This is a genomic window from Gluconobacter potus (assembly GCF_015244705.1).
In the GTDB taxonomy this organism is placed as follows: domain Bacteria; phylum Pseudomonadota; class Alphaproteobacteria; order Acetobacterales; family Acetobacteraceae; genus Gluconobacter; species Gluconobacter potus.
On the sequence record NZ_JABCQF010000012.1, the window covers coordinates 1 to 54871 of the forward strand.

A 54871-nucleotide genomic window follows, 5' to 3' on the forward strand; every position below is an offset into this window, starting at 1 on the left:
GACCGAACAGACCGCCCTGTCCGCCGAGGACCAGGCCGTCGTCGGCCGCCTCGCCCGCGTCCGCAACGCCGTCGCGCTGTACATCGCACTCGGCGCCGGATGGCAGGGCAAGGCCCTCACCGACACAAGACTCCCCGTCGAAGTCAAACAGCAGAACGCATTCGTTAGAGCCTTCACACGATAAGGAAGAGGGCACGGGGATACCTGAACAGGAGACGCAGAATGAAGCCGACAGTGTTTCGTTTCCTCTTGCTCCTGTCGGGTCTCTGTGGACTGTCGTCTCATGCGTTTGCGGCTGAGAGCTCGGCCATTGAAGCGCCTGGTCCTCTGGGGCCTCTGGCAGGAACCTTCGTGAATGCCGGGTCCGGTACGTCCGTCGTTCTGATGATTCCGGGCTCCGGGCCAACGGACCGGGATGGAAACTCGGCTCTGGGGCCAAAACCTGCCACACTGCGGCAGATTGCGGATGGGCTGGCGAGACGCGGCATTTCTTCCGTCCGGATCGACAAGCGCGGCATGTTCGGCAGCAAACAGGCCGTAGCGGACGGTAATCACGTCACGATTGCGGACTATGCCACCGATGTGCGGAACTGGATTGCCGTTATCCGGCGTAAGGCCGGTGTACGCTGTGTCTGGCTCGCAGGACATAGTGAGGGTGGGCTTGTCGCCTTGGCTGCTGCGCAGGGCCAGGCCGATATCTGCGGACTGATCCTTCTGTCCACCGCAGGTCGACCTCTGGGTGAAGTGCTGCGTGGTCAGTTTCATGCCGTGCCCTCTGCGCAGACGGTGCTGCCGCAGATCGACGGGGCGATTGATGCGCTCGAAGCCGGGCATCATGTGGATGTCCAGACGCTGCATCCGGGATTGCGTCAGCTGTTTCATTCAGCCGTTCAGGACTACATGATCGATCTTTTCCATCATGACCCCGTCGCTCTGCTCAGGGCTTATCGTGGGCCGGTTCTGATCATGCAGGGGGCGGCGGATCGTCAGGTCAGCGCAACTGAAGACCTGCCGCTGCTGAAGGCGGCTGATCCGAAGGCGCAGGTTGTTCTGCTGCCGAATGTGATCCATCCGCTGGCGGATCTTGGTGTGGCTCCGGCTGCGGATGGATCACTTCCGCTGGATGGTGCAGTAGTGTCTGATATTGCAGAGTTTGTTCTGAAACATTGACCCCAGCCCCGTGCGATCACACATCTGGGAATAACGGAGGATCAGAAATGGCAGACGACGGACATCCCGCAGAGGATTATCTTCGCCCGAAGCTGCAGGCCCTGATCTCAGACGGTGTGCGGGCCGGGTTCCCGCAGGATGAAGTCATTGCGGTCCTGATTTCCCTGCTGGATGAGGGACCTGAAGAAGACGGGGAGATGACATGAGCGACCCATATTCGGTACTGGGCGTTGCGAAAACGGCGACGGACAAGGAAATCCGCAGCGCGTATCGGAAGTTGGCCAAGCAGTACCATCCGGATCACAATCCGGACGACAAGAAGGCCGAAGAGCGCTTCAAGGCGGTCGGGCAGGCCTATAACATCGTCGGCGACAAGGAAAAGCGCGCGCGTTTCGATCGTGGCGAGATCGATGCCGACGGTCAGGAACGCGGACCGTTCGGCGGTGGCTTTGGCGGCAGCGGGTATGCCCCTGGCGGTCCGGGCGGGGGCGCACAGGGCTTCCAGGGCGGTTTCAGTCAGGAAGATCTCGGCTCTTTCTTTTCGGACATGTTCGGGGGCGGCTTTAGCGGCGATTTCCAGCCGGGCGGTTCGGCCGGGCGTCGTGCGTCCAAGGGCTCCGATCGCCGCTATGCGGTGACGATCTCGTTCCAGCAGGCTGTTCTGGGGACGTCCCTGGATCTGACACTGGGCGAGGGCGGGCATACCGAGGTCCGTATTCCGCCAGGGGTAGAAGATGGCCAGACCCTGCGCGTGCGTGGCAAGGGGGCGCCGGGTCGTCCGGGAATGGACGGGCAGCCGGGTGTGCCGGGTGACGCGCTTCTGACGATCACGGTCACGCCCGACAGCCGGTATGTCCGTGAGGGGCGCAATCTGCGCATCACCCAGAACCTCGACCTGAAAACGGCCATTCTGGGCGGCAAGATCGCCGTTCCGACCCCCAAGGGCGATGTTTCGGTCAAAATTCCCAAGCATTCCGACAGCGGCAAGGTCCTGCGTCTGTCCGGACGAGGGATCGGGGGCGATAAAAAGCATCCGGCCGGTGATCTGCTGGTGACGTTGCAGGTTCATATCGGTACTGTTTCCCCCGAGCTGGAGGCCTTCTTCAGCCAGCAGGAGAGCTGAAGACATGGGGATGGTGCGTCGCGTCCGGTCGAGACTGCCGGAATGGCCGTGGAGTGACATCATCGGCGGTATTGTGGCGCTGATCTTCGTGATGGTTCTGGGCATCATCAGTACGCACGCACTGATTCTCGCCGGAGAGTGGCATTTGCCCTAAGATGTGGCCCGTCTTCTGGTTTCTGACGGGTTCTGCATGACCGCTTCCTCTTTTTCTCCGGCCGGGGCTTCCACTCCGGGACTGCGCCGCAGGGCGTTTACCGTTGTTCTGGCCATCGAACTGTGGGAGCGGTTCGGATATTACGGCATGCAGGCCGTCCTGACGCTCTTCATGGTCGAGCAGCTCAGAATGGCCGATGCGGCCGCCAATCTTATGATGGGCGCTTTCGGAGCGCTCACCTACATCACGCCTGTCATCGGTGGCGTCATCGGCGACCGCGTGCTGGGTGCGCGGCGGGCAATGGTCATGGGGGCCCTGTCCCTGACCTGTGGCTATGCCTTTCTGGCCGCAGCGCTGCAGTCCCACACGCTGCTGCTGGTGGCGATGGCCCTGATTTCCACGGGAAACGGCCTGTTCAAGCCTAATGCCGGCAATCTGGTTCGTCGGATCTACAAGGGTGATGATGCCGCGCTCGATGCAGCTTTCACGCTGTATTACATGTCCGTCAATGTCGGTTCGACCGTCTCCATGCTGCTTACGCCGTGGCTTCAGATTCATTACGGGGCGCCGGTCGCTTTTGCGACCTGTGCGGTCGGACTGGGGATCGGGCTGCTCTATTATATGCTGCGCTCCAGCTGGCTTGAGCCGACGACGCCGGTTTCGGAAAAACAGTCGGTCCCGCTGTCCCGGTTCGGACTGGTTGCGGGCGGTCTTGCCCTTCTGACTGCCTTCAATGCCTGGATTCTGGGCAGCGATACGCTGGCGCGTCTGTGCGTGATTGCGGCAGGGGCGGGGCTGGCAGCAATCTGGGTTGCGCTCTATGTGAGAGCACCTCAGACCGAGCGTCCGGGGCTGCGTTTGACCTATCTGCTATGTCTGCAGGGGACGATCTATCTCGTTTTCTACCAGCAGATGATGACATCCCTGACACTGTTTGCCCTGCGGGGTGTTTCGGGAGACTACCGTATTGGCAGCGTGACGCTGTTTCATATGTCTGCGGGGCAGTTTCAGGTTCTCAATTCCCTCTGGATCATGGCGCTCAGTCCCCTGCTGGCGTTCCTCTATAACCGGATGGGACAACAGCAGAAGCAGACCTCCCATGCCCGCAAGATGATCCTTGGCTATGCAATGGTCGCGCTTGGATTTGCAGTATGGTGGACAGCCGCCGCCCATGCAGACGGGCTGGTGTCTCCCTGGGTCATGGTGGTGGGATATGGTTGCCTGTCTTTGGGCGAACTGCTGACAATCGGGCTGGGGTTGGCCGTCGTCGCCTGTTACTCCCCCGCCCGGCTGAGTGGCTTTATGATGGGCGCGCTCTACCTGCTGTGGGGAATTGCCATGTACGTAGGCAGCCTCATCGCCAATCAGGCCGCCCTGTCTCCGGAAGTGATCGCCGGGGGCGGGGGCGCTTCACTGTATGCGGGGCTTTTCCGGACGCTGTGTGAAATCGCAGCGGGGCTGGTCGTGATACTACTCTGCCTTGAGCCCCTGACTCGGCGATGGGACCGGGAACACGTAACTGTGATCGGCGAATAAGTCCCGGAAACTGTAGCGTTAAACTTTTTGTAATCCGGGAGAAATCTCCGGATAAAAATTTGACGTCCCGCTTCAGGATCGTGTCGCGAAAGGCATATTACGAAAACAGAGGTCTTCCCCGCTCTATTCTGGACCGTTTCCGGACTGTATGACAGTGGCCAGCCGCAGGACCGTGCGCCTGGCGGCTGCAATGGTGTCACAGGGAGACAGTTTGGAAGATGGGGAAGTTCGGGCAGGATTGGACGAAAGCGCTGTTGACGGCCTGTGCCATGACAGCGGTGCTTCCCGGCATTACTGCCGTTGGCCACGCACAGACGACACCGGCCGGCGTTGTGGACGGCCACCAGAAGGCTGCCGCCAGAACCAGCACGGCGACCATGGGTACCCCGCAGATCCGGACAAAATCCATTTCTCCGGTTCCGTTGCTGGTCAAACCGGCTCCGACACAGACAGGCGTCGAGACCGCAGCGAAAACCTCCGATACGACGGAGAACCGTTTCTTCCCGGCATCGTTCCATGACTGGCTGACCCAGAGCACCATGACGGGTGACTGGGGTGGCTGGCGCACCTGGCTGACCGACAAGGGCATCAATATCGGCGGGCACTATCTTGAAGACAGCGCTGGCAATCCGATGGGCGGCAAGACCAAGGCCGTGCGTTATGCGGATGAGTTCGGCATCAATATCGACTTCAACCTCAAGAAGCTGACCGGCCTGAATCTGGGCATGTTCCATACGCTGATCACGGCGCGTCAGGGTCTGGGTATCGGGGCTACGCTTCCGGCAATGGATAGCCCGCAGCAGATTTTCGGCTCGGGTGAGACGGTGCGTCTGACGCGTCTGTCCTGGGAAATGCCCTGGAACAAATACGTCACGACCGAGGTCGGTGAGATCAACACCGAAAACGACTTCGAGCAGTCTTCAGTCTATTGGGGCATGAGCCAGTATTGCCAGTTCGAATCGAATGCGATCTGCGGCATGCCGCAGTCCATTGCGATGAACTCGGGCTATGGCTGGTATCCGACGGCCCATCCCGGTGCCTGGGTGAAGTTCTATCCGGCCGGAAACGACCATTACCTGGTGCAGTTCGGCGCATATTCGGTCGATCCGACGATCTCGAATACGCATAACGGCTGGAAGCTGAATCTTCATGATGCGACCGGCACCTATCTGCCGTTCCAGCTCGGCTGGCATCAGGGCGGCAAGGACGACTACAGCGGTCCGCTCCAGACCAACATCAAGATTGGCGGATACTGGGACACATCCGAAGTCAGCGACGTCTACTCCCATCTCGGAAGTTTTGGTGTGCCGGCGCAGTACCTGATTTCGGCGCCGAGTGAAAAGGTTCGCGGCCGGTTTGGTGGCTGGTTCCAGTTCGACCGGATGCTTCAGCGCGATGAAGCCGACCCGAACCGCGGCACGACGCTGTTCACATCCTTCACCTGGGGTGATCCGCGTACGTCCGTCGCACCGTATTTCATCACCTGGGGCGTGACCCGCAAGGGCACCTTCCGCAGCCGTCCGAACGATACAATCAGCATCGGCATGAAGATGCTGTGGGTGAACCCGAAGCTGACGAACTGGGTGCGCCAGATTCAGGCTGCCGGTGGGACTGATATCTACAAGCCGTCCGGCGAGCATGCGCTGGAGCTGAACTATGGCTGGCGCCCGACGCCCTGGCTCGTGATCCGGCCGGGTGCGCAGTATATCTGGAGCACGGGCGGCACGAACCGCTACAAGAACCCGCTGCTTCTGGATTTCGAGACGGGTATTACGTTCTGATCTTTGCTGATCGGAAGACCGGACATGAAAAACGCGCCGCTTCCGCAGGGGAGGGCGCGTTTTTCGTTTTCGGCGGTCTGAGGCGGATTACAGATCCGTCGTGAAGGAGAACTTGAAGGTGCGGGGCATACCCTGCAGCAGGTATCCGTTGAAGGCCGAAGACCAGTAGCGCGTATTGGCCAGGTTATCGACGCCGAAGCGCAGCGTGACCGGCGTATGATGCGTCACGAAAGTGTAGCGCCCTGCCAGATCGAAGCGTGTCCAGACCGGGATGTGCAGCGTGTTGGCCGTGTTGACCCACTGCTTGCCCGTGTTGACCACGCGGCCCACGACCGTGGCGCCCTTGAGGAACGGCAGGTCGTATTCGAGATTGCCGTTAATCGTATAGTTCGGCACGCCGATGGCCGTGTTGCCGTCCTGCAGGCCGCCTGCCGTATGGCGCAGATCCGCCTGAATGACGGTGCCGCCGCCATTGAAGCGCAGGCCGGGCAGGATTTCGCCGTTGAGCGTCAGCTCAATGCCACGATTGCGCTGCAACCCGTCTTCACGGTACGCGAATTCCCCCGTATTGCCGACCGCCACGGAATAGGCATTGGGCTGCGAAATCTCATAGACTGCGAGGGCAGCGCTGAAGCGGCCCGTGTCGTATTTCGCGCCGACTTCATACTGGGTGGATTTGTAGGGCGGGAAGATCTCGCCAAGATTGACTACGTTGCCGGTTGCGGTCGGTCCCTGTGAAAGCCCTTCGATCCGATTGAAGTACAGCGAGGTCCTGCGTGTCGGGTGGATGACCAGCCCGACGACCGGGGTGATGGCGTCCTGGTCATAATGGCTGCTCATCGCGCCCTGTCCGGTCTTGCTGTAGGCGTAGCCATTGATGAGCATGTTCTGGTAGCGAAAGCCCCCTGTCAGGGCGACGCGGTCATGGAAGAAGGACATCGTGTCCGAGAAGAACAGGCTGTACAGGCGCGTGCGATCAATCGTCTGCGGGTCGTTGACGACGCCACCGGCATAGGTTTCGGCCGGGGTGGCAAACTGTGGCGTGTTGTAGATGTTGGTTGCATGGGATGTAAGGGTCATCGCATAGGCAGCGGCGCTGTCTTCCCACAGGCCGGAGCCGCCTGCGTTGATCTCATGGCGGATCGGGCCGGTACGGAAATGGGCGCGGACACCTGCGCGCGTGCTCTCGTTGGTCTGATCGTAAGGCACGTACATCGCACCTGCCGTTCCTGCGCCGGTAGTGGGGTCGGTAACGGTCGGGCTCGAATAGTTGCCCTTCTCATTGCTGGTCAGGGCTCCGAACGCACCATAGAGCGTGACGTTCTTTGTCAGGTCATGCTCGATGTTCAGCATGCCGAAGACATAGTTCAGGTTATTATAGGCCCAGCGCTGACCGAAATTATGTGATGGCGCAGCGGGACGCGGGACAGACGTGACGGCGCTGCCAAGGAAAATTGCCGGACGACCACCATTCACGCCTTGGTTCTCGTAGTCGATATCCATGGTGATGCGGGTGCGGTTGCTGCGGTCATGCCAGTCGAAATCCGCACCGAGGGTTGTGGAATGCCGGTATTCATCCGTGACGGAATCCTCGCCGCTCTTGCCCGCGACGTTCAGCCGCACCCCGAAGGCCTTGTCCTCGCCGAAACGCCGTCCGACATCAATGCTGCCTCCGCCCATGGCACTGCTGGTGTAGTCGCCCGAGATGCGGGTAAGGGGGGCATTTGTCGCATGTTTGAACAGCAGGTTGATGTTGCCGCCAATGGCCGATCCACTCGGTGCTGCGCCATTGAGGAACGCGCTTGCGCCGTTGAGGACCTGCACCTGATCATATAGTTCGGGCGAGACGAGCTGACGGGGCGTGATGCCATACAGCCCGTTGATCGACACGTCGTCTCCGTCCACGGCAAAACCGCGGATGACAAACATTTCCGAGAAATTGCCATAACCAAAGGTTGTGCGGACGGACGGATCGTTTTCCAGCACCTCGCCCAGTGTCTGGGACTGCTGGTTCAGGATCAGGCTGGAATTATAGCTGCGGATGTTGAACGGAACATCCAGACCTTTCTTGTTGCCCAGAGCGCCGAGCTGTCCGCCGCTGCTGACCTGCATCTGGTCCCGCTTTCTGGCCCGGACGATGATTTCCTCGTCCGGCGTGACCTGCTCTGCAGCGCTGGCAGGTTTGGTTGCGGGCTTGGTCTTGGGTGTTGTGGCGGTAGCCGTGGTCGGAACGGGGTCAGCCGCGAGAACGGGAAAGGCTGTTCCTGCCAGGAGCAGGCAGGACAGGCGCGCAGCCCGAAGGGGGCGTGAGAACGGGACAGAAAACGATGCGCGCACGGAAACCTCGAAACAATAGACAGTGTACCGGGTTATCGCGATAATGCGAGTTATTCGCAATTAAATTGTGATTGCCAAATGTATCAGGATACAAAAAAGCGGGGCCGTTCAGGCCCCGCTCCGCAGAAAAGCTAGTCTGTTTCGTGTATCAGAGTACGACGGTGAACTGAACGCCCAGAACGGCGGCATCATGGAAAGTCGTCGTAGCACTCGGGCGCTGAATGTACTGGAAGTCCGGCTGGATCGCCATCGCGCGGGCGACATGCGCGGAATAGAAGAGTTCGTACACGTTCTCATGGCTCTGCGGGCCATAGACCGCGCCCCACTGGTTGTCCTGATAGGGCAGGCCAAGGGCCAGCGATGCTTCCTGCTGCAGGGCCGCCGTGTGGCTCATGTCGAAGTGCTGGTACATCGCGCCGACCGTATCGAGCGGCCGGCCCCAGGCGGAGCCGGTGTCGACCAGACCGGCCCATTCATGATCACGCATCGCGACGGTCTTGCCATCGCTGTACATCGCGCCACCCATGGCGATCAGCCCGTTCGTATTGCCAGGGCCATTGCGGACCAGCATCTGGTCGAGGATGAGCCATGCACTGTTACGGCCTGCCTCATAGCGGCGGGGCTGTCCCGTGGCCTGCCAGGAATTGCCGTGAATGTCCTCGTACAGGTTCAGATAGCGCGAGTTGTCGTAGGAATAGCCGATGACGTAATGGCCCTGGAGATGGTTGTGGCCAAAGCGCGGAGTCCAGCCGATTTCAACGGGCGTGGAGAACTTGCCAAGGCCCGACTGCGCCCAGGACCAGCCCGAGATGCCGCCGTTATAGGAATGTGGGCTGACAGCGAAGAGACCTGCCATGATATAGGTGTCCATGGTCGGCATGGCCCGGACGACCGCGCCCAGATTGCCCGACGGCCAGTCGCGGTTGCCTTCCGTATATTTGTTCGGCGCCGGATTGCCGCACATCGCGACGTTCATGAAATCGCAGAACAGCGGGGATGCGGCGAAGAAGCTGCCGACCGGGATCCAGCCTGCGCTGACATCGATGCGGTTATGAACGAAGGACATCTCGCCATACATCGCGACCATGTGGGCTACCACGTTGCCTCGGGCACCGTAGATCTGCTGCACGCCTGCGATGGAATCGCCGAAATTGCGGGAGACGCTCTGGCCATGACCGTTGACGATCAGGGTATGCGTCCAGAAATTCCGTACGCCAGCAAGTTTGTCCCAGTCGATATCCAGTTCGATGCCGAACTGTCCGGCGTCGGAATAGGCACGCTCCTTGCCGCCCGTGAAATTGCCGGCAAATTCCTCGTTGATGGCGGCCATGAGGTGGATGCCGCGCTTGAGGAGCCACGGCTGCACGCCACCCCAGTCTCCCAGGAAATGCTGTGTTCCCATGGGGGCGGAAAAGTAAGGCCCCGGGTCTCCTTGCGTCTGGGCGAAACCGGAGACGGTGTTCTGCATGATGGGCGTGTTGCTGCCACCATTGGCCGGTGTTTCACTGTTCTGGGGGGCAGGAGACGACAGGGCAGCGGCTCTGGAAACGCGGTTGCGGGCGCTGTTGGGGTCAGGATCGGACTGCGCCTGCGCGCGCTCGACCGTGCCGGCCAGCATGGAAACGGAAAAAAGCCCCATCAGGACAGACCGCAGGTGTTCGGAACGGATTCGGGAAGAAGTCCGGGCGAAAGAAGCGAGTACAGGCATGAAGCGGGCGGGGCCTTTGCAAGGAAGTTGGTGAAACGGGAGCCTGGTGGTGGTCCAGAACTGCTGAGAGCGGTGTATCCCTGAAGATCTGTCAGGGGCAGAATGGGACCCGAGGCGCCAGTATTGGAAGAAAGGCGTCGAAAAGAAGGCGCTGCCGGGGTTCGAGGGTAATGAACGCATCGGTCCGGAAGATGTTGCTTCGACCGGGTTCAAAGGAAGATTTGCCAAAGCAGGGAAGTCCTGTAGCGTAAAAGTCAGAGAATTTCTCATTTTTTTCATTACAGGAGATTGCCAGATATCCCTTCGCTCCCTGCTGGCCCGGAGTTTTCTTGGCGTTTCGCTTGCCGTGGTTCCTGCTACGGAAATGATTATCACTGAGCAGGCTCATGCCGCCATCCCGGCGCCAACTGTTCCACTAAAGTTGATGACGGTCGCTGTTCAGGGAAACAGCCGCGTTGCGACGGCGGATATTCTTCAGGCATTCGGTCATCACGCGGGCGACATGGTCACGCGCGATGAACTGGCTGCGGCCCAGAAACGTGTGGGCGATCTTTATTCGGCCCGGCAGGTGGGGGTCAGCCTCGGAGAACAGCTGCGAATTTCCGGCAAGGCCGTCTCCGTCAAACTGGTCATCGAGGAGCAGGCTGCAGGCGCACCGACTCCGACCGCTCTGGTGCTCGACAAGGTGGAGTTCCAGGGGAACAGGAAGGTTTCGACCGCTGATCTGGAAGCGGCGACAAAGCTTCGGGCTGGCGCCCCTGTCACGAACGAGCTTCTGTCCGCGGACATGCAGGCCATTCAGGCCCTGTACAAGAGCAAGAACGCTTCCGCTTCAATCCAGCCTCAGGCAACTTATCCCAACCATGACCAGCATGTGGTACTCGTCTGGAGTATTCATGAGCCGGACAAGGCCGGGAACTGAGGCAGGCTCGCGTCCCGCCAAAAGCGCCGCTCAGTCCAGCATATCCGGGTCGAGCGGTTGCGGAGTGAGGGCCGAGGGCAGGTAAAGCGGGTGTTCCGGACGCCCGCTTTTGCTTAGACGCAGCGCCGTCACCTTAATGCCGTGATGGGCAAGCATTCGGGCGACTTCCGTCCCGCGTGCGCGTAGGCCCCTGGCTTGTGGAGAGCCGTAAGCCAGGATGACAAGATCGGCATGCCGGGCCATGTCCAGCAGATGGGCATCGTTGTCCGGCCCGACAGGATCGGGCACCTCCAGCAGCCGTTTCTGGTCCGTGCAGCGATAGGCAAAGCTGTTGCCTACGAACATCCCGCCATAGCCCCAGGCGCGTGCATAGCGCTGGCACTTGGCGACTGTCCGGTCGTCACCGAACTCGGTCGCGACAGACGGATTCATCATCAGCCACATGATCATGGGACGGTTTTCGTCCCAGACGCGGCGCAGGGTGTAACGGTAACAGTCCTGCGGGCCGCCGTAGATTGCCGTGCTGGTGATGTCATCAGCTAGCTTAAGCGGGCGTGAATCGCCAACATGATGCTGCCCGAACAGGTCCGGACCTGTGGACGAAGAACGGGTACTCACGGATGCTGTTTCAGGGCCTTTACCGCGGCCAGGGCGCGCGAAACGTGCTCGTCAGGAGACATCGAGGCGTAGCTCATGGCGATATGGCCATCCTGCGCGATGACATAGGAGGTGCGGCTTGCCATGTGGAGCAGGGGCATCTTGGCGGCATAGCTGAGGGTGATCTTGCCGGTCGGATCGGCTGCGACCGGGAAAACGCTACGGCACTCACTGACCGAGAAACGGTTCAGCTTGTCGATCGGATCCATGGAAATGCCGATGACGGTGGCGCCCTGTGCCTTGAAGTCCGGGATGGCATCCGCGAACTCATGGGCTTCGATCGTGCAGCCTTTGGTGAAGGCTGCCGGATAGAAATACAGGACGACGGGCCCGGTCTTGAGCGCATCGGCCAGATGATAGGTGAATTCGTGTCCTCCGAGACTGGCAGAAGCGGAGAAATCCGGGGCATGGGTGCCGGTTTCAAGGGCAGCATGCGCTGGAGCGGTGGTCAGGGCGCCGGCGAGGGCGACAGCGCAGAAAGCGGTCGTTGCAGAAAAGCGGCGCATCGGGGTGGTGTATCCCTGTCAGAAAAGCGGGCGGAAAGGCCCGGAAAACGGATCAATATGCGCCGGGCGGAACCACAACGCACGGAGAACCGTGCGACAGACGGCGACAGGCTGCAACTGCATTTTCATGCGTCAGACCGGTCAGGCGGGCGCGATAGAGATGCGACCGTCCCCCCTTCACGCTTTCAACCTGCGATCGGGCCGAGGCCACCACGACACCACCTTTGCTGTGGGCTTCGGCGGTGGCGATGCCTGCCTGCTTCGCATTGGCGAAGGCGCCGACCTGAATGGCCCAGTTGCCCGTTGCCGCTCTGGACGAAGCGGAAACTGCCGGAAGGGAAATGCGGGGCTGCACCCGGCTGGCTGGCATGACGGCCATGATCGGCTGAGGCTGCAGGTGATGCCCGATCGGGATTTCCTGCGCTGTAACCCGGTTGTCCGCGACCTCATCATCGGGAACGGAAACCTGTCTGACGGCGGGTGGGGCAGGTGTCTGTGTAAAGCCACGCGCGGCCCAGGCTGCGCTGATGCTCGCTGGGGCTTCGGAGCCTGTGGCGGATGCGACCTGGACCGGAGCCGTCTGGGGCGTCGTGACCGAGGTATCCGAATCTGAATCATTAGAAGATGTGTCGGCAGAAGATGTGTCGGCGGCTTCCCTGTGATTCCATGCCGCGCTGACGGCTGCTCGCTCAGAAGCCGAGGTCACTGGGGCTATGTCTGCCGATTGTGTGTTCTGGGCCAGCATGACCTGGGAGTTGGGATCATGCTGGGCGACCAGAAGGTCGGCCGCGGAGCGATTGTGTGGCGTGATGCCAGCGATATGCGGGCCGATGGCAGCCACATAGCGGCGCGTTTCACGGGGCAGGGCGCGGCCCCGGCGGAGATAGCGGTCGAGGCTTCCCGGCCCGTCATTATAGGCCGCGAGAAAGCCGGGCGATCCGTAGATGTCATACATCTGCCGGAGATAGGCCGTCCCTGCGAGAATGTTGTCGTGCGGATCGTAAGGATCTTCGCCAAGCCCGTATTGCTGGCGCATGTCGTCATAGGTTGGCGGCATGAGCTGAAGAAGACCCATGGCGCCGGGAACCGAGGTGATGAAATTGCCGTTATGATCGAAAAGGTGCCCGCCGGATTCCTGCTGCATGACGGCCCTGATCCAGGCCTCGGGCACATCAAAGCGGTTGGAGGCTTCCTGGATGTACGGCCCCCAGGGATCACTGGGCGGGCCGGGGGGAGCATAATAGGATTTTGCGTGGGCGCGGTAATTCGCCGCTTCCTGTGAAACTGGAAGCTCCGATCCGCCGCCCATGTCAGCATTGTTGCCGGCGCAGGCGGCGAGCAGTCCGACCAGACCCAAAGCAGCACCCGCACGGATGAGAGACAGGGTGCGGACAGTGGTCCGGAACGGAAAGACGGGTCTGGGCATCGGGTCTGGGCACCTGAGGAAAACTTGTCTCAATGTGACAAGCATACACGGGGATTACGGCGAAACTAGGAAAAAGGGCTCTGCAGAACAGATTTTCTGATAGGGAACGGCTTACGGAAAGGAGTGTAGCGGAGATTCATTTCCCGAATATGAACTTCCCCCGCCCGCCTTCTTGCCGGGGGTGGGGGGATCGGGTAGGCGGACGATATGAGTGTACCTTCTCCAGCTTCAGATGTCGCACGTAACGATGCGCCGCACAGGCAGGTCAGTCGTGACGCTCTGCGGGGCAGTCCTGCGGCCCGGGCCTGGGCTGACTGGAAGGAAACACGGCGTCTGTGGAGGCTGGGTGTCAGGCTGGGCTGGCTCGATATCCGGCTCCGGTACCGTGGGTCCGCACTGGGGCCGTTCTGGCTGACCATTACCTCTGCCCTGATGGTCGCCTCGATGGGGGTGCTCTACAGCAAGCTGTTTCACATGCAGCTTGCGTCCTATCTGCCGTTCCTGTCGCTGTCGCTTACCCTGTGGAGCGTCGGGTTCTCCAGCCTGATCCAGGAATCCTGCACCTGCTTCCTTGATGCCGAGGACATGGTGCGGTCCGTTCGGCTGCCGTTCCTGCTGTATGCGGTGCGGGTCGTGGTGCGCAACGCAATCGTCTTCGCCCACAACATCGTCGTGCCGCTTGGCGTGTTTGCCCTCTATCATCTCTGGCCGGGGATGGACGCCCTTCTTGCGATCCCCGCGCTTGTGCTGTGGGGTCTGGACGGTTTTGCGGCCTGCATGCTGTTCGGTTCGCTCTGCGCGCGTTTCCGCGATGTTGCACCGATCATCGGCGCGCTGCTGCAGATCGTGTTCTATGTCACGCCGGTCATCTGGATGCCGCAGCAGCTCGGGCCCAGGGCGGCTTATCTGCTGTACAATCCGTTCTATCCGCTGCTGGAAATCGTGCGCGAGCCTCTTCTGGGGCATGCGCCGTCCCTGCAGATCTGGGGCATTGCGCTGGCCACCAGCGTGGTGTTCTGGCTGATTGCGGTGCGGTCATTCATCCGGGTGCGGTCGCGCCTGGTTTTCTGGATCTGACGCCATGGCCCATATCCGCCTTGAAGACCTCTCCCTGTCTTTCCCCGTACTCCATGGCGGCTCCCGCTCTCTGAAAAAGACCCTGCTGTCCCGCGCCCGAAGCACTGTGGCCGGGAAGACGGAAGCGGTCGGCGGCCGGATGCGGATGAGCGGTAATGCAACCGAGGTCGTGGAAGTCCAGGCTCTCTCCAAAGTCAGCTTTACGATTGGGGAGGGGGAAAGAGTCGGCCTTGTCGGGCATAACGGCGCGGGCAAATCGACGCTGCTGCGTGTTCTGGCCGGGATTTATGAAACGGATGATGGGATCCTGGATATCGAAGGCGATACCCATGCCCTCATCGATCCGAAAGCCGGGATGAACAGCGAACTCACGGGGCGGGAAAACATCCAGCTTTTCGCCTGCCGGATGGGGCTGAGCCGGACTGCAACGCAGGAACTGGAAAAGGATGTAGAGGCGTTCTCCGATCTGGGGGCGTTTTTCGATCTTCCGGTGCGGCTCTATTCCTCAGGCATGTCCATCCGGCTGGGGTTCGCGCTGGCAACGGTGCCGCGCTCCCGCATCCTGCTGATGGATGAATGGTTCATGGCCGGTGACCAGAAGTTCCAGGACAAGGCCCGCGCGCGGCTGGAAGGGATGGTCGATGCGGCTGAAATCCTGGTCGTGACATCCCATGCCCTGACGGTTCTGCGTCAATGGTGCACGCGCATCATCTGGATGGAGAGCGGGGAAGTCCGCATGGACGGGCCGGCTGCAGACGTGCTGGACGCCTATGAGGCAGCGGTGGCGGCAACGCCCGTCTAGGGTGTGCTGCGGCAATGCGGTGGCGGCGGAGTTGGTATCCGATCCCGCGTGGAGTAGGCTGCCTCCCGGTTTTGACATTCAGGGAGACAGTTCATGTCTTATGCCGCCATTGACGCCGCGCGCGTCGCCAAAGCGTCCGAGTCCGCTCTGCAGACCTTATCGACCGTCAAGGAAACGTCCGAGGCTCACCAGCGCAAGACGATCATGATCGAGCGCATTCACGCCCTCGCCAAGGCTGCGGCCGAAACGAAGGACTGCAATGCCATCACGCTGACCTCCGAAGAGTTCTGGCTGATTTCCAAGAACTGGTGACCCAGCGGGCGGCGGGGCGTGCGCTCTGCCGCCCTCAGCCGTTATAGGAGGCGAGTTCGATCAGATTGCCGTCCGGGTCGCGGCAATAGACGGACGTGATCGGACCCAGCGCCCCCAGACGCGCCACCGGGCCTTCGACGATCTCCACCCCGCATTTTTCCAGATGCCGGACGATATGTTCGCTGGCGATGGCTGTCGTAAAGCACAGGTCTGACGTTCCCGGCGCGGCATCGCCTGCCGTTTCCCAGCCTTCCGAGCCTTCGGGACGCAGATTGATCTTCTGGCCGCCAAAGCTCAGGGCCACACGGTTGTTGCGGCCGTATTCGTCGATATCCATCCCCAGAACACGCTGATACCAGGACGCAGACAGGGTCCGGTCCCGGACGGTCAGCACGATATGGTCAAGGCGATCGACGGTAAAGCGCATGGGGATCCCTCATGAGAGCGACGTTCCGGCCAGTATAGGCCGGAAAAACACTGTCTGGCCAATCCGTTTTCGAAATCCCGCAGGGCGGATGCTCAGGTCGGCGGCCGCTTGCGGAATGCGGCCAGGCTGACGACTTCCGCATCTTTCTTCACGTCTTCGGACGAAGCCGTTTCCGGCTGGACGTCAGGATGGTGGGCGGGATCAATATCGTCCGGCTCTACGGCGCCTTCAGGGATCTCGACGTCTTCATCCTCCTCCAGCGGGGAATGGCTGAAGCGCAGTGCCATGCGGATATGGGGATCGGCAAAAGCCGTGATGGCGTTCACCGGGATGCACAGGATGCTGCCAACGCCGCCGAAGGACAGGCCAACGGAAATCACGTTCTTCTCGCGGTCCAGCGCCAGATCCCAGAACTGGTGCTGAAGGACGATGGTCATCTCTTCGGGATACTGCGCCCGCAGACGGGCCGGGATGATGACATCCGGGCGGTTCGTGCGGAACGTCAGATAGAAGTGGTGGGCGCCCGGCAGGCCTTCAGCCGCGACATGCTCGATCGCACGCAGCATGACTTCACGATAGGCGTCTTCCACCCAGTCATCATAAGGGAGAAGGCTCTCGGGAAGCTCGTGCTCGAAGCCGTCCTGGCCGTTGTGATCGTCGTCGCTCATGGTCGCAAGCCTGATGTTTCGGTCAACTTGCTCAGGGATGCGACAGACGGGCGCGGATGGCAAGCCGTCTTTGCTGTGAATGTCGGGGACATGATGAGGTGGGAGGGCTTCTGTTGCCCGGTGCCCTCCCGAACCGCGCTTATCGCTTATGCAGCGACAGCGAGCACCTCTGAGTTATCGTTGGCACTTGTAAGTTTAGCCCGATGACGGTGGTACAATGCCGGGCAAAAGATAAGTCTTTACCATGCGTGTCGAGCCTGTTTCGTCCCCACAGACCCCTTTTGCGAGGGGTTGTTTTTGGTGGAGACGCCGGGCACTGCCCCCGGGTCCACAACACTTATTTCACTTACCGTTTATCGCCATAGCCGGGGACGAACCCCTTGCACTGCTGAACATAGGAGTGCGCGTGTCCGGTCGCAAGGGAAAAGGCGGGGATGAAAAAAATTAAGCCTCCGGAATCGTGTCAATCCGATTCATTCGGATGACGCCGGTCAAAAGCCCATGCTAAAGCCGCCGCCATGGCACTGACATCCGAACAGCGCGCTGAAATCGAAGCGCAGCGCAGCGAACCCCAGCTGACCTCCCGTCCGACCGTGGCGGCGATGGAAAACCTGCTTTTTACACCTTTCGAGGTGCTGGATCATGGTTTCCTGCGCGTCGTCGACTATATGGGCGATGATGGTGCGGTCGTGCAGGCTGCGCGGGTGTCTTACGGCCGCGGGACGAAGAAAGTGTCCGAGGATGCGGGGCTGATCCGCTATCTGATGCGTCACCGTCATTCGACACCGTTCGAGATGTGCGAGATCAAGTTCCATGTGAAGCTGCCCGTCTTCGTGGCACGTCAGTGGATCCGTCATCGCATGGCGAGCGTGAATGAGTATTCGGCGCGCTATTCCATTCTGGACCGCGAGTTCTATCTGCCGGCGATGGATCAGGTCGCCGCACAGAGCAGTTCGAACCGGCAGGGGCGGAGCGACGCTCTGGATGCCGATACGGCGCATCAGGTTCTGGAGATCCTGCGCCGCGATGCCAGCCAGTGCTATGATGACTACGAAAGCCTTCTGAATCCGGAAGGCACAGGTCTGGCGCGTGAGCTCGCGCGGATCAACCTGACTCTGAACACCTATACCCAGTGGTACTGGAAGATCGATCTGCACAATCTGATGCACTTCCTAGCCCTGCGGGTTGATCCGCACGCGCAGTATGAAATCCGCGTCTATGCGGAAAAGATGATCGAGATTCTCAAGGCGTGGGTTCCGGCAACGGCAGCGGCCTTCGAGGAATATCGTCTCGGCGCCTTCACGCTTTCTGCCGGTATGCTGAAGGTGGTGCGCCGCCGTCTGGCCGGTGAAACGGTCACGCAGGAAAATTCCGGCCTGACCAAGCGCGAGTGGTCGGAAATGGTGGCGGTTCTGGATGGCGCATCCTGATCCCGCTCCGGGACCAGCCGGAAACGATCTCGAACGCCTGATGCTCGCCGCCAGAGAAGCACAGGCGGCCAATCCAGTCGAAGATGTACCAGAAAGAACGCCAAATCTATTTCTGTGGACGGCAATAGCTATTGCTCTTGTTCTGACATCTCTGGCCATTCATTTTTTCTGGCCTGCGTCGTAAAATATTTGAGACTGTAAACGTCAGGTAAAAACAGATTTTCTTGTCTTCTTTTATTTGCGCGGGCTTTTTGAGAGATTCAGACCGAATTCGTGTGACTCTCATCACATCAGCTGCTGATTTTTTTACGAACAGAGTTATCCACAGGCTTGGAGTCTCTCTTTAAGGCGCTCCGATTCGGGCTGATTCTCGGAGTTCTGTTTCTAAATCTCTGATTTTGTTTGATAATTTTATCTACGAATCGTGGGTGCAATCCGATTCTCAGCACAAAGCTGTCAAGAGGATTTTGGGAATACCCACATTCCACCCTCTGCGATTACGATACTTGTGCATTACTGATTTTCAGAGGGTGTTTCTGGAGTCCGTAGCCTTGGAAAGGCCGGAGTTTCGGCCTGCAAGTCCCGGTTTGAACAACATTTTCCAGTCGTCCGGGGCATCGGCCGCTTTTTGGAAAAAGCTGGTGCCGGGTGAGGGATTTGAACCCCCGGCCTTCGGTTTACAAAACCGCTGCACTACCACTGTGCTAACCCGGCATCAGCAGTGCGGCTTTTTCCATGCCGGGGCGTATCAGGTCAAGCTTCGGAGAACGATTCTCTGTGCCTGCGCAGGATTTTAGTGCGGGATGGGCGTCATCAGGTCGGCGGGTGGCGGCAGATGCTGTGAGTCCTGCGTAAAGCCGTAACCATCGGAAGACAGGCCACGATGCGTGACCGTCTGGGAGCAGGCCCCCAGTGTCAGGCAGGCGCCGATGAGAAGAAGACGGATCATGACCGTTCTTTCGTGCTGTGTTCTGAAGACAGGGAGCGGGCCACAGCCTGCGCGAGCCTCGTATAGGCCTGTGCGGCTTCGCTCTGTGGTGCGGAAAGGATGATCGGGGTTCCCTCATCGCCGCTTGCGCGGATATCGGCCAGAAGCGGGATTTCCGCCAGGAACGGGACCCCCATTTTCTCGGCTTCGGCCTTGGCGCCCCCATGTCCGAACAGTTCCGTGCGGTGGTTGCAGTTCGGGCAGCAGAAATAGGACATGTTCTCGACAACGCCGAGGATCGGGGTTTCCATCCGTTCGAACATGGCCACGCCGCGCCGTGCATCCAGCAGCGCGATATCCTGGGGTGTGGAGACGATGACGGCGCCACCGGCTGCCAGCTTGGGGCCGAGCTTCTGAGCCAGGGTCAGCTGGGCGTCTCCGGTGCCGGGCGGCATGTCGATCACGAGGACGTCGAGTTCGCCCCATTCGACTTCACCCAGAAACTGCGTCAGCGCGCCCATGACCATCGGGCCGCGCCAGATCATGGCCTGGTTCTCGTCCACCAGATAGCCGATGGACATGCTTTTCAGGCCCCAGGCTTCGATCGGCAGGATCGTCCCGTCCACGACTTCCGGGCGGGCGTTGCGTCCCAGCATCCGGGGCAGGGACGGGCCATAGATGTCTGCGTCGAGAAGGCCGGTTTTCAGGCCGTGCTGGGCCAGCCCGACCGCCAGGTTGACGGCCGTGGTGGACTTGCCGACGCCGCCCTTGCCTGAGGCCACCGCAATGACGGCCTTGACGCCGGGCAGCAGCGTTTCAGGCGCATGCCGGCTCGCGGTATTGCGGCGTTTGTCGCCCAGATTGAAAGGCCGGTGCCCCCCGCTCTGAGCCGGGGCATTGGCAGCGGCCGGCGTTGCGGGACGATGGGACGTGAAGGACAGCGTGGCGCCCGTGATACCCGGCAGGCTCGCAATCGCGGCTTCGACGCGCGGCCGTAGTGGCTCCACGCGCGAGGCATTGTCGCGCGACGTCGCCAGCGAGACATGGGCATGACCGTTGCGGACCGACACGCTCTCCAGAGCGGCAAAGGACAGGACGTTCGAGCCCTGGGCGTCCTGCTCGCTTTTCAGGATGTCGGTAATGCGGGTCTCGGCGCTGGGAAGATTGGTCTCGGGGGAGCCGGGCGGCATGTCGTTGGGGGGCGTGGTGTCAGTCATGCCGGGCTCTCATCAGGGGAATATCGTATCGGAAAGGACTCTGACCCTAGCATGACCGGGTCGAAAACGCATCCTGAACGGCGGGATGGTGACGAAGGACCACGTTCTGCGTTAGCGTGCAGGTATGAAAAACCTGCTCGTCCGTTCCGGCGCCCGTCGTGCTGCCTGTCTTGCTGTTTCCGGTCTGGCCCTGTCCCTTGCAGGGGGCTGGAGTGTGAGCCCTGCCTTTGCCCAGAGCGCGCCGCCGACCTCAAGCCAGCCGTCTTCGGTGCCGACCCCGGCGCCGCGCTCCGTGCCGTCGAGCTTCGCGGATCTGGCGAACAGGCTGCTTCCCTCGGTCGTGAATGTCTCGACATCCGCGGTTCTCAAGCCGTCAAAGAATGACGACAAGGGCCCGGATTCCAGCGATCCGGACGGTCCGCAGGTGCCTCCTTTCCAGCCGGGCTCCCCGCTGGAAAAGTTCTTCCATGATTACCTGAAGCACAAACCGGCTCCGAACCAGCCGCCGCGCCGGCAGCAGGCTCTGGGCTCGGGCTTCATCATCGATGCGTCCGGTATCATCGTGACGAACAACCACGTCATCGAAGGGGCGGATCAGGTCAGCGTGACGCTTCAGGACGGGACGGAAATGCCGGCGCGGATCGTGGGGCGGGACAGTCAGGTCGATCTGGCGGTGCTCGAGGTCAAGCCGAAGCATCCGCTTCCGACCGTTCCGCTCGGGCAGAGCGACAAGGCGCGGATCGGGGACTGGGTTCTGGCGATCGGTAATCCGTTCGGGCTGAACGGGACTGTGACGGCGGGCATCATTTCCTCGCGTGGGCGAAATGTCGAACACGGGCTGTATGACGACTACATCCAGACTGACGCGGCCATCAACCGCGGTAACTCGGGCGGTCCGCTGTTCAACCTGTCGGGCGAAGTCATCGGCATCAACACACTGATTTATGGTGGTGCGGGCGGCGATTCCATCGGCATCGGCTTTGCTATTCCCGCTGATGATGCGCGCGGGATTATCGACCAGCTCCGCCGCACGGGGCATGTCTCCCGTGGCTGGATGGGGCTGAAGTTCCAGGATGTGACGAACGACATCGCGGAGACGCTCGATTTCCATAAGCCGGACGGTTCCAACGGCAAGGGGACGCTTATTTCGGAAATCGATCCGAAAGGCCCTGCTGCCAAGGCCGGTCTTGAGGTCGGCGACATCATTACCCGCGTGGGCGATCAGGACGTGACCGGCCAGACCATGCCGCGCATCATCGCGTCCATCCTGCCTGGTGCGAAGGCGCAGTTGACCGTCTGGCACAAGGGGGCGCTCAAGACGCTGCCGATTACGCTGGGACAGTCGCCCACGCCGCCGGACATGCCGCCTTCGGACACGCATCAGCCCGAACATCGTCATGCGGCACTGGGCGAGCTTGGGGTGACGGTGAGTTCGATCGATGCGGATGCCCGCACGCAGTATGCCCTGACCGACGATCAGCGCGGCGTTCTCGTCTCGCGTGTCGAGGCCGGAAGCCCCGCCGCATCGCGCGGGATTGCGGAAGGGAACGTCATCACGCAGGTCGGGCAGGACCAGATCAACACGCCGGACGATTTCGCCAAGGCGGTGCAGCGTCTGCATGAGCGCAAGAAGACGGAAGTGCTGCTGCTGGTTCAGGACGATGACGGACTGCGCTGGGTGCCGGTGCCCTTCCTTGGGAACTGACATCGTCTTCTTGCGCTGAAAGCTGCCATGAACCTTCTGACACGTCTGAGCCGGAAGTGGCTGTCCGTGCCGCCCCGACACAGCAGATGGCGCGAAGTGATGCGCCCCGCGACGCGCCAGACCATCCGCGTTCTGGTGTCGGTCGTGGTGGCCTGGGTCGTGGGTTCGCTCATGCATCTGCAGGAGACGATCTGGGCGCTGGTGACAGCGCTGATCGTCACGCAGTCCAGCATCAGCCAGACCATGACGACGGCGCGGGACCAGATCAGCGGCACGCTGATCGGAGCGCTGGCAGGGGTGTGTGCGGTTGTGCTGGAGATCACGACGGGCCTGCGCTGGATCCCGTTCTGGATCATGCTGGCCCCGCTGGTGTTTCTGAGCGCCATCCAGCCGACGCTGCGTTTTGCCTGCATCACGCTGATGATCGTGTATCTTTTCCCGAGCCAGGGCAGCCCGTTCCTGCCCATGATCACGCGGCTTCTGGCCATCGTAGTGGGCGTTGCGGTCTCGATCGTGGTGTCGTTCTTCATCCTGCACAGCAGCGCGCGCAAACAGGCCTTCCATACGGCCGCGCGCCTGTTGCGTCGCATGGACCAGCTTCTCAAGAGCGCGCTCGACCAGAATACGGGCTGGGCGGCGATCGAGCGCCAGAATGACGATTGCGTGGCTCTGCTGACGGAACTGGAAGACGCCGTGACCGAGGCACGGCGCGAGCGCTGGAAGGAACTGGAAAAGCGCGATCCGGTTCTGGCGTCACTTCCCAGACTGATGCGGCGGCTTCTGAACGACACGATGCTGGTGGCACGCGCCATTGCAACGGGGCGTGCGGCAGGGAACACAGGTCTGCTGCCCCTGTACAAGGGGCTGAGTCACGCGCTGCGGGCGCTGGCACATAGTTGTGAAGAGCAGTTGCGCGCAAAGCGGAACCAGCACGAACAGCAGTCCGAAGACGAGGAAATCCTCGACCTCCTGCCACGGCTGGAAGAACAGACCCGTCCGGAGATGCGCTTTGTGATGTCCCTGTTCCGGGAGGATCTCGAACGGGCCGTCGGGGTGGTCATGCGCTCCGATGCGAGCGCCGCAAAAGGCCTCTGAACAGGCCTCCCCGCGGCTGGCAGCCAGGGGGCGGAATGGCTCCTGTTGAAACCGTCATTCGGTTTTTACGTTGTTCCGGGGCTATGGTGGCACATGCCCGGCCTTGTCGGTCCCCGTCAGCGACCGGCCCGAAACCACGGAGAATTCCATGATTACGCGCGAAACCCTCAAGTCTCTTCCTGCCAATGTCCAGGCTCCTCCCTATGACATCGACGGGATCAAGCCGGGGATCGTGCATTTCGGCGTGGGTAACTTCTTCCGGGCCCATGAGGCGTTCTATGTCGAGCAGATCCTTGAGCATGCGCCGGACTGGGCGATCGTTGGTGTTGGCCTGACGGGCAGTGACCGCTCGAAGAAAAAGGCCGAGGAATTCAAGGCTCAGGACTGCCTGTATTCCCTGACCGAGACGGCCCCGTCGGGCAAGAGCACAGTGCGTGTCATGGGCGCTCTGCGAGACTACCTGCTCGCTCCGGCCGATCCGGAAGCCGTGCTGAAGCATCTCGTTGATCCGGCTATCCGTATTGTCTCCATGACGATCACGGAAGGCGGCTACAACATCAACGAGACGACCGGTGCCTTCGATCTGGAGAATGCGGCAGTAAAGGCCGATCTTCAGAATCCGGAAAAGCCGTCCACCGTTTTCGGTTATGTCGTGGAAGCCCTGCGCCGTCGCCGGGATGCCGGTGGCAAGGCGTTTACGGTCATGTCCTGCGATAACCTGCGCCATAACGGCAATGTCGCCCGCAAGGCCTTCCTCGGCTATGCGAAGGCGCGCGATCCGGAACTGGCGAAGTGGATTGAAGAAAACGCCACCTTCCCGAATGGTATGGTCGATCGCATTACCCCGACCGTCTCGGCGGAAATCGCAAAGAAGCTGAACGCAGCCAGCGGGCTGGACGATGATCTGCCGCTGGTGGCCGAGGATTTCCATCAGTGGGTGCTGGAAGACCAGTTTGCCAATGGTCGTCCCCCGCTGGAAAAGGCAGGCGTGCAGTTTGTCGATGACGTGACGGACTGGGAACACGTCAAGATCCGGATGCTGAATGCCGGTCACATCACGCTCTGCTTCCCGGGTATTCTTGTCGGATACGAGAACGTGGATGATGCGATCGAGGACAAGGATCTGCGCGGCAACCTTGAGAACTACCTGAACAAGGACGTCATCCCGACCCTGAAGGCACCGCCGGGCATGACGCTTGAAGGTTACCGGGACAGTGTCATCAGCCGTTTTTCCAACAAGGCCATGTCTGATCAGACGCTGCGGATCGCGAGTGATGGTTGCTCCAAAATCCAGGTATTCTGGACGGAAACCGTGCGCCGGGCCATCGAAGGCAAGCGCGACCTGTCGCGGATTGCGTTCGGGATTGCATCCTATCTCGAGATGCTCCGCGGGCGTGACGAGAAGGGCGGGACGTATGAATCGTCCGAGCCGACTTATGGCGAGGCCCAGAAGAAGCTGGCCAAGGCCGATGATTTTGAAAGTGCTCTCAAGCTGCCGGCGTTCGACGGCTGGCGTGATCTGGACACGTCCGAGCTGGACCAGAAAGTCATCGCGCTGCGCAAGGTCATCCGCGAGAAAGGTGTGAAGGCCGCTATCCCGGCCTGATCCTCTTTTTCAGGACATAAAAAACCGCGCTCCGTGAGGGGCGCGGTTTTTTATGTGGAAAGATTTTTGAGGTCAGATCTGTCCCATCAGGACAAGGATCACGACGATGACCACGATCAGGCCGAGGCCGCCGGAGGGGTAGTAGCCCCATTTCGAACTGTACGGCCATGACGGCAGCGCACCGATCAGCAGGAGGATCAGGATTACAAGAAGAATCAGTCCCATGGCACGTCTCTCTTGCCGGTTGAGACTGGTCTACGCTTCCGGGTGACTGAAAGTTTCCGCAGGATTGCGAAAGATCAAAGCTGCCGGTCGCGCTTGATGCGGTCCCAGGCGGCATTGATGCGGGCCACCCGGTCCTGCGCACGCCGGCGCTCTGCTTCCGACATGGGCTTCTGCGCCAGAACATCCGGATGGTGCTCGCGGATGAGGGTGCGCCAGCGCACGCGGATTTCCGTATCGGTCGCGCTGCGGGTGATGCCGAGAATGCGATAGGCGTCCGGCTCGTTCCCGCTGGCGGCGCGGCTGTTGCCGCTTTCCGCCCGGTCCCACGCACCTGGCGGCAGGCCGAATGCCCGGTGCACGCGCTGCAGGAAATCGATTTCCTTCGGGTGAAGTTCTCGGCTCGGCCCGGCATCGGCACGGGCGATGCGGAACAGGGCCGTCATGAGGTTTTCAAGCGGCGCCGTATTATCGGCATAGGCTTTGCCCATTTCGCGGGCATACATCTCGAAATCGTCCGTCCGGTCGCGGGCGCGATCGAACAGCATGCCGACTTCCTTGACGTTATCGGGCGGGAACTGGAAGCAGGTCTTGAAAGCGTTGATTTCGTGCCGGTTCACCGGCCCGTCGATCTTCGCCAGTTTCGCGCACAGGGCGACAAGGCCGATGGCGTAAAGCTGATCGCGCTTGCCCAGGGCCGCAGCGATCTTGGCGGCGCCGAAAAAGGCCGCGCTGTTGGGATCGGGACGGCCATTCGCGGGGAAACGCTCGCTCCAGCCGCCCGTCGAGGGCTTGAGTAGCGAACCGTTATCGGCCGCATGTCCCAGCGCTGCGCCCATCAGTGCTCCGAAAGGACCACCAACCGCGAAGCCCGCGACACCACCGAACATCTTGCCCCAGATAGCCATGTCATCAATCTAGCACGCCCGCTCACAGCGGCAAATGACAGATCGCAGGCAGTAGGCTCCGGAAGAGCCAACCGTCCGGACCCGCGGGTGTGGTATAAGGCGGGAATTACGAACTTATCGCCGTCTCATGCTTTTGAGACGCAGGTTCTTCTGCTCGTTTCATGACGGATATTTTCATGCCCACCCCGATTCAGACTGCCTCTTTGACCCCTTTCCGCTCTGATGACGAGCTGATGGATCTTCTGATCCAGCGTCTGCCCGAGCGGCTGCAGAAAGTGCTGAACTGGCTGCGGGAGCCGGATCACAAATGGGTCCGGATCCCGGCGGGCATGCTGTTCATGCTGGGCGGCGTTCTGTCCATCCTGCCTGTTCTGGGTCTGTGGATGCTGCCGGTCGGCGTGATGCTGCTTTCGCAGGACATTCCGCTCTTCCGCCGCCTTCAGGGCCGCGTCCTGCGCTGGATCGAACGCAAACATCCGGACTGGCTGGGCCTTCCGGCGGACAGCGCCGGGAGCTAACCGGTCGTCTGAATGCTCTTCTGAAGATGCCTCAGCGCTGCAACCCGCAGGGCCGAGGCCAGCGGGCGCTCGGGTGGTCGCGCGGCATCGAGAGAGGCCACCAGAGACGCAAAGCTCTGCTGGCGGACTGCCGCCATCGCATCCAGTACCGTCCAGAATTCGGGTTCCAGCGCCACGGATGTCCGGTGTCCTGACAGAGACAGGCTGCGTTTGACGAGATCACTCATGCCGGTTGCTCCTCAAGGCGGCTCAAAGCCCATTGCGCGGTTTCGGAAACATCAGGGTCCGGATCACTCAGCAGATTCCGCGCAGAAGATACGAGCGACGGATCGGCGGAGTTGCCGATCGCGATCAGGACGTTGCGCACGAAGCGGTTGCGCCCGATCCGCTTGACTGGAGAGCCGGAAAAGAATGTCCGGAACGTCGCATCATCCAATCGGACCAGTTCGTCGAGTTTCGGGGCGATCAGCTCCGGCCGGGCCTGAAGCTTGATGTGCCGCGCGCTTTCCGCAAAGCGGTTCCAGGGACAGACGGCCAGACAATCATCGCAGCCATAGATATGATTGCCGATTTTCGGCCGCAGCTCATGCGGGATCGGGCCTTTATGCTCGATCGTCAGATATGAGATGCAGCGCCGCGCATCCATCTTTCCCGGGCCGGTGAAGGCCTCTGTCGGGCAGGCGGTCAGGCAGCGCGTGCAGGAGCCGCAGCTTCCGCCCGTGGGCTCTGACGGTGTCAGCTCCAGCGTGGTATAGATCTCGCCCAGCAGCAGCCATGACCCATGCTCACGCGAGACGAGACAGGTGTGCTTGCCCGTCCAGCCAAGATGCGCTTTTTCCGCTAGTGCCCGCTCGGAGACGGGAGCTGTATCGACGAAAACCTTCACCTGCGTTTCCGGCCCACCCAGCTTCACGACGAACTGCGCCAGATGCTTGAGCATGCCCTTGATGACGTCGTGATAGTCCCGGTTGCGGGCATAGACGGAAATATTGCCGCATTCGGGATCGGTCGTCGGTCCTTCGGCAGGGGCATAGGACAGACCGAGCGAAATCACACTCCGGACTTCGGGCCACAGAGCCTGCGGATGGGCACGTTCCTCGATCCGCGTTTCCATCCACTCCATCGTGCCATGATGACCCTGCGCGACGAACTCCCGCAGGTTCCGAGCCACGTCCGGCCCGAGTTCCGCCTTGCAGAACCCGACCGCATCGAAACCCAGATGACGGGCATGCGCCGCAATCCGGGCTTCAGGCCCTGTATCGGGTTTCGGGGAAGCAGGCATGGAAGGGACAGGTCTCGCCGGTGAACGGGGAGCCGTTATGCCATCAGGGAAGCAGACGGACCAGCTTTTCTGCTGTCCGGAACGGCTGATGCAGACAGGATTTGTCACGATCTGAAAATGGCTTGCCACGTCGGGGACGGGGCGGCATCGTCGCGCCATGCGACATCCTTTCTTTCGTGTTCTGCCTGCCGTTTTTCTGGGTATGACTTCTGCTTTGACGATGATTCCGGCTGTACATGCGGCTCCGCAGTCTGTTGCACAGGTTTATGACCGCATCCGGAATGATCCGGTCCGGCTGAACATGTTTCTCCGTGCCTTTCCGAAAGGGGCGGACCTGCACAACCATCTGGTTGGTGCGATCTACGCCGAAAACATGCTGAACTGGGCCGCGCACGATGGTCTGTGTGTGTCGCTGAAGGAGAAACGCATCCTCGACCATGCCTGCACGCATCCGGGAGAGGGTGAGCTTCCTGCCGCCGAACTGTCGCATCACGCGGAATCGGAAAATGTCCTGATCGATGCGCTGTCCATGCGCGACTTCGTGCCCGCTCCCGGCGACGCCTCCGGGCATGACCATTTCTTCGCGACATTCGCCCGCTTTGGTTCCATCGATGATGCGCATTCGGGCGATATGCTGGCCGAAGCGCGTGACCGGGCGGCCCGCGACCATGTGACCTATCTGGAGCTGATGATTTCGCCCGGTATCAGCGGGATGATTGGCGCGGGCTTTCATCATCCGCTGAAGGGCGACGACTTCGCGGCCGCGCACCAGGTGCTTATGCCGGAAGTTCCCGCGTTGGTGCAGAAGGCCCGCGCCGCGACGGACCAGATGGAAGCGCAGGCAAAAGACGTCCTGAAATGCGGAACTCCGCAGGCCCATCCGGGATGCACGGTGGCGGTGCGCTACCTGTTCCAGACCCTGCGGACATTACCGCCGCAGGCGGTCTATGCGCAGCTTGATGCCGGATATGCGACCGTAAAAGCCGATCCGCGCTTTGTTGGACTGAACATCGTGGCCCCCGAAGACGATCCGACCGCCATGCGCGATTATGACCTGCACATGCGGATGTTCCATTTCCTAAACGGTGTCACTCCGGGCGTGAAGCTGAGCCTGCATGCTGGCGAACTGACAACCGGTCTCGTTCCCACGGAAGGTCTGCGTCATCATATCCGCGCCGCCATTGACGTGGCGGGAGCCAGCCGGATCGGGCATGGCGTGGACGTGGCGCTTGAGGACGATCCCGCATCGCTTCTGGCCGAGATGGCGCGGCGTCACGTGATGGTGGAAGTCAATCTGACCAGCAATGACGAGATCCTTGGCATCAGAGGCTCGGCCCATCCGTTCCCGCTCTATCGCCGGGCTGGCGTGCCCGTTGCGCTGTCCACGGATGACGAGGGCGTCTCGCGGGGAGACCTGACGCAGGAATATGTCCGCGCGGCCCAGACCTATGACCTATCTTATGCCGATCTGAAAACCCTGTCCCGCACCGGACTGGAATATGCGTTCGTGCCGGGGGAAAGTCTGTGGTCGGATCATCAGCCGGGGCAGTTCGTGCTCGCCTGCCGGACGCTGCCCGTCGTATCCGCTGCCTGCACGACTTTTCTGAAATCCAGCGAGAAAGCCCGGCTGCAATGGGCGCTCGAACAGCGGTTCGGGACCTTCGAAGCCACTGTCACACATGAGGGACTCTACCAGTGAAATCCGTCTCAACCGTTTTCGGGGCCGCGCTCCTGTCCCTCTGTGCCCTCGGTTCGGCCTCGGCTCACGCGCCGATCCCCGTGCGTGTTGTTGTCGTCACAACCTTCGAGATCGGCAAGGATACGGGAGACACGGCGGGCGAATACCAGAACTGGATCGAAAAACTGCCGCTGCAGAAGACGATTCCGGCACCCGGCACCGATCATGACGTGATGCACTACAATCCGGATCTGCATGTTCTGGGCATCGCGAGCGGCGAGGGGCCGGAGCACATGGCCTCCGCCATTACGGCCCTCGTGCTCGACCCGCGCTTCGACCTGCGCCACGCCTATTTCGTGCTGGCGGGGATCGGCGGCATTGATCCCAATTTCGGGACCATCGGCTCGGCCGTATGGGCGCCGCGCGTCATTAATGGTGGCCTGTCCCACCTGATCGACCCACGCGAAATCCCGGCCTCCTGGCCGGATGGGTTCACACCCGTGCAGGGCAGCACGCCGGATGAAAAGCCTCGTCCCGCACTGCATTCCGGCATGGGGGACATGGAATACACGCTCGATCCGGCACTGGTGCAGTGGGTCTATGGGCTGACGAAGGATATCATCCTGCCGGATAATGACGGTCTGAAGGCATCACGCCTGCGCTATACCGGTTTTGCCGCAGCCCAGAAGCCGCCTTCCGTACAGCTTGGCGACACGATCTCGGGCGAGACCTTCTGGGTGGGGGCGAAAATGAACCAGTGGGCCGAGCGCTGGGTGAAATACTGGACGGACGGGCAGGGTGTCATGGCGACGACGGCTGAAGAAGACGTTGCGTTCTGTCAGGCTCTGGCGCTTCAGGGAAAGGCGGGGCGCGTTGATCCGAAGCGCGCCCTGATCCTGCGGACGGCCAGCAATTTCGACATGCAGCCACCGGGCCAGAGCGCCGCGCAGCTTCTATCGGACGAAGCACATGAGACCGGTTTTTCGGGATTCCAAGCCTCAGTCGATGCCGCCTATACGGTGGGGAGTGTGGTCGTGAAGGAACTGGCGACGCATTGGGATCGATATGAAAAGGCGCTGCCGACGGCCCAGTAAATACGATGGTGTTCAGTCATGGTCAGGGTCGATCTTCCTGACTTCATGAACACCATCAATCGCGCCCAGTCCCGTAATGAGATGGGAAACGGGCCGCTTGCCATGAACCAGCATGGTCAGCGTCACGAGGCGCGGACGTGGAGTGGCGGGAGCCGTCCCTTCACGGTCCGCCTCATCCAGGATCTGTTCAGCATTCCGGTTATCTTCTTCGAGGCGCACGCCATCAATGGCAAAGCGCAGTTCCGTGCAACTCACCAGAATGGTCCGCAGCAGCCCGCGGCTGTCTTCATAGGAAATCGTCAGCTCGGTTGACTGTTCCCCCGAGCGCGGAAGCTGTTTCAGCAGTTTCGGAAACAGCACCATGACGATGAAATGGGCGGCTGTCGTGGCAATGGCGAGAATGGGCAGTCCTGCCCCGCAGGCCATGCCCAGAGCCGCCGTGAACCAGATGGCCGCGGCCGTTGTCAGGCCCCGCACGGCATCGCGGCGCATGAAAATCACGCCACCCCCGATGAAGCCAATCCCCGAGACGATCTGCGCGGCCACGCGGGACGGATCCAGTACGATCCGCCCGGCATCGATGACGTCCATGAAGCCGTATTTGGAAATCAGCATGAACAGGGCGGCGGAAACACCGACCAGCGTATGCGTCCGCAGACCAGCGCTTTTCTGCCGGATCTCACGTTCCAGCCCTACAAGGGAGGATAGAACGAATGCGAGCGCCAGCTCTTCAAGCTGAAGCCTCCCTTCGCCCACCAGTCCCTGAGCCGTCAGCGTGATGAGATTGTGCATGCCGTGTCTGCTCCTTCTGCGAGGTTAACGCAGAGCGGCATGGGAATGTTGTGACAGTTTGTCGGGATAAGGCCTTAGGGCGGAGCGCGATGTGCCGTATTACAGGGCTCTGCCCTGCACCCGGAAGAGGTCTTGACCCCTTCACCCCACTTCGTGAATCGGGATCAAAGGGACCGCGTCCCTTTGTGGGGTCTGGGGCAAAGCCCCAGCTTACAGGGCCAGATCCGGCATCGGCCATTCGTCTTCGGTCCAGTCGCCCTTGGCCCAGTCTTCCCGCAGTTTCACGGCCAGGGCGTCGAGCGTGCCGTCCACGATAGCGGCGCGGATCTGGCGCATCAGGCGCTGGTAATAGGCCAGGTTGTGCCAGGTCAGCAGCATCGGGCCGAGCATTTCGTTGGCGCGGAAAAGATGGTGCAGATAGGCGCGGCTGTAACGTCCGGCGACGGGTGTGTCGTCATGGGGCGTGAGCGGGCGTGTGTCGTCTGCGAAACGGGCGTTGCGCAGGTTGATCGTGCCGCGCTCGGTATAGGCCCGGGCGGTGCGGCCGGCGCGTGAGGGCATCACGCAGTCGAACATGTCCACGCCGCGCATGACCGCGCCCAGCAGATCATCCGGCGTGCCGACACCCATGAGATACCGGGCCTTGTCTTGCGGCAGCATCGGCGTGGTGAAGTCCAGCGTCGAGAACATCAGCTCCTGACCTTCGCCCACGGCCAGACCGCCGATCGCATAGCCTTCAAAGCCGATATCGGTCAGGGCCTTGATGGAATATTCGCGTAAGTCCCGCTCGGTCCCGCCCTGCACGATGCCGAACTGCCCATATCCCTCACGCGCCACGAAAGCCTCGCGGGAGCGGGCAGCCCAGCGCATAGACATTTCCATGGATTTGCGCAGCACTTCCGGCGTGGCGGGCAGCGCCGGGCACTCGTCGAACGCCATGGTGATGGTCGCGTCGAGCTTGAACTGGATATCGGTCGAGATTTCCGGAGTCAGGCGATGCTTGCTGCCGTCGATATGCGAGCGGAACGTCACGCCATCTTCGTCAAGCTTGCGCAGCGCACCAAGTGACATGACCTGAAACCCGCCGGAATCGGTCAGGATCGGGCCGGGCCAGTCCATCATTCTGTGCAGGCCACCCAGCTTCTGCACGCGGTCCGCCGTAGGGCGCAGCATGAGATGATAGGTGTTGCCCAGAACGATGCCCGCACCCGTGGAGCGCACGGCATCCATCGTCATACCCTTGACCGTGCCGACAGTACCAACTGGCATGAAGGTCGGGGTCGGGACCGTGCCGTGGCGGGTGTGCAGATGCCCGGCGCGCGCCATGCCGCAGGTTGCTTCGGGCACCCAGGTCATTTTGGTGGCGTGATCGGTCTTGTGATCGCTCATGGCGCGCGCTCCAGCAGGCAGGCATCGCCATACGAATAGAACCGCAATCCGTTGGCGATGGCGTAGGCATAGGCCTCACGCATGGTCTCGGTGCCGCTGAACGCGCAGACGAGCATGAACAGCGTCGAACGCGGCAGATGGAAGTTGGTCATCAGCACGTCCACCGCCTTGAAGCGGTATCCGGGCTTGATGAAAATGGAGGTCTCGCCGCGCCATGGTGCCACGGTGCCGTCCTCGCGGGCCGCGCTTTCCAGCAGGCGCAGGGACGTGGTGCCGACGGCGACGATCCGACCGCCACGCGCACGGGTCTCGTTGATGGCGGCTGCGGTTTCCGCGTCGATCTCGCCCCATTCCGCGTGCATTTTGTGCTCGGCGATGGTGGAGCGGACGGGCAGGAACGTGCCCGCACCGACATGCAGGGTCAGCGTCCGGCGCTGGATGCCTTTTGCGTCCAGGGCCGCGAGCACTTCAGGTGTGAAATGCAGGCCAGCCGTGGGCGCTGCCACGGCGCCGCGATACTGCGAGAAAATGGTGCGGTAATCCGCATCATCCTGCTTCGTCGGGCCGAAAGGGCGCTCGATATAAGGGGGGAGGGCCAGCGCCCCGACCCGCTCAAGAAACGCGTCGAAGTCGTCTCCCTCGACCGAGAAGCGGATGCTGACCGCGCCGTCGCCTTCGTTCTCGACAACGGTGGCCGTGACCGGATCATCACCAAAATGCAGGATGTCCTGCGGTTTCAGCTTGCGGGAATTGCGCGCCAGGGCATGCCAGCTTCCATCCGCCAGAATACGGTCGAGCGTCAGGCCAATCTTCGCCTCGCCACGCGTGGCAGCAAGCTGGGCGCGGATGACGGCCGTGTTGTTGGCAATCAGCAGATCCCCTTCACGCAGGAAATCCGGCAGGTCGCGGATCACATGCGGATCGGGCGGCAGACTGGGCCGGACATGCAGCAGCGTTGCACTGTCACGCGGGCGGGCAGGCTCTGTCGCGATATGGTCGCGGGGGAGTTCGAAATCGAACGGGGCGAGATCATCCGTCATGGGGACGTTCTCTAGCAGGTTCGGCTCACATGAAAATGCCTTTTCGGGACGATCATTGCGGCTCGGGAAAATGCTGCGTCCTGATGGCGGGTTTCGCAAATGGATGGGCAGCGCCTGACGTCACCGGCTGCCCGCGGTGTTGAATCAGGCAGAGACGCTGAGCAGGTGGCTCGTGTCGCTGCTGGAACCGGAGTTCGAGGAGCCGCCGGAGGTCGTCTCGGAAATGATGTTGCCCTGGGCGTCTTCGACGATGGTCGTTGTGGAGCCATCGGCGTTCAGCTTGGTCGTGGTGGTTTCCTGCGTGGACGACGTGCCGCTGGACGACGAGGACGAACTGGAAGAGGACGCACTGCTGGTGCTGTAAAGGCTGCTCATGGCGGAAGAGCCGATGGAGGAAATGCTGGTCATGAGGAAAATACTCCGTGAGATAGGAACGAAGTCATTTTCGGATCAGAAAGTTAATAAAGGATAAGGACTCATGTAACCGAGTGATACGGATTGTACAGGGATATGAACCGTGCATCTGTTACATTGACGGGTGATCGCCTGTTACATCCGGAATAGATGCCCGTACCCAAAATCCGGACCTCATTTCATGCCGGGCAGTTTCTTTGCGGCCTGCCAGAGTGCTTCCATCGTCGGCAGGTCCTGTTCGGCCATGGTCTGCCCCTTCTCGGCCAGCATGGCTTCCATGGCTTCGAAGCGACGGGTGAACTTGTCATTGCTGCGGCGCAGGGCGGCTTCGGGGTCTATATCCAGCTTGCGCGCAAGGCTTGCGACCGTGAAGAGGACATCGCCCAGTTCATCCTCGACCCGGTCGCGGTCTCCGCCAATTTCGACTTTCAGCTCGTCGATTTCTTCATGAACCTTGTCGAGAATGCCGGTGGCGTCGTCCCAGTCGAAGCCCACGCGGGCCGCGCGGCGCGTCAGCTTGGCGGCGCGCATCAGGGCAGGCAGCGGCAGGGCAACACCTGCCAGCGTGCCATATTCGGCCTTGCGTTGGCGCTCGGCCTCCTTTTCCCGCTCCCAGGTATCGTCGTCGAGAGCCGCATCGCCGAAGACGTGCGGATGACGGCGCACGAGCTTGTCGGCAATCGTTCCCGCAACGGTCTCGAAGTCGAAGTGTCCGGCCTCCTCGGCCATCTGGGCCTGAAAGACGACCTGAAGCAGCAGGTCGCCCAGTTCGTCCGGAATGGCCTCGCGGTCGTCACGCGCAATGGCGTCCATGACCTCATAGGCTTCCTCGATTGCGAACGGGGCAATCGTCGTCGGGGTCTGCTCCACGTCCCACGGACAACCACTCTCGGGGTCGCGCAGGCGCTTCATGACATCCAGCAGGCGGTCGATCTGCCGTGGGGATGGCGGGGAGGACGGCCGGTCGGACTGGATCATGAGCGTTTCCTGTTGTGATCGTGTCTGCGCCCTGCATAGCGGTCCCGCCGCAGGGATGAAAGCGTCGGAAGGGTCTTGCGGGTGACAGTCCGCCATTCCCGACGTAAAACGACTGCCGGACGTTTCAGGCAACTGCCGGGGCGAAACGGATTTGCAGACAGGGTGGATGGCGCATGGCACGCATTTTCATTGACGGGGAAGCAGGCACGACAGGTCTGGGCATCCGCCAGCGGATCGAGGCGCTTCCGGCCTCTTACGGTCTGGAAATCCTGTCCATCGACCCGGCACTGCGCAAGGATACGGCAGCCCGCCGCTCCATGCTTGAGCAGGCCGATGTCGCCATTCTGTGCCTGCCGGACGATGCAGCCCGGGAAACTGTAGCGCTGGCGGAAGGGCTGGATGTCCGGATTCTGGATGCCAGCACGGCGCACCGGATCGCTGATGGCTGGGTCTATGGTTTTCCAGAAATGGCCGCGGAACAGGCGGCTGCCATCAAGGCGGCGCGGTTTGTCGCCAATCCCGGCTGCTACCCGACAGGTGCGATCGCCCTCATGCGTCCGCTGGTCCGGGCGGGGCTGCTCCCGGCCGATCATCCTGTTTCGATCAACGCCGTTTCCGGCTATAGCGGGGCAGGGCGGGTCGCGATTGAAGAGCATGAGAAAAACGGCGGTCCGGCTTTTTTCCTGTATGGGCTGAACCTCAAGCACAAGCACCTGCCCGAAATCCGGCATTATTCCGGTCTCACGCGCCAGCCGCTGTTTGTCCCCTCGGTTGGGCATTTTCCGCAGGGGATGATTGTCTCCATTCCGCTGCATCTGAAGGACCTGCCAGGGCAGCCTTCGGCCGCGGAACTGGAAGCCGTGCTTCAGGACGCCTATGCGGGATGTGAGCATGTGCGGGTTCTTCCTGCCGAGACGCAGCTTGTGGCCGACACCCTGGCCAATACCGACGACATGGAACTGCGCGTCCATCATAATGGCGAGCAGGTCGTCCTGACGGCACGGCTGGATAATCTGGGTAAAGGGGCCTCGGGGGCAGCCATCCAGAATCTGCTTCTGATGCTGGGCCTGTAAGACGCGTCATCAGGCGGCATCAGTCTGCGGCCCGGATTTTGCAGCTCGGATTTTGCAGTCTGGCACTTTCGCCGGGAATGCATTAGGGTTCGGGCCGCCCGCGCGAGAGTGGCGGAACGGTAGACGCAGTCGGCTCAAAATCGACCGCCGAAAGGCATAGGGGTTCGAATCCCCTCTCTCGCACCATGAACGGTCATTCCCTGCCGGAATGGCCTCAGGACCGATCAGCCCGGAACGAGCATGTCCAAGCCGACTGTCAGACCCTCCCGCCCGTTCTTCTCCTCAGGTCCCTGCGCCAAGCGCCCCGGGTGGTCGTTGTCCGGCCTGGATCAGGCCCTGCTGGGCCGTTCGCATCGTGCGCCGGAAGGCCGTGCGCGCCTCAGGGAAGTCATCACGCGCTCGAAAGACGTGCTCGGCATTCCGTCGGACTGGCGCGTCGGCATTGTCCCGGCGTCCGATACGGGCGCCGTGGAAATGATCCTGTGGGCGCTCGCCGGTGAGCGCGGGATCGACGTCCTGTCCTTTGAAAGCTTCTCCGGAACCTGGGCGCAGGATCTGCGCGACGTCCTGAAAATCGAGGATCTGCGCGTTCTGGACGCGCCTTATGGCGAACTGCCGGATCTGACGAAAGTGGACTGGACCCGAGATGTCGTTCTGACATGGAACGGCACGACATCGGGTGTCTGCATCCCGGATGCCAGCGCCATTCCGGCCGAACATGCTGGTCTGGTCATCTGTGACGCCACATCTGCGGCCTTTGCGATGGATCTGCCCTGGGATCGGCTCGATATCGTGACCTGGTCCTGGCAGAAAGCACTGGGTGGCGAGGCTGCGCATGGCATGGTGGCGCTGAGCCCGCGGGCCGCCGCCCGTCTGGCTCAGCCGTCTCCGCGTCCGCTGCCCAAGATTTTCCGGCTGGCCAACAAGAAGGGCCTGATCGAAGCCATCTTCGAAGGCGATACGATTAACACTCCTTCCATGCTCTGCGTCGAGGACGCGCTGGACGGTCTGCGCTGGGCCGAGCAGATTGGTGGTCTTTCCGCCCTGAAGGCCCGTTCGCAGAAGAATCTGGCTGCCGTGACGAAATGGATCGCGACAACGGACTGGGTGTCCTTCCTGTCTGCCAAGGAAGAGATGCGCTCTAGCACGTCCATCTGCCTGAAAATCACGGCCCCCTGGTTTGAAAGTCTGTCGGCTGAAGCAAAGGGCAAGGCCGTCAAGCATCTGACGGGTCTCGTGGCAAAGGAAGGCGCGGGTTACGACCTTGCGTCCTATCGTGATGCCCCTGCCGGTCTGCGGATCTGGGGTGGTGCCACGGTCGAGACGGTCGATATCGAGGCGCTGCTGCCTTGGCTGGACTGGGCCCATGAGCAGACCCGTGCGGAGTTTTCGGTATGAATCTGTATTCCGAGACCCCGAGTGCTGCGCTCCTGCCGTCCGGATTTGCCGATCTTCTCCCCGGCGAGGCTGAAGCAGAAGCCCGTGGTATCGCGAGCGTGATGGAAGCCTTTTCCCGTCACGGCTATCAGCGCGTCCGTCCGCCCCTGCTGGAATTCGAGACGTCGCTGCTTGGTGGATCGGGCGAATCCCTCGCACCCCAGACCTTTCGTCTGATGGATCCGAACTCGCATCGCATGATGGCGCTGCGTCCGGACATGACGACGCAGATCGCCCGCATTGCGAGCATCCGCCTTCAGGACGCGCCGCGTCCGCTGCGGCTGTCCTATTCGGGCAGTTGCATCGTGGTCGGCACGCCAGGCCGCGAAGCTGACCGCCAGATTTCTCAGGCCGGAATCGAACTGATCGGCCCGAACAGCGCGCAGGCCGATGCGGAAGTCATCGCACTCGGCGCGAAGGCGCTCGCCGAACTCGGGATCGAAGGCGTGTCCTTCGACCTGTCCATGCCCGCACTGGCTCTGGGTCTGATCGAAGGCGTCATTCCCGAAGCTGATCGTGAACCGCTGCTGCATGCGCTGGACCGCAAGGATGCCAGCGCCGTGGCTGAGCTTGGTGGCCCGATCGCCGGGATGCTGGCGGTCATGCTGCGCGCCGCCGGGCCTGCCGACCGTGCGCTGGATCTGCTGGCGGAACTGGATTACCCAAATGACGTCGTCGGGCATTTTGAGCGTCTGGCAGCATCCGTAGCGGCAATCCGCGAGCGCAACCCCGATCTGCGTCTGACGATCGATCCCGTCGATTTCCGTGGATGGCGCTATCATACCGGACTGTGTGTGACGGTGTTCTCCACCAGTTCGCGTGAGGAACTGGGACGTGGCGGCCGCTATCTGGCCGGGCAGGAGCCTGCCTGTGGCCTGACGCTTCGTCCGCAGGCCCTTCTGCGTGCGGCCCCGGTGTCTGCGTCGCGTCCGCGCTGTTACGTTCCGGTTGATCTCGATGCGGCCAGCCTTTCCGGTCTGCATAAGGCCGGTTACGCCACGGTCTCTGCTTTGTCGCACGACGAAGATGCGGCCGCTCAGGCACGGCATCTGCGCTGCACCCATGTTTGGAAGGATGGTGCGGCCCAGCCGCTCTGATCCATCGTTCCCTTTCGTTTTCCCCAGTTTCGTCAGTTCTAGGAAGTCAGCTCATGTCCAACGTCACCGTGATCGGAACCCAGTGGGGGGACGAGGGTAAAGGCAAGATCGTCGACTGGCTCGCCAGCCGCGCCGATATCGTTGTCCGCTTTCAGGGTGGTCACAACGCCGGTCACACGCTGGTCGTGGGCGATCAGGTCTACAAGCTGTCCCTGCTGCCGTCCGGTCTGGTTCGTGGCAAGATCGGCGTGATCGGTAATGGCGTTGTCGTGGACCCGAAGGCCCTGATGACCGAGATTGACCGCGTGACGGCGCAGGGTCTGGTTGTCACGCCCGAGACGCTGTGGATCGCCGAGAACGCGCCGCTGATCCTGCCGGTACATGGTGCGCTCGACCGTGCCCGTGAAGCCGCCCGTGGCGACCACAAGATCGGCACGACCGGTCGTGGCATCGGTCCGGCCTATGAAGACAAGGTGGCCCGTCGCGCCATCCGTATCTGCGATCTGGCCGAGCCCGAGACGCTGGACTGGAAGCTGGACGAACTGCTCCTGCATCACAACACGCTGCTTGCCGGTCTGGGTGCCGAGACGTTCACCAAGGAGCAGCTCAAGGACTTCTTGGCCGAGATCACGCCGCGTCTGCTGCCGTTCTCCTGTCAGGTCTGGGATCGTCTGGACGAAGCGCGTCGTGCCGGTCGCCGCATCCTGTTCGAAGGTGCGCAGGCTGTCATGCTGGATGTCGATCACGGCACCTATCCGTTCGTCACGAGCTCCAACACGGTTGCAGCCGTGGCGGCATCGGGCAGTGGTGTCAGCCCGTCTTCCGTCGGTTTCGTGCTCGGAATTGCCAAGGCCTACACGACCCGCGTGGGTGAGGGGCCGTTCCCGACCGAACTGCACGATCAGACTGGCCGCACCCTCGGTGAGCGCGGCCATGAGTTCGGCACCGTGACCGGCCGTCCCCGTCGCTGCGGCTGGTTCGATGCGGTTCTGATCCGTCGCGCCGTTCGCGTTGGTGGTGTCAGCGGCATCGCCCTGACGAAGCTGGACGTTCTGGATGGTCTTGACGAGATCTCGATCTGCGTCGGCTATGAGCTGGACGGCCAGAAGATTGAGACCTTCCCGTCCGCTCCGGGCGCACAGGCCCGCGTGAAGCCGGTTTACGAGACGATGCCGGGCTGGAAGGAAACGACCGCAGGCGCACGCTCCTGGGCCGAGCTTCCCGCGCAGGCCATCAAGTATGTCCGTCGCATCGAGGAACTGATCGAAGCCCCGGTGACGCTGCTCTCCACCAGCCCGGAGCGTGACGACACCATCCTGATGCGTGATCCGTTCGAGGACTGATTCCCCAATCCCGGAATCGGCCCTGCATTAACGAAGTCTCAATCCCTGTCCGGCACAAAAGACCGGACAGGGAAACAACGGGACTTCAATGGCCGACACACAGGCAGATAACAGCCAGGAACTGCTCATCGCCGAGCGGTATCTGATCAGCCTGGACCGCAAACAGCCCGATCTCGGCGGCTGTGCGACCTATAGTGCCCAGGACGTGACGGCATCCGGGGCGTCCTATCTGGCTCTGGCTCCCTTCTCACCTTCGCCCCGGCTTACGGAAATCATGTTTTTTCGTCATGAAAGCGTGATTCCCATCCAGACCCACGAATACTCCCAGGGCGCCTTATGGCTGCTCTGTCCCCATCCCCCCGGTCCTTCGCTTGCGGAAGGGCTGGGGCTGTGGACCGAGAGCCAGCTGATCGACGGCGTCATCCGTCCGATGGCGTCGCTCCTTCAGCGGCTGGAGGCTGAAAAGCTGACATGCCGCAGCATCCGTCCTGACAACCTGTTCGTCGGGCAGGGGCTGCACAAGGTCGTGCTTGGGCCTCTGGGAGTGTCCGCACCGGCTGAAAAACAGCCCGTTCTTTTCGAACCCCTGTCTTCAGCGGTCTGCCGCCCCTCCGCCCGCGGCGAGGGGACGACGGACTGCGATGTTTTTTCGCTGGGGGTCGTCATTCTTGCGCTCGCTATCGGAAAGCTCCCTCTTGAAGGCCTCTCCGATACGGATATTCTCAAGCGGCGTTTCGAAATCGGCACACCCGCCGCCTACATGGATGGCCATAACGTGCCGGTCGGGCTCCGCTCGCTTCTGACGGCGATGCTCTCCGATGATCCTGTCAGCCGTCCTTCGCCGCGGGACCTCGTGACGATCGCGCCCAGTAAGGTCTTTACGGTCCGGCCGGTTATGTTCGCGCGCATTCCGCTCATGATCGGCGGAAATGCTGTCTACACGCCGCAGGCCCTTGCCTGGTATGCGGGGCGGCATCCTGCGGAATTTTCCGCACTGCTGCAGAGGAAAGTCGTCAGCAACTGGCTGGGTCGCGAGCTTGAACTCTCCGTCATGGCGGGGCTGATCGAACAGGCGAGTGCCTCATTTCTTCCGGCCGGTGGCAGCAAGGCGGTTGATCCAGCCACGATGGTCATCACGCATGCGATTTCCGTCCTCGATCCTGCCGCGCCCATGTTCTGGGGTGGCACCTGGTTCTGGCCCGAGGCGCTTCCCCAGATGGTGGTACAGGCAACAGTTCAACCTTCCACTCCGGATGAAGAGCGGACGGTCCGGAATATCCTGAGTTTCATGGCGGCCAATCCCGATGCCTTCATGTCCGCCCATCTGCCTCAGCGGCAGAGGCAGCAGATTACCGCCCTGTCCGTAACGGCGAGACGCATCGGAACCAGAGGGGCGGAACTGGTCAGACGTTTCCCCTATGAGCTGAACAGATTCCTGCCCTGCCTTTCAAAGAGATGTCTGGAGGCCCGGACTTCCCTGCCGGAAGGGCTGTTGCAATGGCTGAACCGGCATGTGGGAGTTGAGGATCTGCCGGACGAGGCTCTGGGACGGAGCGGCTTTCTGGATGATCAGATGCGTTCCTTTCTTGAAGCGAACTGCGCGCGTCAGGGGATCATTCCGCTCTCCCAGTCTCAGAAAGCAGGATTGCCGGGCTGGCTCGCCGATCTGACCGTGCTTGCGGCCGTACAGAGGAAATTCGACAGGACGCCGCTCAGTTTTCTGGCGCAGCGGGCCTTGCCGCTTCTGGAAACGGAACTGCGTCAGTGGCGGAGCAAGACATCGCGTGCCCGACGGCGTGTGCGCCTTGGCAAGGCAGCGGAAGACGGAAATCTCGGTACGTTCCTGGCGATCGTCAATGATCCGACGGGTCTGCGGCTGGATCAGCGCCAGGCGCAGGAAGCCGAGGCGGAAATCAGCAATCTGATGCGTGTTCTTGATGAAGCGCCCGAGCGCAGGGCGGCCAATGATCGTGAAGCACGCAATTCGGGAGAATTCTTTTCACTTCTGACGGGCATCGCTGTGGCAATGGTGAGTATCTGGCTGGAGTTCTGTCAGTGAGGAAGACCCATGGCGTCCGTTAGACAGGCAGACCCGGGATCGCTCCGGGCCCCGGGATTCCGGTGGTGGCACGGGATCATCATCGGGCTGCTGCTCTCCTATGTTCCCGGAAGCCTGCTGGTTGCAGGCGTTCTGCTGCTTCCGCTGGTTGCCCTGAAGCTCGTTGACCCCAATGCTGACGGTCAGCGGATCATGATCGTGATGTTCTATGTCGGCGCTGCCATGGTGCATCCTCTGCACGAGGCCTGGGCCGCAAACGGAGACTGGGAGACGTGTATCGCGCAGATCACGCAGCCCGTGACGCTGGCGCTGGACTGGCTCGCGGCTGGGGCAGCCTGGCTCGTGGCGGAAGCATCGGCCATCAGCGGCCGGCTTTGGAACGCGGAAATCGCGCGACGCGAGCGCAAGTCCATTGAAAAACGCATCGCGTATCTTCAGGAAGAATGGATGTCTTCGGACGAGGATGCGCCTGCGACCTGATCTGCAGGCCGCAGGATTTGGCGCCTTACGCGGAAGGCGTTTCGTCGGTTGAGGTTTCCATCAGTCTGGATGCCAGATCGTTGGAGCCACCGACCAGACCTTTTGCATATTCCTGAGCCGAGAAAGGACGCAGATCCTCGGCCTGTTCTCCGACACCGACCATGTGAACCGGCAGTTTGAACTGCTCTGCCAGCGCCACAACGATGCCGCCGCGAGCGGAGCCATCCAGTTTGGTCACGATCAATCCGGTGACATTCACCAGCTCACGGAAGACCCGCACCTGTTCGATGGCGTTCTGTCCGGTCGTTGCATCCAGAACCAGCAGGACGGAATGGGGCGCTGTTTCATCGAACTTCCGCATGACACGGATGATCTTGGCCAGCTCCTCCATCAGCGCGCCCTTGTTGTGCAGGCGTCCGGCGGTGTCGATCAGGAGGAGGTCGGTTCCGGCTTCGGTGGCACGTTTGAGGCCATCATAGGCCAGCCCCGCGGCATCGGCGCCGTGCTTGCCGGCGATGACGGGCACGTTGGCGCGCTTGCCCCAGACTTCAAGCTGCTCGACGGCAGCGGCACGGAAGGTGTCACCAGCCACCAGCATCACGGACTTGCCTTCTTCCGTATAGTGACGGGCCATTTTGCCGATCGTTGTGGTCTTGCCGACACCATTCACGCCAACCACGAGCACGACATGGGGTTTCTTCTTCGGGTCAGGCTCGAAGGGAATGGCAACGGGTTCAAGGACGCGGGCAATCTCGGTTGCGAGGGTCTCGCGGATTTCGTCGCTGGTGACGTCCTTGCCAAAGCGCGTGCTGCGGAAGTTCTCGATGACGCGCTCGGCCACGGCCGGCCCGAGGTCAGCTGCAATCAGCTCGTCCTCGAGCTCTTCAAGAGCTGTTTCATCCAGCTTGCGATGCGTGAAGACGGCGCCGAGACGCGAGCTCGACCGCGAAAGACCCTGTTTGAGTCGTGAGAAAAATCCAGCCATGCATGGGAGTTCGGACAGGTCGGGCCGAACGTCAAGGGCATAGGAAGATCTGAACGCGTTTCAGCTGCGGATTTCAGCCAGAAGTGTCCCGTTTTCCAGTCCCGTGGCGCGAACGGGTACGAAACTGCCTCGGACTGGCGCAGGAGCGGTTCCGGTCAGACGTATGGCGGCAAACTCCGGCGAATGGCCGCGATCCGGCGTCTCGGCCAGAATATCGAACTCGGTGCCGATGAGGCGCTGCAGGAAACGGTCACGGTTTGCTTCGCCAATGTCGCGCAGACAGGCCGCGCGTTTCTGACGTTCGGCATTGGGAACGGCTGGCATGCGCGCGGCGGGCGTTCCGGGGCGTTCGCTGTAAGGGAAGACATGCAGGAAGGGGATCTGCTGCTCTTCGATAAAAGCGCGGGTCTCTTCGAACAGGGCATCCGTTTCCGTCGGGAAGCCTGCAATCAGATCGGCACCGATGCCTGTCTCCGGGCGTATGGACCGGACGCGGCGCAGCGTTGCCGCGACCCCGGCCGTATCGTGACGACGCTTCATGCGCTTGAGAATGAGATCCGAGCCAGCCTGAAGGGACAGGTGCAGATGCGGCATCAGGCGGGGCTCGTTCTCCAGAAGCCACCATAAATCCGCGTCTCCCGTTGTTGCATCGAGAAGAACAGGATCAATGGAAGACAGGCGCAGTCGCCGCACGCCTTCCACGCGGCGCAGCAGTTCGCGACATAACGCGCCCAGTCCCTTGCCCTCGACCCCCTGCCATGAAGCGATGTCCACGCCGGTCAGAACGATTTCCTGATGCCCGGCTTCGACAAGCGCTTCGGCGCGCGCGATGGCGTCTTCAACGGGAGTGGAGCGGGAGTCTCCGCGGCCATACGGGATGATGCAGAAGGTGCAGCGGTGATCGCAGCCCTGCTGGACCTGAAGGAGGGCGCGCGCGTGACGGGATGGCGGCAGACCCGCGCTGGCGTCACCCCAGATGGCTGGCTTGAGCTTGTCTTCGTTGGGCACCACGCGAACAACGCCGGGCAGTTCGGCCCAGCGGTTTGGTGCGATATCGGAGGCACAGCCCGTTACGACGATCTTTGCGCCTGGATTCTCACGATGCGCGCGGCGGATGGCCTGCCGGGCCTGTCGTTCGGCTGTGGTTGTCACGGCGCAGGTATTGACGATGATCGTGTCGTCCTGACCACGCGCGTGATGGGCCATGCCGTCACTCTCATGGGTGTTGAGCCGGCAGCCGAATGTCAGAACAGAGGCGCTCACGCGGTTGTCCCGTGGAAGACCGTGACGGCGGGACCTGTCATGAGAACATGTCCGTCTTCACGCCATGTGATGCGCAGGTCTCCGCCATCCATCGTGACCGTGCAGGTCCGTTCGGTAAGGCCGCGACGAACAGCGTTTACGACCGCAGCACAGGCTCCAGACCCACAGGCGAGCGTCAGGCCAGCGCCGCGTTCCCAGACCCGCAGGCGCATGTGTGTCGGGGATAGGATCTGCGCGAAACCGATATTGGCCCGTTTTGGGAAGAGGGGATCCCGTTCAAGGCCCGGTCCCAGTTCTTCCGCGCGAGCGGCGTCCCCGAACAGCGTGGCGTGCGGATTTCCCATCGAGCAGGCGGCCGCGTCATGCAATGGCAGGTGCAGCGTGTCACAGGCCTGGGACAGCGGCACGTCCTGCCAGTCCAGCCGGGGCATGCCCATATCGACCGTAAAGCGATCGCCATCCTGTGTCGTGGGGAGAAGGCCGGCGGCTGTCTGGAGCGTCGGAGTGCCGCCGACGAACTTTGCCACGCAGCGCGATGCATTACCGCAGGCTCCGGCTTCCGAACCGTCCGGATTGAAGAAACGGACATGCACGTCCGCTCCTGCCAGTGTCGGCGGTGTCAGCAGGACAAGCTGGTCACAGCCGATTCCGAAGCGCCGGTCACACAGATGGCGGATCGTCGCGATATCGAGGGCGAGATCGTTCTGGCGGCCGTCGATCACGACGAAATCGTTGCCCAGACCGTGCATTTTCGTGAAGGAGATGGTCATGATGGCGCCTCTCATAAAGCATCCCGCGGGTTGACGCACGGGGAACATGCCCTCATTTCGGCTGCTGGATCAGAAGGAGTGGACATGAGCGGCCCGGAACAGCTTGAAGGAATGCACGCAGCGGCGTTCACGCGCGCCAACAGCGAGCCCGACACGATTTTCTATGCCCAGCGCGTGCCGGATTCGCTGATGGATATGGGCGCGCGGACAGCCGTGACAGCGCTGTATCAGACGGCCCTGCCGGTTGGTGGAGCGGTGCTGGATCTGATGGCGGGCGCGCTCAGCCATTATCCCGAGGAAGCGACATTTCAGCGCGTGGTCGGGCTCGGGATCTCCAAAGGCGCTCTGGATTCCAATCCCGTTCTGGGCGAGCGTGTGGTTCAGGATCTCAACGAAGTCACGACGCTGCCTTTCGAGGATGACAGCTTCGATGCCGTGACGCTGTGCGACGGGCTGGCCTATCTGACGCAGCCGCTGGCCGTGCTGACGGAAGTCGTGCGTGTCCTCAAGCCCGGCGCACCACTAATCCTGACGTTTTCCGACCAGTTCCACGCGGTGAAGGCCGTGGCGATCTGGCAGGCGCTTGAGCCTGCGGACCGGGTGCGTCTGGCCAGTGTGCTGATGTCCCGCGCCGGGCTGGCCGAGCTGGACACGGGCGAGGTCGTGCCGCCTGAGGACCTCACGGCATGGCGCGATACGGTGCACGCGGTGATCGGGCGCAAGCCGAGGAATTGAACAGGGCAGGGACTGCGTTGCGGGTGCCGGACGGAGCGGGAAGAACAAGAAAAAGCCTTCCATACGTTCTTTCTGGCATTTTCGGCTGGAAGTCTTTATGCAGCGGCATTCCAGCCGCCGCATCCTGTCGTCGGCGTGACGTTTGCCGAGTGTTCATAAAATATGCCTTTTCCCGATACCCATCCTGCCCTTAAGCGCGCCCTTGAGGCACGTGGCTACGAACAGCTGACTCCTGTTCAGGAAGCAGTTCTGCAGCCGGGGCTGGACGAGCGCGACCTGCTGGTTTCCGCGCAGACGGGGTCGGGCAAGACCGTCGCCTTCGGCCTGGCCATCGCTCCGACCCTGCTCGGAGATGCCGATCGCCTTCCGCCGTCCCCTCAGCCTATGGCGCTTGTGATTGCGCCGACGCGTGAGCTGGCGCTTCAGGTCCAGTCCGAACTCAAATGGCTCTATGCCGAAACCGGCGCCCGCATCGCGAGCTGCATTGGCGGCACCGATGCCCGCAGTGAAGCCCGCGAACTCAATCGCGGCGTCCATATCGTTGTCGGCACGCCGGGGCGTCTGTGCGACCATCTGTCACGCGGCTCCCTCGACCTGTCCGCCCTGCGTTGCGTCATCCTCGATGAAGCCGACGAAATGCTGGACATGGGCTTCCGCGACGAGCTCGAAAAGCTGCTCGATGCCGCCCCGACCGAGCGTCGCACGCTGCTGTTCTCCGCGACGATCGCCCGCGAGATCGCGTCTCTGGCGCGCCGCTACCAGAAGAATGCCGAGCGTATCGACACGGTGTCGGGTGCCAAGCAGCATTCCGATATCACCTATCGCTGCGTCATCACGCAGCCGCAGGAAATCGAGCGTTCGCTCGTCAATGTGCTTCGTTTCTACGAGAGCCCGACGGCGATGGTGTTCTGTAACACCCGCATGATGGTCAATCAGGTTCAGGCGACGCTGCTTGAGCGTGGTTTTGCGTCTGTCGCTATCTCCGGCGAGATGGGCCAGAACGAGCGTAGCCGTGCGATCGAGAGCCTGCGCTCCGGTCAGGCCCGCGTCTGCGTTGCAACGGACGTTGCGGCCCGCGGCATTGACGTGCCGGCCCTGAACCTCGTGATTCATGCCAGCATTCCGACGGCTGCCGAGACCCTGCTGCACCGTTCGGGCCGTACGGGCCGTGCGGGCCGCAAGGGTACCAGCGTTCTGATGGTTCCGCTGAATCAGCGTCGCCGGGCCGAGCGTCTGCTTCAGATGGCGAAGATCCAGGCTGAATGGGAAGCCGTTCCCACGGCCGACGCCATTGCCGAGCAGGACAAGACGCGCCTGATGCACGATCCGATCCTGACGAACGCCGTGGATGACATGTCCGACGAGCTGGTCAACCAGCTGGTCGAAACGTATGACGCCACGAAGCTTGCCGCTGCGCTGGTGGGTCTGTACCGCGCGCGCCTGCCGAAGGTCGAGCAGATCCGTCCAATGTCCGTCGAGGTTCCGCGCCGCACGGAGCGTGGTGAGCGCCCCGAGCGTGCGCCGCGTGAAGAGCACGTCATGGCGGGCGAGTGGTTCAAGATGAGCGTCGGTCGCACCGAACGCGCCGATCCGAAATGGCTGATCCCGCTGATCTGCCGTCTGGGTGGCGTGCAGAAGCGCGAGATCGGCAGCATCCGCATCGATCAGGAGCAGACCTATTTCCAGATCGCGGATGAGAGCGTGGCCCGCTTCAAGTCCTGCCTCGCTGGCGCCGAAGCTGACGAAGTGACAATCGAGCCGTCCGAAGCCCCTGCTGGCGGTATGGGTCCTCGTGGTCGCAACCCGGGTGAAGGTAAGCGCTTTGGTGGCGGTGGCCGTCCGGGCGGCGGCGGCTTCAAGGGTGGTCCGCGCGGTGGTGCCGGCGGCGGTTACAAGGGCCGCGGCGGTTCGGGTTATGGTCGTCCGAAGCCCGCAGCCGGTGATGGTCCGCGCGGTGACGGTTCGAGCCGCAAGCGCCGTTCCTGATCCATCTTTTCAGAATTTGAAAAGCAGAACCCCGCCGGAGCAGGTCTCCGGCGGGGTTTGTTGTTTCAGACGTCGGGCAGGAGAGCTACCAACTCCCGGACGCGGTCGAGGATATCTTTGACCGGGAGCGGGATGGCGGCATTGTCAGTATGATTTTCCTGTGCCGCTCCTGTTTCGAAAACATCCGCCCAGTATGTCAGGCCGCCCTGAGTCGCCATGGCGGCGAAGCAGGGGTTGATATGATGGGACGGAACGAGTTCGTAAACGAGCGTCCCCGGCTGGCACCAGGCGATATTGGCCATGCCAGCCCCCAGCATCCCCATGACCATCGCGGCGTCGCTGAACAGGCGGATCTGTTCGGATAGCGACAGTGTTTCGGGGTGTATGCGCTCGAAGCCGAGTTTTTCCAGGCCATCCGCCAGTTCGGCTTCGTTTGGGACGTGTCGGTTGGCCGAGCTCCCGCGCTCGATATAGAGTCGTCGTCCGGCAGGTTTCGTCGCGGCGCCTGCAGCTTCACGCAGCCGCGCATAGGCAGCGCGGGAGAGGTCGGAGACGGCGAAATCGGTGCTGCCATTGACGAAAGTAATGTAATCGAGGGCTTTGAAAGCGTACTGCCGGCCCTGTTGCAGACGGATATGAGCGTCGGAGGTCAGACCGAAAAGCTCCAGCGTCTCGACCTGCCAGGGATGTATATGTTCGGGCAGGACAAGACGGACCGGTCTGCCAGCCTGGGACAGGACATGCAGGGTTGGGATCGTATGGGCGACCCAGTGATAGAAGTTCGAGGCCCAGTGATCGACACAACTCGCCGTAATGCCCTTGAAGGGCGCGCAGCGGATGACGTCCTCAGGACGCAGCCGCAGGTTACGCACAGCTTCCGGGTCCTGAACATACGCTGTTTCAGGAACTGGCACGCCTGCATGCAGCAGTGTCATCAGCGGCTGGTCCAGCACGACATTACGCAGGGCATATTGCCGGACCGTGACCGGCATGCTCTCCCAGTTCCGGAACGGATTACGCTCCGGATGGGGCAGGTCAGCCACACAAAGTGGGGAAACACGCCGGGACGGGCAGGCTTCGAGAACTGTCACGCTGCGCGCGATTTCCGCCAGACCGGACGATCCGGCTGACGGAGAAAAAAGGCGCCTGAGACGGGAAAGAAGCGGCATGATCAGGATCAGACGGTCTTGGCCGCCCCTTTAAGCAGGATCTGCTGGGCCTCCTTGAGCGCATCGGACATTTTCTGTTCCGGCTCCTTGAGGTGCAGGCTTTCAAGTGTGTCCAGCAGGGCTTCCGCTACGAGCACGCGGGCGAGCCATTTATGGTCTGCCGGAATCACGATCCAGGGGGCGTCGGGTGTCGCCGTCGCGCGGATCGCCTCTTCGTACGCTGCGGTATAATGCGGCCAGAATTCGCGTTCCTTCAGATCCGACGGGCTGAATTTCCAGCGTTTTTCCGGGTGGTCCAGCCGTTTGAGTAACCGCAGGCGCTGTTCTTCCGGCGAGATATGCAGGAACAGCTTGAGGACGATGATGTTCTGTCGCCGCAGATAGCTCTCGAAATTGCGCAGATCGCCGAGACGGTGATCCCAGAAATCCGGAAGATTAGGGTCGAGGCCACGGGCGCGCACCATGTCCGGATGAACGCGCTCCACCAGGACATCTTCATAATGGCTGCGGTTGAAAATGCCGATTTCGCCGCGCGACGGTACGGTGAGATGGATGCGCCACAGATCGTCATGGCGCGTGGCGATGCCGACGGGAGCCTTGAAGGACGTGACATGCACACCCTGCGGATTCAGGCCGGAAAAAGCATGGCGGATCGCGCCATCCTTGCCGGCGGTGTCCATGCCCTGAAGCACGACCAGAATGCCATGGGTGGCGTAAGCCGCCAGTCGCTGCTGCAGGATGGACATCCGGTCCACGCAGTCGCGGATGCGGGTGCGGGACGAGTTCTTCTGGCGGCCGAGCTTGTCGTTCGTCGCGATGGAGGACAGACGGAATTTCTTTCCGTCCGTGATGCGAAGTTGGGAAGGAAGTCCGGTTTCAGCCGACATGACGGTTCACCGCAAGCCCCCCCGATGCCTGACAGACCGGCATCATCTCCAGATAATTGACGTTCACATGCCACGGCAACCCGATGAGCCAGGAGACGGTCCCAGCGATGTCCTCGGGCGTCAATGGCGTCGTGTCCTTGTAGACGGCGGCCGCCTTGGCATCGTCACCCAGACGCACATTGCTGAACTCGCTGCCGCCACACAGGCCGGGTTCGATGTTCGTCACGCGGATACGGGTGCCGAGCAGATCGGTGCGCAGGTTCTGGGTGAACTGGTGCACGAAGGCCTTGGTCGCGCCATAGACGTTGCCGCCCGTATAAGGATAGGTCCCGGCCGTGCTGCCCAGTGCGATGATGTAGCCCGTATTGCGCTGGACCATGCCCGGCAGAAGTGCGCGGGTCAGTTCCACGACGCCCGAGACGTTTGTTGCGATCATCGATTCCCAGTTGTCGGGCTCAGCGTCCTGCGCCGGCTCCATGCCGAGTGCGAGGCCGGCGTTGTTCACGAGGACGTCGATATCCTGCCATTCCTCGGGCAGGGAAGCGGGCAAAGCGCGCAGGGCCTCACGGTCGGTCATGTCGAGCGTATAGGGCAGGACGCTCTCGCCCAGTTCGTCCTTGAGGGCTTCCAGACGTTCCTTGCGGCGTCCGGTCGCGATGACGCGGTGACCTTCGCGGACGAGGCGCGTTGCTATGGCGTGACCGAAGCCTGCGGTGGCGCCGGTGACGAGGACGGTGAGAGGCATGGCAATCTCCAGACGGACAGTCCGCACCCGGCAGGGGCGGCACGGGGTACCCAGGTCAGTGACATTGGATGTCATTAACACTCCTGAAGGCAAACGCTTGCAATACAGGAAGGGATGCACCCATGTTGGCAGGCATGAAGAAAACACTCGACGGACGGAATGACAACCTGACAGACGCCGCTCTCATGGAACTCGGTCTTACGGGAAAACTGCTCGTGGCCGCGCCTGCGCTGGCAGAGACGTTTTTTGAACGGACGGTGATCTATCTCTGTGCCCATTCCGAGCAGGACGGTGCGATGGGGCTGATCGTCAACAAGCGCCTGTCCCAGCCGGGACTGGATGATCTGTTTGCCCAGCTGGGAATCGAGCCCAGCCCCCCCGAACGCCGGATCGGTGTGTGCATGGGCGGTCCGGTCGAGCATTCCCGTGGGTTTGTCCTGCACTCGGCGGACTGGGCGGGAGAGGGCAGTCTGGATGTGGACGGTCATACGACCCTGACCGCCAGTCTGGACATCCTGCGCGAGATCGCGGCTGGACATGGCCCCAGACAGGCCGTGATGGCGCTCGGACATGCCGCCTGGGCGCCGGGGCAGCTCGAAGAGGAAATCCTGCGCGACAGTTCCTGGTTCATCGCGCCTGCGACCGACGAGATCGTGTTCGGAACCGATCATGCGAAAAAATGGCGACAGGCCCTCGTGGCCATAGATTTCGACCCGCTTCTTCTTTCTTCATCGATCGGGGAAGCCTGAACAAGGCGTCCTGTTCCGCAGAAATGATCCACCAGACACAGGAGGGCAGCATGAGCGCACCCCATATCCTTTACATCTATGAACACTGCCCGTTCTGCACGAAGGCACGGATGATCTTCGGGCTGAAGAACCTCCCGTATGAGCAGCGCATCCTGCTCAATGACGATGTTGACGGCCCGGTCCGCATGGTGGGTCGCAAGGTTGTGCCCATCCTTGAGGAAAATGGGACATTCATGCCCGAGAGCATGGATATCGTCGCCCATATCGATGCGATCGGAACCCCTGTCCTGACGGGTGAGACTCGTCCCGAGATTGCGGCATGGCTGAAGAAGGTGGGAACACCGCTCTATCGTCTGTTCCTGCCCCGCGCAGCGGCGGCTCCTCTGCCAGAATTCGCGACGACATCCGCGCGTGCTGGCTTCATCCGGCGCAAGGAACCGTCTGTGGGTTCTTTCAGTGCCCTTCTGGAAGAAAAGACCGACGAACTCACGCAGCTGAATGCGATGCTGAAGGAACTGGCGCCGCTCATCCGTTCGCCAGAGGCCGTGAATGGCGAACTCTCCACGGATGACATCCATCTTTATGCGCATCTGCACAGCATGTCGCTGATCCGGGGCGTCGTATATCCGGCCGAAGTCGAAGCCTACCGGCAGGCCATGGCCGTACGGTCCGGCGTGGGTCTGTTCGACGATATCGCCGTCTGATTTCAGGCAAGCTTTACAAAAACAAGGGGGGGCCGGATCGTGTGATCCGGCCCCCTTTTTCATGTTTGCATGACAGAACGTTATTTTCCGGGCTGGAGAACTGCGCTCAGGAACTGCGCGCGCCGTTCGGCCACCCGGGCGCGGATAACCGGATCAGGCAGCATGTGCGTGCCCGGCAGCAGCAGCAGGTCATAGGGCTTGCCGGCATGAAGCAGGGCCTGCGTCAGCTTCATGGTGTTCTCGAAATAGACATTGTCATCCGTAATGCCGTGCATGAGCAGCAGAGGCTGTTTCAGTGTGTCGGCATAGGTCAGGACGTTGCTTTTACGGTAGCCATCCGGATCATCCTGCGGCGTGCCGAGATAACGCTCGGTATAGGCCGTGTCGTAATCCGCGAAATCAACGGGAGGCGCACCCGCGACACCGACCTTGAACACGTCCGGGCGGCGGATGGTCGCCATTGCGGTGAAATAGCCGCCGAAGGACCAGCCATGCACGCCGACGCGGGAGAGATCCATTTCATGATGGCGTTTGCCGAGGGCCTGAAGTCCGTCGATCTGGTCCTGAAGCGGCAGATCGATCAGGTTGCCCTTGATGGCGCGCTCAAAATCATGATCACGTCCCGGCGTTCCGCGCCCATCGAGCGTGACGACGATATAGCCCTGATTGGCCAGGCACTGGTCATCGAGATAGGAGGTCGGCGTGTCATGGACCATCTTGGAGCCCGGACCGGCATAGACTGACAGCACAACCGGATAGCGTTTGGAGGCGCTGAAGTTTTCCGGGCGGATGATGGCCGCATCAAATTCACGCGGACCGGCCGTCGTGAACTCGACATGAACCGGCAGTTTCGGCGGCTGTGCCACGCTGGGCAGTGTCGCGATGACATGGCCGTTCTCATTCCGGACCAGTGTCTGGCGTTTCCCGGCCGCGCTGGCGAATGTGTCCACCATGGCCGTGTGCGTGCCATTCGTGACATGCACATTATGAAGACCGCGCTCTGTCACGAATGGCGTTACGGCACCGGTTGCAAGGTCGATATGCACGACCTCGTTGTCCAATCGGTTGCTCCGGACCGTCACGGTGATCGTGTTGTGTTCGGCGTCGTAATCGTCGAAGGCGACATAGGACAGTCCGGGGGGTGTCAGGACGCGCTGGAGCTTTCCATCAGGTGTATGGAGTTCAAGCTGCCAGTCCTTGCCCCGGTCCGCGGCCCAGAGGAAACCGGCGTTATTGGCCAGAAAGACGGGGAGGCTGTGGCCGCCGGAGGCCGCGCGCGGGTCCAGTTCGATCCAGGCGGGGTCGGACTGGGCGAGCAGAAGATGGGTGGCACTGGTTGCGGGGTCGATCGTGAGAAGCTGTTCCTGCGTCTGGGCACGGTTGAGCAGCACGACGGCGAGGGGGCCATTCTTCCGCCAGACTACGCGACCGAGATAGGGCCATGCCTCCTGATCCCAGGAAATCCAGCGGACCGGGCCACCTTTTGCGTCCACGAGGCCAAAGCGCGTTTTGGCGTTGTTCGTGCCCGCGCGGGGGTAGCGGAAGGCGACGGGTTCGGCCTGCGGGGCTTCGGGGTTGGTGATGTAGTGCTTTTCGACGTCGCTGTTATCGGCTTCTTCGAACAGGATGGTTTTGCTGTCAGGAGACCACCAGGCGCCATCCGCGCGCTCCAGTTCCTCGGCTGCGGCAAATTCGGCCAGACCATGCGTCAGGGTGTCGCTGCCGCCGGTCGTCAGACGTGTTTCGTGCCCGCTGACGAGATCGACGCTGTACAGGTCATTGTCCCGCACTGCGGCAAGGGTCAGCCCGTCCGGGGAAAGGCGAGGAGCGATCCACTGACCTTCAATCGGCGTGACCCGGCCGTCATCGGTGGCGATGCGTTCAAGCTGCCCGCCCTGGGACGCCAGAACCGTGCCGCCGTCCTCGCTCATCTGATAGTCGGTGATGCCCGACATGATCTGGCGCGCCCGTTCGCGCCGGGCCTTTTCCTCGACCGACAGATGCTCCGGGCCCGAGGCGGGGGCAGCCAGTTCATGCAGCGAATGGTCGGGCAGGTCGTAGCGGTAAAGATGCAGATGCGTGTCGAACGGCCCCGAGCGCAGGAACAGGACGGAATGCCCATCCGGCGTGACTTCGGCGTGATTGGGCAGACCCAGTGCGCCATTCCGGGTTTTTGCGAGATCGACCATGCAGGCGGGGGGCTCTGCGGCCTGAAGGGTGCCGGCTGACAGTAGCGGCGACAGGATGGCACAGGCCAGAAGAGTTCGGCGCAAAGGAAGGCGCAGGGAAAGTAACAGCATTGCATCTCCGTAAGCATGACGACGGACAGGATTTTGACGTCGATCATGGACCGGGCCGTCGTTTGTGAACAGGGTTTCCAAAAGAGAGGAACGCTCCCTTCTCACGTTTATGGGAGCGGGGGCGATTTTACCGGGACCGATCCCGGGTTCGTGTGTTGTGTATCGTGGTATGTCTCAGCAAGAAGGA

54 protein-coding genes, 2 tRNA genes, 1 other RNA gene and 1 pseudogene are annotated in these 54871 nt (G+C 61.6%); 30 read left to right on the forward strand and 28 right to left on the reverse strand.

What is annotated here, in order from left to right; genetic code table 11:
* The 7 genes and pseudogenes from HKD31_RS13150 to HKD31_RS13180 form a co-directional block, all read left to right on the forward strand.
* Window positions 1–184, forward strand: a pseudogene (locus HKD31_RS13150) (efflux transporter outer membrane subunit); the annotation flags it as partial.
* A 38-nt stretch (window positions 185–222) separates the two neighbouring features.
* Window positions 223–1170 (forward strand): alpha/beta hydrolase, encoded by a 948-nt coding sequence (locus HKD31_RS13155; RefSeq protein ID WP_194265481.1) that lies wholly within the window; start codon window positions 223–225, stop codon window positions 1168–1170.
* Window positions 1171–1217: 47 nt separating this feature from the next.
* Window positions 1218–1376 carry a hypothetical protein gene (locus HKD31_RS13160; RefSeq protein WP_165919964.1) on the forward strand — a complete coding sequence of 53 codons (159 nt, stop codon included), beginning with the start codon at window positions 1218–1220 and terminating at the stop codon, window positions 1374–1376.
* The gene (locus HKD31_RS13165) at window positions 1373–2293 is read left to right on the forward strand and encodes a DnaJ C-terminal domain-containing protein (RefSeq protein ID WP_194265482.1); all 921 of its coding nucleotides are present in this window, start codon (window positions 1373–1375) and stop codon (window positions 2291–2293) included. Before HKD31_RS13160 ends, HKD31_RS13165 begins: the two co-directional genes overlap by 4 nt.
* A 4-nt stretch (window positions 2294–2297) precedes the next feature.
* Window positions 2298–2447, forward strand: a complete 150-nt coding sequence (locus tag HKD31_RS13170; protein WP_167315814.1) for a hypothetical protein — start codon at window positions 2298–2300, stop codon at window positions 2445–2447.
* A 36-nt stretch (window positions 2448–2483) separates the two neighbouring features.
* The gene (locus tag HKD31_RS13175) at window positions 2484–3983 is read left to right on the forward strand and encodes a peptide MFS transporter (RefSeq protein ID WP_194265483.1); all 1500 of its coding nucleotides are present in this window, start codon (window positions 2484–2486) and stop codon (window positions 3981–3983) included.
* A 218-nt stretch (window positions 3984–4201) separates the two neighbouring features.
* Entirely contained in the window at window positions 4202–5764 is a 1563-nt protein-coding gene (locus tag HKD31_RS13180) for a carbohydrate porin (RefSeq protein WP_062494519.1), read from the forward strand.
* Between the two features lie 87 nt (window positions 5765–5851).
* Here HKD31_RS13180 and HKD31_RS13185 read toward each other — a convergent pair whose 3' ends face one another.
* From HKD31_RS13185 to HKD31_RS13195, 3 genes are all read right to left on the reverse strand, one after another.
* The gene (locus tag HKD31_RS13185) at window positions 5852–8101 is read right to left on the reverse strand and encodes a TonB-dependent siderophore receptor (protein ID WP_194265484.1); all 2250 of its coding nucleotides are present in this window, start codon (window positions 8099–8101) and stop codon (window positions 5852–5854) included.
* Between the two features lie 148 nt (window positions 8102–8249).
* A complete protein-coding gene (locus tag HKD31_RS13190) occupies window positions 8250–9809 on the reverse strand; it encodes a carbohydrate porin (protein WP_194265485.1) in 1560 nt (519 codons plus the stop codon).
* Window positions 9810–9900: 91 nt separating this feature from the next.
* The gene (locus HKD31_RS13195; RefSeq protein WP_194265486.1) at window positions 9901–10197 is read right to left on the reverse strand and encodes a hypothetical protein; all 297 of its coding nucleotides are present in this window, start codon (window positions 10195–10197) and stop codon (window positions 9901–9903) included.
* A 36-nt stretch (window positions 10198–10233) separates the two neighbouring features.
* Between HKD31_RS13195 and HKD31_RS13200 the strand changes: the two genes are divergently transcribed.
* A complete protein-coding gene (locus HKD31_RS13200; protein ID WP_194265487.1) occupies window positions 10234–10731 on the forward strand; it encodes a POTRA domain-containing protein in 498 nt (165 codons plus the stop codon).
* 30 nt (window positions 10732–10761) lie between these two features.
* On the opposite strand, the gene HKD31_RS13205 is transcribed toward HKD31_RS13200, so the two are convergent.
* The 3 genes from HKD31_RS13205 to HKD31_RS13215 are packed head-to-tail and all read right to left on the reverse strand — an operon-like array spanning window position 10762 to window position 13320.
* The gene (locus tag HKD31_RS13205; protein ID WP_194265488.1) at window positions 10762–11349 is read right to left on the reverse strand and encodes a DUF1643 domain-containing protein; all 588 of its coding nucleotides are present in this window, start codon (window positions 11347–11349) and stop codon (window positions 10762–10764) included.
* A complete protein-coding gene (locus tag HKD31_RS13210; protein WP_194265489.1) occupies window positions 11346–11894 on the reverse strand; it encodes a peroxiredoxin in 549 nt (182 codons plus the stop codon). Before HKD31_RS13210 ends, HKD31_RS13205 begins: the two co-directional genes overlap by 4 nt.
* A 52-nt stretch (window positions 11895–11946) precedes the next feature.
* Complete coding sequence (locus HKD31_RS13215; RefSeq protein ID WP_194265490.1) at window positions 11947–13320, reverse strand: lytic transglycosylase domain-containing protein; 1374 nt, start codon at window positions 13318–13320, stop codon at window positions 11947–11949.
* Between the two features lie 207 nt (window positions 13321–13527).
* On the opposite strand from HKD31_RS13215, the gene HKD31_RS13220 reads away from it, so the two are divergent.
* The 3 genes from HKD31_RS13220 to HKD31_RS13230 all read left to right on the forward strand — a co-directional run bounded on the left by HKD31_RS13220 (window position 13528) and on the right by HKD31_RS13230 (window position 15511).
* The gene (locus HKD31_RS13220) at window positions 13528–14397 is read left to right on the forward strand and encodes an ABC transporter permease (RefSeq protein WP_062494513.1); all 870 of its coding nucleotides are present in this window, start codon (window positions 13528–13530) and stop codon (window positions 14395–14397) included.
* A gap of 4 nt (window positions 14398–14401) precedes the next feature.
* Window positions 14402–15199 (forward strand): ABC transporter ATP-binding protein, encoded by a 798-nt coding sequence (locus HKD31_RS13225; protein ID WP_194265491.1) that lies wholly within the window; start codon window positions 14402–14404, stop codon window positions 15197–15199.
* A gap of 93 nt (window positions 15200–15292) precedes the next feature.
* Window positions 15293–15511 (forward strand): hypothetical protein, encoded by a 219-nt coding sequence (locus HKD31_RS13230; protein ID WP_011252962.1) that lies wholly within the window; start codon window positions 15293–15295, stop codon window positions 15509–15511.
* 34 nt (window positions 15512–15545) lie between these two features.
* Here HKD31_RS13230 and HKD31_RS13235 read toward each other — a convergent pair whose 3' ends face one another.
* The 3 genes from HKD31_RS13235 to ssrA form a co-directional block, all read right to left on the reverse strand.
* On the reverse strand, window positions 15546–15938 hold the full coding sequence (locus HKD31_RS13235; RefSeq protein WP_011252963.1) for a VOC family protein: 393 nt from the start codon (window positions 15936–15938) through the stop codon (window positions 15546–15548).
* A 92-nt stretch (window positions 15939–16030) separates the two neighbouring features.
* Window positions 16031–16606, reverse strand: coding sequence for an SspB family protein (locus HKD31_RS13240; protein WP_194265492.1), 576 nt, complete (start codon window positions 16604–16606; stop codon window positions 16031–16033).
* 99 nt (window positions 16607–16705) lie between these two features.
* Window positions 16706–17030: a transfer-messenger RNA gene (gene ssrA / locus HKD31_RS13245) on the reverse strand.
* A gap of 94 nt (window positions 17031–17124) precedes the next feature.
* On the opposite strand from ssrA, the gene thyX reads away from it, so the two are divergent.
* Both thyX and HKD31_RS13255 read left to right on the forward strand, forming a co-directional pair.
* On the forward strand, window positions 17125–18036 hold the full coding sequence (gene thyX, locus HKD31_RS13250; protein ID WP_194265493.1) for an FAD-dependent thymidylate synthase: 912 nt from the start codon (window positions 17125–17127) through the stop codon (window positions 18034–18036).
* Entirely contained in the window at window positions 18023–18220 is a 198-nt protein-coding gene (locus tag HKD31_RS13255) for a hypothetical protein (RefSeq protein ID WP_194265494.1), read from the forward strand. The genes thyX and HKD31_RS13255 overlap by 14 nt, the downstream gene beginning before the upstream one ends.
* 455 nt (window positions 18221–18675) lie before the next feature.
* On the opposite strand, the gene HKD31_RS13260 is transcribed toward HKD31_RS13255, so the two are convergent.
* The 3 genes from HKD31_RS13260 to HKD31_RS13270 form a co-directional block, all read right to left on the reverse strand.
* A tRNA-Thr gene (locus tag HKD31_RS13260) sits at window positions 18676–18750 on the reverse strand.
* 79 nt (window positions 18751–18829) lie between these two features.
* Window positions 18830–18985 (reverse strand): hypothetical protein, encoded by a 156-nt coding sequence (locus HKD31_RS13265; RefSeq protein WP_169795779.1) that lies wholly within the window; start codon window positions 18983–18985, stop codon window positions 18830–18832.
* Complete coding sequence (locus tag HKD31_RS13270; RefSeq protein WP_194265495.1) at window positions 18982–20181, reverse strand: Mrp/NBP35 family ATP-binding protein; 1200 nt, start codon at window positions 20179–20181, stop codon at window positions 18982–18984. The genes HKD31_RS13265 and HKD31_RS13270 overlap by 4 nt, the downstream gene beginning before the upstream one ends.
* 124 nt (window positions 20182–20305) lie before the next feature.
* On the opposite strand from HKD31_RS13270, the gene HKD31_RS13275 reads away from it, so the two are divergent.
* From HKD31_RS13275 to HKD31_RS13285, 3 genes are all read left to right on the forward strand, one after another.
* On the forward strand, window positions 20306–21886 hold the full coding sequence (locus tag HKD31_RS13275) for a Do family serine endopeptidase (protein WP_194265496.1): 1581 nt from the start codon (window positions 20306–20308) through the stop codon (window positions 21884–21886).
* Window positions 21887–21913: 27 nt separating this feature from the next.
* The gene (locus HKD31_RS13280) at window positions 21914–22981 is read left to right on the forward strand and encodes an FUSC family protein (protein WP_194265497.1); all 1068 of its coding nucleotides are present in this window, start codon (window positions 21914–21916) and stop codon (window positions 22979–22981) included.
* A gap of 148 nt (window positions 22982–23129) precedes the next feature.
* Window positions 23130–24587: a mannitol dehydrogenase family protein gene (locus tag HKD31_RS13285; RefSeq protein WP_062455014.1), complete on the forward strand. Its 1458-nt coding sequence runs from the start codon at window positions 23130–23132 to the stop codon at window positions 24585–24587.
* Between the two features lie 72 nt (window positions 24588–24659).
* On the opposite strand, the gene HKD31_RS13290 is transcribed toward HKD31_RS13285, so the two are convergent.
* Both HKD31_RS13290 and HKD31_RS13295 read right to left on the reverse strand, forming a co-directional pair.
* Complete coding sequence (locus HKD31_RS13290; protein WP_080504750.1) at window positions 24660–24812, reverse strand: DUF3309 family protein; 153 nt, start codon at window positions 24810–24812, stop codon at window positions 24660–24662.
* 74 nt (window positions 24813–24886) lie between these two features.
* Window positions 24887–25717: a TerB family tellurite resistance protein gene (locus HKD31_RS13295; protein WP_041111801.1), complete on the reverse strand. Its 831-nt coding sequence runs from the start codon at window positions 25715–25717 to the stop codon at window positions 24887–24889.
* Between the two features lie 233 nt (window positions 25718–25950).
* Here HKD31_RS13295 and HKD31_RS13300 point away from each other — a divergent pair, with 233 nt between their 5' ends.
* Window positions 25951–26235, forward strand: coding sequence for a hypothetical protein (locus HKD31_RS13300; RefSeq protein ID WP_370543930.1), 285 nt, complete (start codon window positions 25951–25953; stop codon window positions 26233–26235).
* On the opposite strand, the gene HKD31_RS13305 is transcribed toward HKD31_RS13300, so the two are convergent.
* Together HKD31_RS13305 and queG are read right to left on the reverse strand one after the other, a co-directional pair.
* On the reverse strand, window positions 26232–26462 hold the full coding sequence (locus tag HKD31_RS13305; RefSeq protein WP_194265499.1) for a ribbon-helix-helix domain-containing protein: 231 nt from the start codon (window positions 26460–26462) through the stop codon (window positions 26232–26234). The two genes, HKD31_RS13300 and HKD31_RS13305, sit on opposite strands and share 4 nt — an antisense overlap.
* Window positions 26459–27517 (reverse strand): tRNA epoxyqueuosine(34) reductase QueG, encoded by a 1059-nt coding sequence (queG, locus tag HKD31_RS13310; RefSeq protein ID WP_194265500.1) that lies wholly within the window; start codon window positions 27515–27517, stop codon window positions 26459–26461. Before queG ends, HKD31_RS13305 begins: the two co-directional genes overlap by 4 nt.
* Before the next feature lie 220 nt (window positions 27518–27737).
* On the opposite strand from queG, the gene HKD31_RS13315 reads away from it, so the two are divergent.
* Window positions 27738–29216, forward strand: a complete 1479-nt coding sequence (locus HKD31_RS13315) for an adenosine deaminase family protein (protein ID WP_228120764.1) — start codon at window positions 27738–27740, stop codon at window positions 29214–29216.
* On the forward strand, window positions 29213–30289 hold the full coding sequence (locus tag HKD31_RS13320; RefSeq protein ID WP_194265501.1) for a purine nucleoside permease: 1077 nt from the start codon (window positions 29213–29215) through the stop codon (window positions 30287–30289). The genes HKD31_RS13315 and HKD31_RS13320 overlap by 4 nt, the downstream gene beginning before the upstream one ends.
* A gap of 12 nt (window positions 30290–30301) precedes the next feature.
* Here HKD31_RS13320 and HKD31_RS13325 read toward each other — a convergent pair whose 3' ends face one another.
* The 5 genes from HKD31_RS13325 to mazG form a co-directional block, all read right to left on the reverse strand.
* Complete coding sequence (locus HKD31_RS13325) at window positions 30302–31081, reverse strand: MgtC/SapB family protein (protein WP_194265502.1); 780 nt, start codon at window positions 31079–31081, stop codon at window positions 30302–30304.
* Between the two features lie 210 nt (window positions 31082–31291).
* Window positions 31292–32437 carry a tRNA guanosine(34) transglycosylase Tgt gene (gene tgt, locus HKD31_RS13330; RefSeq protein WP_155720882.1) on the reverse strand — a complete coding sequence of 382 codons (1146 nt, stop codon included), beginning with the start codon at window positions 32435–32437 and terminating at the stop codon, window positions 31292–31294.
* A gap of 29 nt (window positions 32438–32466) precedes the next feature.
* Window positions 32467–33510 carry a tRNA preQ1(34) S-adenosylmethionine ribosyltransferase-isomerase QueA gene (gene queA / locus HKD31_RS13335; protein ID WP_194265503.1) on the reverse strand — a complete coding sequence of 348 codons (1044 nt, stop codon included), beginning with the start codon at window positions 33508–33510 and terminating at the stop codon, window positions 32467–32469.
* Between the two features lie 144 nt (window positions 33511–33654).
* Window positions 33655–33918, reverse strand: coding sequence for a hypothetical protein (locus HKD31_RS13340; RefSeq protein WP_052327533.1), 264 nt, complete (start codon window positions 33916–33918; stop codon window positions 33655–33657).
* Window positions 33919–34098: 180 nt separating this feature from the next.
* Window positions 34099–34902 (reverse strand): nucleoside triphosphate pyrophosphohydrolase, encoded by an 804-nt coding sequence (gene mazG / locus HKD31_RS13345; RefSeq protein ID WP_194265504.1) that lies wholly within the window; start codon window positions 34900–34902, stop codon window positions 34099–34101.
* Between the two features lie 173 nt (window positions 34903–35075).
* Between mazG and argC the strand changes: the two genes are divergently transcribed.
* The 7 genes from argC (at window position 35076) to HKD31_RS13380 (ending at window position 42391) form a co-directional block, all read left to right on the forward strand.
* On the forward strand, window positions 35076–35975 hold the full coding sequence (gene argC, locus HKD31_RS13350; RefSeq protein ID WP_194265505.1) for an N-acetyl-gamma-glutamyl-phosphate reductase: 900 nt from the start codon (window positions 35076–35078) through the stop codon (window positions 35973–35975).
* Window positions 35976–36077: 102 nt separating this feature from the next.
* Window positions 36078–36161: transfer RNA gene (locus HKD31_RS13355), tRNA-Leu, on the forward strand.
* 54 nt (window positions 36162–36215) lie between these two features.
* Complete coding sequence (locus HKD31_RS13360; RefSeq protein ID WP_062494484.1) at window positions 36216–37373, forward strand: phosphoserine transaminase; 1158 nt, start codon at window positions 36216–36218, stop codon at window positions 37371–37373.
* Window positions 37370–38509: an ATP phosphoribosyltransferase regulatory subunit gene (locus HKD31_RS13365; RefSeq protein WP_062494483.1), complete on the forward strand. Its 1140-nt coding sequence runs from the start codon at window positions 37370–37372 to the stop codon at window positions 38507–38509. The genes HKD31_RS13360 and HKD31_RS13365 overlap by 4 nt, the downstream gene beginning before the upstream one ends.
* Window positions 38510–38562: 53 nt before the next feature.
* Window positions 38563–39852 (forward strand): adenylosuccinate synthase, encoded by a 1290-nt coding sequence (locus HKD31_RS13370; protein WP_062454983.1) that lies wholly within the window; start codon window positions 38563–38565, stop codon window positions 39850–39852.
* 88 nt (window positions 39853–39940) lie between these two features.
* On the forward strand, window positions 39941–41911 hold the full coding sequence (locus HKD31_RS13375; RefSeq protein ID WP_194265506.1) for a serine/threonine-protein kinase: 1971 nt from the start codon (window positions 39941–39943) through the stop codon (window positions 41909–41911).
* Window positions 41912–41920: 9 nt separating this feature from the next.
* Window positions 41921–42391: a hypothetical protein gene (locus tag HKD31_RS13380; RefSeq protein ID WP_062269348.1), complete on the forward strand. Its 471-nt coding sequence runs from the start codon at window positions 41921–41923 to the stop codon at window positions 42389–42391.
* Window positions 42392–42416: 25 nt separating this feature from the next.
* Here HKD31_RS13380 and ftsY read toward each other — a convergent pair whose 3' ends face one another.
* The 3 genes from ftsY to dapF are packed head-to-tail and all read right to left on the reverse strand — an operon-like array spanning window position 42417 to window position 45409.
* Complete coding sequence (gene ftsY / locus HKD31_RS13385; protein ID WP_011252987.1) at window positions 42417–43376, reverse strand: signal recognition particle-docking protein FtsY; 960 nt, start codon at window positions 43374–43376, stop codon at window positions 42417–42419.
* A gap of 60 nt (window positions 43377–43436) precedes the next feature.
* Complete coding sequence (locus HKD31_RS13390) at window positions 43437–44639, reverse strand: MiaB/RimO family radical SAM methylthiotransferase (protein WP_194265507.1); 1203 nt, start codon at window positions 44637–44639, stop codon at window positions 43437–43439.
* Window positions 44636–45409: a diaminopimelate epimerase gene (gene dapF, locus HKD31_RS13395; protein WP_194265508.1), complete on the reverse strand. Its 774-nt coding sequence runs from the start codon at window positions 45407–45409 to the stop codon at window positions 44636–44638. Before dapF ends, HKD31_RS13390 begins: the two co-directional genes overlap by 4 nt.
* Before the next feature lie 84 nt (window positions 45410–45493).
* Here dapF and HKD31_RS13400 point away from each other — a divergent pair, with 84 nt between their 5' ends.
* Together HKD31_RS13400 and HKD31_RS13405 are read left to right on the forward strand one after the other, a co-directional pair.
* Window positions 45494–46144, forward strand: coding sequence for a class I SAM-dependent methyltransferase (locus HKD31_RS13400; protein WP_194265509.1), 651 nt, complete (start codon window positions 45494–45496; stop codon window positions 46142–46144).
* Window positions 46145–46306: 162 nt separating this feature from the next.
* Window positions 46307–48130 carry a DEAD/DEAH box helicase gene (locus HKD31_RS13405; protein WP_194265510.1) on the forward strand — a complete coding sequence of 608 codons (1824 nt, stop codon included), beginning with the start codon at window positions 46307–46309 and terminating at the stop codon, window positions 48128–48130.
* Between the two features lie 65 nt (window positions 48131–48195).
* Here HKD31_RS13405 and HKD31_RS13410 read toward each other — a convergent pair whose 3' ends face one another.
* The 3 genes from HKD31_RS13410 to HKD31_RS13420 are packed head-to-tail and all read right to left on the reverse strand — an operon-like array spanning window position 48196 to window position 50931.
* A complete protein-coding gene (locus tag HKD31_RS13410; RefSeq protein ID WP_194265511.1) occupies window positions 48196–49299 on the reverse strand; it encodes a glycosyltransferase family 61 protein in 1104 nt (367 codons plus the stop codon).
* Between the two features lie 8 nt (window positions 49300–49307).
* Window positions 49308–50186: a polyphosphate kinase 2 family protein gene (locus HKD31_RS13415; RefSeq protein WP_194265512.1), complete on the reverse strand. Its 879-nt coding sequence runs from the start codon at window positions 50184–50186 to the stop codon at window positions 49308–49310.
* Window positions 50176–50931: an SDR family NAD(P)-dependent oxidoreductase gene (locus HKD31_RS13420; RefSeq protein WP_194265513.1), complete on the reverse strand. Its 756-nt coding sequence runs from the start codon at window positions 50929–50931 to the stop codon at window positions 50176–50178. The genes HKD31_RS13415 and HKD31_RS13420 overlap by 11 nt, the downstream gene beginning before the upstream one ends.
* Window positions 50932–51065: 134 nt before the next feature.
* Here HKD31_RS13420 and HKD31_RS13425 point away from each other — a divergent pair, with 134 nt between their 5' ends.
* Window positions 51066–51680 carry a YqgE/AlgH family protein gene (locus tag HKD31_RS13425; RefSeq protein WP_194265514.1) on the forward strand — a complete coding sequence of 205 codons (615 nt, stop codon included), beginning with the start codon at window positions 51066–51068 and terminating at the stop codon, window positions 51678–51680.
* A 50-nt stretch (window positions 51681–51730) separates the two neighbouring features.
* The gene (gene grxB / locus HKD31_RS13430) at window positions 51731–52384 is read left to right on the forward strand and encodes a glutaredoxin 2 (RefSeq protein WP_062493745.1); all 654 of its coding nucleotides are present in this window, start codon (window positions 51731–51733) and stop codon (window positions 52382–52384) included.
* Between the two features lie 80 nt (window positions 52385–52464).
* Here grxB and HKD31_RS13435 read toward each other — a convergent pair whose 3' ends face one another.
* Window positions 52465–54684 (reverse strand): S9 family peptidase, encoded by a 2220-nt coding sequence (locus HKD31_RS13435; protein WP_194265515.1) that lies wholly within the window; start codon window positions 54682–54684, stop codon window positions 52465–52467.
* Window positions 54685–54871: the final 187 nt, after the last annotated feature.

What these genes read in the sequence shown, in the direction of transcription:
- HKD31_RS13255 (WP_194265494.1), top strand. Translation starts at nt 18,023, where the DNA reads ATGGCGCATCCTGATCCCGCTCCGGGACCAGCCGGAAACGATCTCGAA.
- HKD31_RS13230 (WP_011252962.1), top strand. Translation starts at nt 15,293, where the DNA reads ATGTCTTATGCCGCCATTGACGCCGCGCGCGTCGCCAAAGCGTCCGAG.
- HKD31_RS13375 (WP_194265506.1), top strand. Translation starts at nt 39,941, where the DNA reads ATGGCCGACACACAGGCAGATAACAGCCAGGAACTGCTCATCGCCGAG.
- HKD31_RS13370 (WP_062454983.1), top strand. Translation starts at nt 38,563, where the DNA reads ATGTCCAACGTCACCGTGATCGGAACCCAGTGGGGGGACGAGGGTAAA.
- HKD31_RS13365 (WP_062494483.1), top strand. Translation starts at nt 37,370, where the DNA reads ATGAATCTGTATTCCGAGACCCCGAGTGCTGCGCTCCTGCCGTCCGGA.
- HKD31_RS13270 (WP_194265495.1), bottom strand. Translation starts at nt 20,181, where the DNA reads ATGACTGACACCACGCCCCCCAACGACATGCCGCCCGGCTCCCCCGAG.
- HKD31_RS13435 (WP_194265515.1), bottom strand. Translation starts at nt 54,684, where the DNA reads ATGCTGTTACTTTCCCTGCGCCTTCCTTTGCGCCGAACTCTTCTGGCC.
- dapF (WP_194265508.1), bottom strand. Translation starts at nt 45,409, where the DNA reads ATGACCATCTCCTTCACGAAAATGCACGGTCTGGGCAACGATTTCGTC.
- HKD31_RS13400 (WP_194265509.1), top strand. Translation starts at nt 45,494, where the DNA reads ATGAGCGGCCCGGAACAGCTTGAAGGAATGCACGCAGCGGCGTTCACG.
- HKD31_RS13240 (WP_194265492.1), bottom strand. Translation starts at nt 16,606, where the DNA reads ATGAGCGACGACGATCACAACGGCCAGGACGGCTTCGAGCACGAGCTT.
- HKD31_RS13380 (WP_062269348.1), top strand. Translation starts at nt 41,921, where the DNA reads ATGGCGTCCGTTAGACAGGCAGACCCGGGATCGCTCCGGGCCCCGGGA.
- HKD31_RS13190 (WP_194265485.1), bottom strand. Translation starts at nt 9,809, where the DNA reads ATGCCTGTACTCGCTTCTTTCGCCCGGACTTCTTCCCGAATCCGTTCC.
- HKD31_RS13265 (WP_169795779.1), bottom strand. Translation starts at nt 18,985, where the DNA reads ATGATCCGTCTTCTTCTCATCGGCGCCTGCCTGACACTGGGGGCCTGC.
- HKD31_RS13340 (WP_052327533.1), bottom strand. Translation starts at nt 33,918, where the DNA reads ATGACCAGCATTTCCTCCATCGGCTCTTCCGCCATGAGCAGCCTTTAC.
- HKD31_RS13295 (WP_041111801.1), bottom strand. Translation starts at nt 25,717, where the DNA reads ATGGCTATCTGGGGCAAGATGTTCGGTGGTGTCGCGGGCTTCGCGGTT.
- HKD31_RS13275 (WP_194265496.1), top strand. Translation starts at nt 20,306, where the DNA reads ATGAAAAACCTGCTCGTCCGTTCCGGCGCCCGTCGTGCTGCCTGTCTT.
- HKD31_RS13200 (WP_194265487.1), top strand. Translation starts at nt 10,234, where the DNA reads ATGACGGTCGCTGTTCAGGGAAACAGCCGCGTTGCGACGGCGGATATT.
- HKD31_RS13175 (WP_194265483.1), top strand. Translation starts at nt 2,484, where the DNA reads ATGACCGCTTCCTCTTTTTCTCCGGCCGGGGCTTCCACTCCGGGACTG.
- HKD31_RS13155 (WP_194265481.1), top strand. Translation starts at nt 223, where the DNA reads ATGAAGCCGACAGTGTTTCGTTTCCTCTTGCTCCTGTCGGGTCTCTGT.
- HKD31_RS13280 (WP_194265497.1), top strand. Translation starts at nt 21,914, where the DNA reads ATGAACCTTCTGACACGTCTGAGCCGGAAGTGGCTGTCCGTGCCGCCC.
- HKD31_RS13405 (WP_194265510.1), top strand. Translation starts at nt 46,307, where the DNA reads ATGCCTTTTCCCGATACCCATCCTGCCCTTAAGCGCGCCCTTGAGGCA.
- HKD31_RS13315 (WP_228120764.1), top strand. Translation starts at nt 27,738, where the DNA reads ATGATTCCGGCTGTACATGCGGCTCCGCAGTCTGTTGCACAGGTTTAT.
- HKD31_RS13420 (WP_194265513.1), bottom strand. Translation starts at nt 50,931, where the DNA reads ATGCCTCTCACCGTCCTCGTCACCGGCGCCACCGCAGGCTTCGGTCAC.
- argC (WP_194265505.1), top strand. Translation starts at nt 35,076, where the DNA reads ATGGCACGCATTTTCATTGACGGGGAAGCAGGCACGACAGGTCTGGGC.
- HKD31_RS13165 (WP_194265482.1), top strand. Translation starts at nt 1,373, where the DNA reads ATGAGCGACCCATATTCGGTACTGGGCGTTGCGAAAACGGCGACGGAC.
- thyX (WP_194265493.1), top strand. Translation starts at nt 17,125, where the DNA reads ATGGCACTGACATCCGAACAGCGCGCTGAAATCGAAGCGCAGCGCAGC.
- HKD31_RS13415 (WP_194265512.1), bottom strand. Translation starts at nt 50,186, where the DNA reads ATGTCGGCTGAAACCGGACTTCCTTCCCAACTTCGCATCACGGACGGA.
- HKD31_RS13360 (WP_062494484.1), top strand. Translation starts at nt 36,216, where the DNA reads ATGTCCAAGCCGACTGTCAGACCCTCCCGCCCGTTCTTCTCCTCAGGT.
- HKD31_RS13180 (WP_062494519.1), top strand. Translation starts at nt 4,202, where the DNA reads ATGGGGAAGTTCGGGCAGGATTGGACGAAAGCGCTGTTGACGGCCTGT.
- HKD31_RS13215 (WP_194265490.1), bottom strand. Translation starts at nt 13,320, where the DNA reads ATGCCCAGACCCGTCTTTCCGTTCCGGACCACTGTCCGCACCCTGTCT.
- HKD31_RS13325 (WP_194265502.1), bottom strand. Translation starts at nt 31,081, where the DNA reads ATGCACAATCTCATCACGCTGACGGCTCAGGGACTGGTGGGCGAAGGG.
- HKD31_RS13410 (WP_194265511.1), bottom strand. Translation starts at nt 49,299, where the DNA reads ATGCCGCTTCTTTCCCGTCTCAGGCGCCTTTTTTCTCCGTCAGCCGGA.
- HKD31_RS13170 (WP_167315814.1), top strand. Translation starts at nt 2,298, where the DNA reads ATGGGGATGGTGCGTCGCGTCCGGTCGAGACTGCCGGAATGGCCGTGG.
- HKD31_RS13220 (WP_062494513.1), top strand. Translation starts at nt 13,528, where the DNA reads ATGAGTGTACCTTCTCCAGCTTCAGATGTCGCACGTAACGATGCGCCG.
- tgt (WP_155720882.1), bottom strand. Translation starts at nt 32,437, where the DNA reads ATGACCTGGGTGCCCGAAGCAACCTGCGGCATGGCGCGCGCCGGGCAT.
- HKD31_RS13195 (WP_194265486.1), bottom strand. Translation starts at nt 10,197, where the DNA reads ATGAGCCTGCTCAGTGATAATCATTTCCGTAGCAGGAACCACGGCAAG.
- HKD31_RS13290 (WP_080504750.1), bottom strand. Translation starts at nt 24,812, where the DNA reads ATGGGACTGATTCTTCTTGTAATCCTGATCCTCCTGCTGATCGGTGCG.
- HKD31_RS13160 (WP_165919964.1), top strand. Translation starts at nt 1,218, where the DNA reads ATGGCAGACGACGGACATCCCGCAGAGGATTATCTTCGCCCGAAGCTG.
- HKD31_RS13225 (WP_194265491.1), top strand. Translation starts at nt 14,402, where the DNA reads ATGGCCCATATCCGCCTTGAAGACCTCTCCCTGTCTTTCCCCGTACTC.
- HKD31_RS13235 (WP_011252963.1), bottom strand. Translation starts at nt 15,938, where the DNA reads ATGCGCTTTACCGTCGATCGCCTTGACCATATCGTGCTGACCGTCCGG.
- mazG (WP_194265504.1), bottom strand. Translation starts at nt 34,902, where the DNA reads ATGATCCAGTCCGACCGGCCGTCCTCCCCGCCATCCCCACGGCAGATC.
- grxB (WP_062493745.1), top strand. Translation starts at nt 51,731, where the DNA reads ATGAGCGCACCCCATATCCTTTACATCTATGAACACTGCCCGTTCTGC.
- ftsY (WP_011252987.1), bottom strand. Translation starts at nt 43,376, where the DNA reads ATGGCTGGATTTTTCTCACGACTCAAACAGGGTCTTTCGCGGTCGAGC.
- HKD31_RS13305 (WP_194265499.1), bottom strand. Translation starts at nt 26,462, where the DNA reads ATGAGTGATCTCGTCAAACGCAGCCTGTCTCTGTCAGGACACCGGACA.
- HKD31_RS13425 (WP_194265514.1), top strand. Translation starts at nt 51,066, where the DNA reads ATGAAGAAAACACTCGACGGACGGAATGACAACCTGACAGACGCCGCT.
- HKD31_RS13285 (WP_062455014.1), top strand. Translation starts at nt 23,130, where the DNA reads ATGATTACGCGCGAAACCCTCAAGTCTCTTCCTGCCAATGTCCAGGCT.
- HKD31_RS13300 (WP_370543930.1), top strand. Translation starts at nt 25,951, where the DNA reads ATGGATCTTCTGATCCAGCGTCTGCCCGAGCGGCTGCAGAAAGTGCTG.
- queG (WP_194265500.1), bottom strand. Translation starts at nt 27,517, where the DNA reads ATGCCTGCTTCCCCGAAACCCGATACAGGGCCTGAAGCCCGGATTGCG.
- queA (WP_194265503.1), bottom strand. Translation starts at nt 33,510, where the DNA reads ATGACGGATGATCTCGCCCCGTTCGATTTCGAACTCCCCCGCGACCAT.
- HKD31_RS13210 (WP_194265489.1), bottom strand. Translation starts at nt 11,894, where the DNA reads ATGCGCCGCTTTTCTGCAACGACCGCTTTCTGCGCTGTCGCCCTCGCC.